This is a genomic window from Streptomyces sp. SID5643, assembly GCF_009872555.1.
GTDB lineage: Bacteria > Actinomycetota > Actinomycetes > Streptomycetales > Streptomycetaceae > Streptomyces > Streptomyces iakyrus.
Genome location: NZ_WWIC01000283.1, coordinates 1 through 56,036, shown reverse-complemented (window position 1 = coordinate 56,036; position 56,036 = coordinate 1). Strand labels below are relative to the sequence as shown.

Here is a 56,036-nt window from a genome sequence, read left to right as displayed (position 1 = left end):
GTGGACAGCAGGCCCGAGAACTGCTTGGGCTCGGTGAACTGGCCCTTGTTGCCGCAGTTGGGGCAGTTGACGTCGAGGAGGCCGTTCTCCGGGGCGCGGCCCTTCTTCTCCTCGTAGGCCTCCTCCAGGTGGTCCGCGCGGAACCGCTTGTGGCAGGAGGTGCACTCGGTCAGCGGGTCCGTGAAGGTGGCGACGTGACCGGACGCGACCCAGACCTCGGGGGCCAGGATCACGGAGGAGTCGATGCCCACGACGTCCTCGCGCGACGTCACCATGTAGCGCCACCACTGGCGCTTGAGGTTCTCCTTGAGCTCGACACCCAGGGGGCCGTAGTCCCAAGCGGCGCGCTGACCGCCGTAGATCTCACTACAGGGGAATACGAAGCCACGGCGCTTGCTCAGGCTGACGATGGTGTCGATCTTGTCGGCGGCCACGGTGCTCTCTTCATTACGACGACGAATACTGATGGGGGCGGCGCGGAAGCGCCTCGACGAGGGGTGGTGGTCGGGAGACGGGCGGGCGCAGCGAGTTGCTTCCAGCGAATGCTTCAGGTTACCGGCGGGGGCGCCCCCTCAATCAAATCGCTCCCCCTTCGGCAGCCGCCGACCCCCTCCGGATCCCGCCGCGCGGACCGTTTATTGACAACGGTTTCCATATTTGCTGAAAATGAGTGTCATGAACGTACGACGACGCCTCATACCCGCCGCCCTGGCCTCCGCTCTCGGCCTCGGCGCCCTGACCGCCTGCTCCAGCGACAGCGCGGCCTCGGGCAACACGGACAAGTTCGACGTCGTCGCGTCGTTCTACCCGATGGCGTTCCTCGCCGAGCAGATCGGCGGCGACCACGCGAACGTCACCAGCCTGACCGAGCCCGGCCAGGAGCCGCACGACCTGGAGATCAGCACCAAGCAGCGCGCGCAGCTGGAGGAGGCCGACGCGGCGCTCTTCCTCAAGGGCCTCCAGCCCGCCGTCGACGAGGCCGTCGGCCAGACGGGTATCAAGACAAAGATCGACGCGGCCACGCTGACCCACCTGGAGGACCACGGCACCGGCGGCCACGCCCACGAGGGTGAGGAGGGCCACGCCGAGGAGGAAGGCCACGCCGAGGAGGAGGAGCACGCCCGCGACCCGCACGTCTGGCTCGACCCGGTGAAGTACGCCGAGATCGCGCAGGGCGTCGGCAAGGCCTTCGAGAAGGCCGACCCCGACCACGCGGCCGACTACAAGAAGAACACCGAGGCCCTGGTCAAGAAGCTGAACGGGCTGAACGGCGACTTCGAGAACGGCCTGAAGAACACCAAGACCAAGGTCTTCTTCACCAACCACGCCGCCTTCGGCTACCTCGCCGAGCGCTACGGCCTCACCCAGGAGGCCATCTCCGGCATCGACCCCGAGAGCGAGCCCAGCGGCGCCCGCGTCCGGGAACTCCAGCAGGAGGCCAAGGCCGACGGCGTGACGACCGTCTTCTACGAGACACTGGTCTCCGACAAGACCGCGAAGACCCTCGCCCGCGACGCGAACCTGAAGACGGACGTCCTCGATCCCCTGGAGGGCATCACGGACAAGTCCCGCGGCGACGACTACTTCCAGGTCATGGAATCCAACCTCAAGGCCCTCCAGTCGGCCCTGGGAGCCAAGTGATCGACCCATCGGAGGACGGCATGACCGAGCCCGTCGTATCCCTGCGCGGGGTCCGCGCGGACCTCGGCTCGCGCCCCGTGCTGCGCGGCATCGACCTCACCGTGGGCCGCGGCGAGGTCGTCGCCCTGCTCGGCGCGAACGGCTCGGGCAAGTCGACGGCCGTGCGCAGCATCATCGGCCAGGTGCAGACCGGCGCCGGCGAGATCCGGCTGTTCGGCACGGACCGCAGGCGGTTCCGCGACTGGCACCGCGTGGGCTACGTCCCGCAGCGCACGACGGCCGCGGGCGGCGTGCCCGCCACGGTGACCGAGGTGGTCTCCTCCGGCCGCCTGTCCCGGGCCCGCTTCGGCGTCCTGCGCAAGGCCGACCACGCGGCCGTACGGCGTGCCCTGGACCTCGTGGGCATGGCCGACCGGGCCAAGGACTCGGTCGACGCCCTCTCCGGCGGCCAGCACCAGCGCGTCCTCATCGCCCGCGCGCTCGCCTCCGAACCCGAGCTGCTGATCATGGACGAGCCGATGGCCGGCGTCGACCTGGCCAGCCAGGAGGTCCTCGCGGACACCCTGCGGGAGCAGGTCGGCCAGGGCACGACCGTGCTGCTCGTCCTGCACGAACTGGGCCCCCTCGAGCCCCTCATCGACCGGGCGGTCGTCCTGCGCGACGGCTGCGTCGTCCACGACGGACCGCCCCCGAAGGCCGTCGGACAGCACGCCCTGCCCGGCCACGACCACGTACACCCGCACGCGCCGGCGGGCGCCGAACCGATCCGCACGGGACTGCTGAGCTGATGGACTTCCTCGACTACGCCTTCATGCAGCGGGCCCTGCTCGCCGCCGTCCTGGTCGGCATCACCGCCCCCGCGGTGGGGATCTACCTGGTCCAGCGCCGCCAGGCCCTGATGGGCGACGGCATCGGCCATGTGGCGATGACCGGTGTCGGTCTCGGCTTCCTGCTGACCTGGTCCCCGGTGTGGACGGCGGCCCTCGTATCGATCCTCGGCGCGGTCCTCATGGAGCTGATCCGCTGGTACGGCAGGACCCGCGGCGACATCGCCCTCGCGATGCTCTTCTACGGCGGCATGGCCGGCGGTGTGATGTTCATCAACCTCGCGCCCACCGGCTCCAACGCCAATCTGACGTCGTACCTGTTCGGCTCGCTGTCGACGGTGTCCGAGTCGGACGTCACCGCGATCTGCGTGCTGGCCGCCTTCGTCGTGCTGGTCACCCTCGGTCTGCGCCGGCAGCTGTTCGCGGTCAGCCAGGACGAGGAGTTCGCCCGGGTGACGGGCCTGCCGGTGCGCATGCTGAACCTGCTGACGGCGGTCACCGCGGCCGTCACGGTGACGGTGGCGATGCGCGTGGTCGGGCTGCTGCTGGTCAGCGCGCTGATGGTGGTGCCCGTAGCGGCCGCCCAGCAGATCGGCCGGAGCTTCGCCGCGACGTTCGCCGTCGCCGTGGCCATCGGGGTGGCCGTGACGATCGGCGGCACGGTCACCTCCTATTACCAGGACGTGCCGCCCGGCGCGACGATCGTGCTGCTGACCATCGGCGCGTTCATCGTGCTGACGGCGCTCGCCGCCCCGCTGGCCCGCCGCCGCGCCCGCGCCGCTGCGGGCGGGGACACGACGGGCGACCCCGCCGAGTGCGCGATTCCGGGCAGCCGGGCGGCGACCGACGAGGTCGGCGTCTGACCGCCCCCGCCACGGGCTGGCACAATGGCCCGGGCAAGGCAGACGTGAGGAGGCAACGGTGACGACCGCTGGACCGTCCGTTAAGGGCCGCGCCACCAAGCAGCGGGCCGCTGTGTCGGCGGCCCTGCAGGAGGTCGACGAGTTCCGCAGCGCGCAGGAACTGCACGACATGCTCAAGCACAAGGGCGACTCGGTCGGGCTCACCACGGTCTACCGCACCCTTCAGTCCCTCGCCGACGCCGGTGAGGTCGACGTCCTGCGCACGGCCGACGGTGAGTCGGTGTACCGGCGTTGTTCCACCGACGACCATCACCACCACCTCGTGTGCCGGAGCTGCGGCAAGGCCGTCGAGGTGGAGGGGCCGGCCGTGGAGAAGTGGGCGGATTCCATCGCCGCGGAGCACGGGTATGTGAACGTGGCTCACACAGTGGAGATTTTCGGGACGTGCGCGGATTGTGCGGGGGCCTCCGGCGGTTGATCGCCGTGGGGCTTGAGTCCGGTCGCCGACTGCGGGAGCACCGTGGCTTGTCGCGCAGTTGCCCGCGCCCCTTGGGGCACGTTCCCGTCAGCTCGGTCTCGGGCAGAGGGCACCAAGCACCGGGTGGCGAGTGTGCGGCGAGGTGATGGCCGCCGTCGCGGCCCGGCTGCCACCTGAGGGGTGCCGGGCCGCCGCGCGCTACGGCTGCTCGCCCTCCATGGCCAGCAGCTCCTCGTTCGGGACGGCACCGCCGAAGCGCCGGTCCCGGGAGGCGAACTCCAGGCAGGCCCGCCACAGGTCGCGCCGGTCGAAGTCGGGCCACAGCACGTCCTGGAAGACCATCTCGGCGTAGGCGCTCTGCCAGATCAGGTAGTTGGAGGTGCGCTGCTCACCGCTGGGCCGCAGGAACAGGTCCACATCCGGCATGTCCGGGTAGTACAGGTACTTCGCGAAGGTCTTCTCGGTGACCTTGGACGGGTCGAGCCTGCCGCTCTTCACGTCCTCCGCCATGGCCTGGGCGGCGTCGGCGATCTCGGCCCGGCCCCCGTAGTTCATGCAGAAGTACAAGGTCAGCCGGTCGTTGCCCTTGGTCTGCTCCTGGGCGACCTGGAGCTCCTTGGCCACCGAGCGCCACAGCTTGGGCATCCGGCCCACCCAGCGCACCCGGATGCCCAGCTCGTCGAGCTGGTCACGGGTCTTGCGGATGAAGTCCCGGTTGAAGTTCATCAGGAAGCGCACCTCGTCGGGCGAGCGCTTCCAGTTCTCGGTGGAGAAGGCGTACAGGGAGATGGCGCCCACGCCCATCTCGATGCCCCCCTGGAGCACGTCCAGCACGCGCTCGGCGCCGACCTTGTGCCCTTCGGTGCGCGGCAGGCCCCGGTCCTTGGCCCAGCGACCGTTGCCGTCCATGACGATCGCCACATGCTGCGGTACGAACTCCCCGGGGATCTTCGGGGGCCGCGCGCCGGACGGGTGCGGCTCCGGCGTCCTGTACTCCCGGCGCTGACGCCCCAGGATCCCGCGTACGGCCATGTGTCTCTCGTCTCCTCGTGCTCGCTTGCTCTGTTTTCCGCTGCTCGCGATGTCTCGCTGCTCGCGTCCTGCGCTGCTCGCGCTACTTCTCGACGTAGCGCAGGGAGCGCAGACCGCGCTCCATGTGCCAGTGCAGATACGCGGACACCAGCCCGCTGCCCTCGCGGACGTAGCGCGCCTCGCACGCGTCCGCGGTCTCCCAGTCTCCCGTAAGCAGGGCGCCGAGGAGTTCCAGGGCCTGGGGCGAGGGTACGACGCTGCCGGGCACCCGGCAGTCCACGCAGACGGAACCGCCCGACGCGACGGAGAAGAACCGGTTGGGCCCGGGCATCCCGCACTTCGCGCAGTCGGTGAAGCTCGGGGCGTACCCGTTGACGGCGAGGGAGCGGAGCAGGAACGCGTCGAGCACGAGGTGCGGCGCGTGCTCCCCCCGGGCGAGGGTCCGCAGGCCTCCGACCAGCAGCAGGTACTGCTGCACGGCCGGCTCTCCCTCATGGTCGGTGAACCGCTCGGCGGTCTCCAGCATGACGGTGCCGGCCGTGTACCGGGCGTAGTCGCTGACGATCCCGCCGCCGTACGGCGCGATGGTCTCGCTCTGGGTGCACAGCGGCAGTCCGCGCCCGACGAGCTCGCTCCCCTTGGCGAAGAACTGCACGTCGACGTGGGAGAACGGCTCCAGGCGCGCACCGAACTTCGACTTCGTCCGGCGCACGCCACGGGCCACCGCGCGCACCCGTCCGTGACCGCGCGTGAGCAGCGTGATGATCCGGTCCGCCTCACCCAGCTTCTGGGTGCGCAGCACGATGCCGTCGTCGCGGAACAGACTCATGGAGCCATTCTGGCAGGGTCGTCACGTCAAGGGACCTCGCCCCTGCTGCGGGCATTGGCGTACGCGGTCGCCGCGCGCAGCCGCTCGGCCGGGGTGGCGTGCCGGACGGCTCCGGGGTCGGCGTCCCATTCCCTGCCGCCCCCGTACGGCCGCAACTGCACGTAGGGCCCCTCATGCCCCATCACGATGCCGATGCGGCCGCTGCGGGTGTCCACGACGTACGCGCCGACAGGAGGCTTCATCGCGGCACCGCCGCGAGCCGCCGGACGGTATCCGATGCACATCGGCCCCCTTCGATGAGCGGGCAGGGCGCTTCCCTCACAAAACTCACCGGGTCAAGTCCCGGTGAGGGCAGGATAATTCCGGCCTTGACGAGTTCTGCCCGCAATTCTTTCACCGCGTCCTCCGCTTCTTCGGCGCAGAGCGCCGAGTGTCGTGCCTCCACCGTGCTCCCCCTCCTTTCGCGATTTCACTCTTCGCATCTCCCTGGTCACGCTCCGCGTCTACACTCAGGAAGGGTCTGTGCCGTACAACTGCGGCGCGACACAAAGGGGTTCGGTACGGGACGCTGCAATAAGCCCTACGAGAAACGCTTTTCGGAAGCCGACGCCCACGAGCGGCATGCTGCGGTCCGTTGAGACAATCCAGCGGTGCGAACACCACGGGCACATCCACAGCCGGAATGGGTCATGCGCCCCGCGCGGCCGGCGGATGTCGAGGCGATAGCGGAACTGCGGGCCGTGGTGATGCGTCCGGACCTGGAGCGGTTGGGCCGTTACGACGAGCACCGGGTCCGGCAGCGGCTGCGGGACGGCTTCTGCGCACAGCACACGGCGGTCATCACGACCGCCGGCGATGTCGCCGGCAGCATCGCACTGCGCCCGTCCGAAACCGGCCACTGGCTGGAGCACTTCTACCTCGTCCCGGCACTCCAGGGCCGGGGCCTGGGCTCGGCGGTCCTGGAAACCGTTCTGAGCAGGGCGGACACCTCCGGCCACCTCGTCCGCCTGAACGTCCTCCGGGGCAGCCCGGCCCGCCGCCTCTACGAACGGCACGGTTTCACGGTGGAGAGGCAGGACGCGATCGACGTCTTCATGCTGCGGCGGCCGGGCGCCGGCCCCAGAACCTCGGTCATCCGCGCCACCCTGGGGTAATCCCCCCTGGAACACCGGGAGTCACCCGGATGTGGCCGTCCGTCGAAGTCCGCCAGGCTGCTCGGCATGAAGCAGATCACGAAACATCTGGCGCTGGTCGCCGTCGCCGGCGCGATGCTCGGGTTCGCCGGTCCCGGCGGGGCGTCCGAGCCCACATCCGCTCCCCTCGACTGGACCCGGTGCACCGGCCCCGGCCTCGACCCCAGACAGCAGTGCGCCACGCTCGGCGTCCCGATGGACTACTCCGACCCCGACAGCCCGGAGATCCGGATCGCCGTCAGCCGGATCCCCAGTGAGAAACCGTCCGCGCGGCGGGGCGCGCTGTTACTCATCCCGGGCGGACCCGGCGGGGACAGTCTCGGTGATCCCTCCGGCAAGGGGCAGAAGCTGCCGCAGAAGGTGCGGGACGCCTACGATCTCGTGGGGTTCGCGCCGCGCGGGATGGCGCCCTCCACCTCCGTCGACTGCAAGGCCGACCCCGCCGACATCAGCATGACGAAGCGTGTGCCCTGGCCGGCCCCGGACGGTTCCCTCGACGGGAACATGGCCGCCGCCCGGCGTACCGCCGAGGCCTGTGTCCGCAACGGCGGTGAGCTGATCCGGCACATCAGCACCGCCAACGAGGCCCGCGACCTGGACCGCCTGCGGGCCGCCCTCGGCGAGAAGAAGATCTCCGCCTGGGGTGTGTCGTACGGCACCTACGTCGGTGCCGTCTACGGCCAGTTGTTCCCGCACCGCACCGACCGCATCGTGCTGGACAGCAACAACGACCCCGACCACACCCGGGTGACCCGCAACTGGCTCGCCGCCTTCGAGACCGGTGTCGAGGACAACTTCCCCGAGTTCGCCAGGTGGGCGTCCGAGCCCGGCAATCCGCACCGGGTCGCCCGTACGCCCGCCGAGGTCCGCTCCGGCTTCCTGCGGCTCGCCGCCCGGCTGGACCGCGCCCCCCTCCCCTGGCCCGGCGCCAACCCCCCGCTGCTGGACGGCAACGCGCTCCGCCAGACCATGCTGTCCAGCCTCTACGACCCCGACGACTACCCGATCCTGGCCGAGGCCATCCGCGCAGCCCGCAAGGGCACCGTGCCGCCCGCGCCCGAGGCCCCGCCGGAGCCGGTCCTGCAGAACCTCGCCGCGGTCGGGGCCGGCACCATCTGCAACGACGTCGAGTGGCCCGGCTCGGCCGCCGCGTACCAGAAGGACGTCGACGAGAGCCGGGCCGCGTACCCGCTGACCGCGGGCATGCCGCGCGGGCCGATGGTGTGTGCCGCGTGGCCGTACGAGCCGAAGGAGCCGGCCGTGCGGATCACCGACCGCGGCCCCTCCAACGTCCTGCTCGTGCAGAACGAGCGGGACGTCGCCACCCCCCTGGCGGGAGCCCGGAAGCTGCGGCAGGCCCTCGGCGACCGGGCGGTGATGGTCACCGTGAACTCCACCGGCCACGACGCCTATCTGGCCAACGGCAACGCCTGCGGTGACGCCACGGTCTCCCGCTTCCTGGCGACGGGCGAACGCCCCCGCCGGGACCTGTACTGCGACTAGGGCATCTCAGCGCCCGGCGAGGGGGGCCGGGGCCTCCTGGACCGTCCAGCCGTTGCCGTCGGGGTCCTGGAAGAAGAGGAAGGAGTTCCAGTCGTCCTCGCCCCGGCCCTCCGCCCAGCCGGACGCGCCCACGTGCAGGACCGGGGTCACCTCGACCCCGCGTCCCACCAGCTCCGCCCTGGCCGCCTCGATGTCCGTCACACAGAGCTGGAGGCCCCGCAGCGAACCGGGGGCCATCCGCGGCTGCGCGGGCGGCTCGGGCATCCCCGACTCCAGCACGATCGAGCAGCGCGACCCGGGCGGGGTCAGCTGGACGAAGCGGCCGACGCCCTCGAAGAACGCGGCGTCGATCTCGGCGCGGAATCCGCACCGGTCCTGGTAGAAGGCCTTGGCCCGGTCCAGGTCGGAGACCGGCACGACGAGCACTTCGAGGGTCCAGTCCATACGCACACCTCCCCGGCCATGGTCCCCCCGCCGCACGGACCGCGCGCGTCAGCCGGGCCGGCCGTACCGGCGGGCCACCGCGCGGAAGGCCTCTTTCGGCTCCCAGTGCCAGTCGGAGGCCGGGTCGTCCGGGCGGTCCTTGATCACCTTGGTGAGGGCGTACGACGCCATGTCGAGGTCGAGGCGGGGGGTGTCCGGGCGGTGCGGGGCGTCCGCGCTGACGAACTCGAAGGCCATCGCCGCGTACAGGCCCATCGACGCGAAGACGTCCAGCAGCCCGCCCACGTAGTCGGCCTGGACGCGCTCGCTGCGGACCGGGTTCCCCTTGATCTCCGGCGGCTCCTTGTCGTGGTCGACGATGTCCCAGCCCATGCCGCCGGTCGCGGGCGCACCGGCGTACGCGCACGTGCCGAACTCGGTGATGGCGAGCGGCTTGCCCCACCGCAGGTACTGCTTCAGCTCCCTGACGTGGCCGGACGGCTCCTCGAAGTGCGCGTAGTAGTCGATGCCGACGATGTCGAAGAGGCTCCAGTCGGGGTCGTCGATGCTCTGGGCGGCGGCGTAGCCGAGGTTGCCCTTGAAGACGGAGCGGCCGGTCTTCGCGGCCTTCGCCGTGAACGCGGCGAGCCGGCGCAGCGTCCGCGGCCAGTCGACCGTGCCGTTCTGGAGGTGCCTGATCCGGTCCAGGACCGTCTCCCCCGGCAGGATGCCGGGGACGAACAGCCAGAACTCGCAGCCGACACTGAAGTCGACGCTCGCGCCCTGCCGGCGCAGCCGCTCCGCGAACCGCCCGGTCTCGGCGAGGTGCTCCAGGATGTCGCGCTGCGGGGCGTCCCCGAGGGTCGGTTGCAGCCACACGTGCAGTCCGCGCTCGGCGGCCTCGGCCGCGGTGCTGGTGAGGCGTTCGACGCCGTCGCCCGTGACGTCGACGGTGTCGGCGTGCAGGTCGTCCCGGATGGCCCGGATGTCGTGGCGCATCCGCCGGGCGCTCCACGCGGTGCCCGGTGTCTCCCCCGCCCCGACCGTGTAGACGACGCCCCGCCGGCGCAGTCCCCGGCCGTGCCGGGCTTCCGTGGCCCGGGCCCGCCCCGCCGGCCCCACCGCCCCGGCGACCCCCAGCGCCGCCGCTCCGGCCAGGAACTGCGTCCGGCTGATCCCCTTCGCCTGCCTGATCCCCTTGGTCTCTTCCATGCCGCCCACTGTGCCGAGCGGGCGCCGGGGCCGGCTGTCGTCCGACGGTCTACGGCAGCGCGACCAAGGTATGGGGTGCCGCGCCGAAGGAGACGCCCATCGGGCTCAGCGCTCGCCGAATCCCCGTACGTACCGCCGCTGCCAGGGCGTCTCCACGGCGTGCCGGTCGTAGTGCCGGCGGACGTATGCCACCGCTTCCTCCCCCGGCACCCCGTCCAGCACCGCCAGGCAGGCCAGGGCCGTGCCCGTGCGGCCACGCCCGCCGCCGCAGGCGATCTCCACCCGCTCCCCGGCGGCCCGCTCCCACACGCCGGCCAGCACCGCGCGGGCGGCCGCCCGGTCCGCGGGGAGGCGGAAATCGGGCCAGCGGATCCAGGCGGACTCCCAGGGGACCTCCGGCGGCCGCCGGCCGAGCAGGTAGACGCCGTAGGAGGGCAGGGGCGCGTCGGGGTGCAGAGGATGCCGCAGGCCCCGGCCCCGGACCAGCCGACCCGAGGGCAGTCGCAGGACACCGGCGTCACTCTCGCTCCACAGCTCGCTCACGCCCTCATCATGCTCCGCGTGCGCCCTCCCCGGGGCGGACTTGCCCTGACAGGTGGTCAACTCACCTCAGAGGCGGTGCCACTGGGGCGGCCTCCGGTGGATGCGCCATTCGTGTGCGATCCCTTGACCACCCCCACGGCCCCTCCTATGGTCGCGCTGACCGCAGGACGTAGGACGTCGTATCTCCCCTGCCAGTCCCCGCCAGTCCCTGCCACCGGATCTCGCTGGAGGACCCGTGCGCCACGTGACCCCCGACGTGCCGGCGCCGCACCGCCGGTCGTTCCTGAAGTACACCGGCGCCCTGGGCGCGGCCGCCGCCGTCTCCGCGTCGCTGTCGGCCTGTTCGTCCGGTCCGGAGTCCACCAACGACACCGGCACCGGCGGTGGCCGGGACCGCACCCTCACCGCCGTGATCGGCTACGGCAACGACGGCAGCTGGGACCCCACCCAGACGGCGTCCGCGTTCTGCATGGCCGCCAACCACCACATCTACGAGGGGCTGCTGGACACGGACCCGATCTCCCGTGAGCCGTACGCGGCGCTGGCGACCGAGGTGCCGGGGAATCCGGACGGCACCTCCTGGAGGTTCACCCTGCGGGCGGGCGCGACGTTCCACGACGGGAAGCCCGTCACCGCCGACGACGTGGTCTTCGTCTTCGAGCGGATCCTCGACCCGGACACCCAGACCCTCGCCAAGGGCTTCTTCGCGAGCTGGCTGAAGGAGGTCCGCAAGATCGACGCGCGCAGCGTCGAGCTGGTGCTGAAATTCCCCTTCCCGGACGGTCTTTCACGGCTGACGCTCGCCAAGATCATGCCGAAGCACGTGTTCTCCCGGCCGGGGGGCTGGGAGGAGGCGATCAAGGGCAAGGCGATCGGCTCGGGGCCGTACCGGCAGACCGCGCACCACCCGAAGTCGAACACGACCTTCGAGGCGTTCGGCGGCTACAACGGCCCCCGCAGGCCCGCCTTCCGGAGGATGAACTGGCTGACGATCGTGGACGCGGCCCCCCGCGTCGCGAAGATCTCGGGGTCGAGCGCGGGCGCGCAGATCGCCGACAACATCCCGTACGCCAACATCGGGCAGCTGGAGAGCGGCGGTATGACGGTCGCGGGCGGGGCCGGGATGAACAACCTGTTCCTGATGTTCAACACCAGGCACAAGCCGTTCGACGACGTGCGGGTGCGCCAGGCCCTGCACTACGCCATCGACACCGAGAAGATGGTCGAGGTCGCCCTCAAGGGCCACGGCAAGCCCGCCACCTCCTTCCTCGACGAGGCCAACCCGTCCTACCGCAGGGCCAGGACGGTCTACGACCACGACCCCGGCAAGGCGAAGGCGCTGCTGAAGGCGGCCGGGGTCAAGGGGCTGAGCATCGAGATCCTGGCCGTGAACGTCAGCTGGATCGTCGACTGCCTGCCGACGGTCAAGGCGTCCTGGGACGCGATCGGGGTGAGGACGACCCTGTCCCCGCAGGAGACCACCGCCGTCTTCACCAAGATGGACCAGAAGCAGGACTACCAGGTCGTGGCCGCCGCCTCGAACCCCAACCAGTTCGGCATCGACGCCGACCTGATCATGCACTACAACTACGGGCCCGGGAACCTGTGGATGCAGTACACCCGCTGGGCCTCCGACCCCGTCGCCAGGCAGCTCTTCAAGGACATGGAGCGCGCCACCCGGGAGCCCGACCCGGCGAGGAAGAAGACGATGGTCCAGGACTACATCGACGTCGTCGCCGAACAGGCCGTGCTCTACCCGGTCGTCCACAACGAGCTCATGACCGCCTGGGACCCCGCGCGGCTCAGCGGCATACGGGCCCAGCCGTACCCGGGCATCAACCTGCTCCAGGCCAAGTGGGCCTGAGCGGATGACGGCCGTCCTGCGGATCCTGCTCCGCCGTGTCGCCCTGCTCGTGCCGCTGATGCTCGGCATCGTGCTGTTCGTGTTCATGGTGATGCGGTTCTCGGACGTCGACCCGGCGTCCGCGTTCTTCCAGGGCGCCAACCCCACCCCGCAGCAGCTGCACGACTTCCGCGAGGAACACGGCCTGCTGGACCCGCTGCCGGTGCGCTACGCGGACTTCGTCGCCGACCTGCTCCACGGCGACCTGGGCACCAGCGCGCTGACCCGGGCGCCGGTGATCGACCAGGTCACCACCGCGCTGCCGCTCACCCTCCAACTCACCTTTCTGGGGCTGGGCATCGCCGTCGTGCTGTCCCTCGTGGGCGGGGTGACCGCGGCGATCCACCGGGACCGGCTGCCCGACCAGATCATCCGGGTCGTGTCCCTGACCGGTGTCGCCGCGCCCGGCTTCTGGCTGGCGCTGCTGATGATCCAGTACCTGGCGGTCGACCTGGGCTGGTTCCCGACCGGCGGCTACATCAACCCGGCGGACTCCTTCACGGGCTGGCTGAAGACCATGACCCTTCCCGCCTTCGCGCTGTCGCTGCCGGTGGCGGCGCAGCTGACCCGGATCGTGCGGACGGCCGTGGTGGAGGAGCTGGACAAGGACTATGTGCGGACGGCGATCGGGAACGGCCTGCCGCCGCGGGTGGTCGTGGGCCGCAACGTGCTGCGCAACGCACTCATCAACCCGCTCACCGTGCTCGGCCTGCGCGTGGGCTATCTGCTGGGCGGCGCGGTCGTCATCGAGACGATCTTCTCGCTGCCCGGCATGGGCAAGCTGATGATCGACGCCGTGAAGAACGGCGACCCGGCCGTCGTCCAGGGCGTCGTGCTGACGACGGCGGCCGGGTTCGTCGTCGTGAACCTCGTCATCGACGTCCTGTACCTGCTGGTCAACCCGCGACTGAGGGACGCAACCCCATGATGACCCGCACCCGTCTCACCGCGGCGCTGTCCCGGCCCGGCGTCCGGCTGCGCGGCCTGCGCAGGCTGCCGCTGCTGTCGAAGATCGCCCTCTGCTTCCTGGCGGTCGTCGTGCTGACGGCGCTGCTCGCCCCGCTGCTCGCCCCGCACGACCCGCTCGACCAGCAGCCGCCGGCCGACGGCACCGGGCATCCGTCCGCCGGGCACTGGATGGGCCAGGACAGCCTCGGCCGGGACATCCTCAGCCGGCTGATGTACGGGGCGCGCTGGTCGCTCGCGATCGGGCTCGGCGCGACCGGACTGGCCCTGGCGGCCGGAGCGCTGCTCGGGGCGGTCGCGGCGACCTCCCGCAAGGCGGTCGACGAGACGCTGATGCGCTGCCTGGACGTCGTCATGGCGTTCCCCGGCATCGCGCTGGCCGCCGTGCTGGTCGCGGTGTTCGGCGGTGGCATCACGGTGCTGATCTGCGCCATCGCCTTCCTGTTCACCCCGCCCGTGGCGCGGGTGGTCCGGGCTAACGTCCTCGACCAGTACGGCGAGGACTATGTGACGGCGGAACGGGTGATCGGCGCCCGGACCCCGCACATCGTGCTGCGGCACGTGGCGGTCAACTGCGCCGCCCCGGTGCTGGTGTTCTGCACGGTCCAGGTCGCCGAGGCGATCGTCTTCGAGGCGTCGCTGTCCTTCATCGGGGCGGGCGTGCGGCCGCCCGACCCGTCCTGGGGCAGTGTCATCGCGGACGGCAAGAACATGGTGCTGACCGGCGGCTGGTGGGCGACGGTGTTCCCCGGGCTGCTGATGCTGGTCACGGTGCTGTCGCTGAACGTCCTGTCCGAGGGTGTGTCCGACGCGTGGGCGGCCCCGTCGGCCCGGGAGGTGGACGTACCGGAGGACGACGACCGGCTGGAGGCGCCGGAGCCCGGCAGCGGGGAGGTCGTGCGGCTGCCCGGTCTGCCGGAGGCCGCGCGGCGGTTGCGGGCCCGGGCGCGCCGGCTGCCCCGGGACGGTCAGCCGGTGCTCGCGGTGGAGAACCTCGCCGTCGGCTTCGACGGGCGGCACGGCGGCGTCGACGTCGTGGACGGCGTCAGCTTCGAGGTGCACCCCGGCGAGGTGCTCGGGCTGGTCGGCGAGTCGGGCTGCGGCAAGTCGCTCACCGCACTGGCGGTCATGGGCCTTCAGCCGAAGGGGGCGCGCGTGCGGGGCCGGGTCCGTTTCCGGCAGCGGGACCTGCTCGCCGAGCCGATGCGGGCGCGCCGCCCTCTGCTCGGCCACGAGATGGCGATGATCTACCAGGACGCGCTGTCGTCCCTGAACCCGGCGATGACGATCCGCGCGCAGCTCAGACAGGTCGTGCGGCGCGGCGGCCGCCGCGCTCCGGCCGAGCTGCTGACGATGGTCGGCCTCGACCCCGAGCGCACCCTGCGCAGCTACCCGCACGAACTGTCCGGCGGGCAGCGCCAGCGCGTGCTGATCGCGATGGCCCTGTCCCGCGACCCGAAGCTCGTCGTCGCGGACGAGCCGACGACGGCCCTCGACGTGACCGTGCAGGCGCAGGTCATGGAGCTGCTGCTGCGGCTGCGCGAGGAGCTGGGCTTCGCGCTGGTCCTGGTCTCGCACGACCTGGCGCTGGTCGCGGACGTCACCGACCGGGTGGTGGTGATGTACGGCGGGCAGATCGTGGAGACGGGCGTGACCGCCGACCTGGTCGAGGCCCCGGCGCATCACTACACGCGCGGGCTGCTCGGCAGCGTGCTGTCGCTGGAGTCGGCGCAGGAGCGGATGACGCAGATCAGGGGCGTCGTACCGGCCCCGGCCGACTTCCCCGCGGGCTGCCGCTTCGCCGGCCGGTGCCCGCTCGCCACCGGGACCTGCCGTACGACGCCCCCCGGCCTGCTGGGCACGCCGACGCACACGGCCGCCTGCCACCACCCCGCGATCGACCTGGTCACCCCGGAGGCCGTGACGTGAACGCCCTGGTGGAGCTCTCCGGCACGCACGTCGTCCACAAGGCCCGCAGCGGCGGCCTGTTCACCCGCGACCGCGTGTACGCCCTGACCGGTGCGGACCTGGCCGTCGCCCCCGGCGAGACCGTCGGCGTGGTCGGCGAGTCCGGCTGCGGGAAGTCGACGCTGGCCAGGGTGCTGGTGGGGGTGGAGCGGCCGACGCGGGGGACGGTGTCCTTCCGGGGCAGGGACCTGTGGGCGATGCCGGCCGGCGAGCGCCGCCGGGCCGTCGGCGGCAGCACCGGCATGGTCTTCCAGGACCCGTCGACGGCTCTGAACCGCCGTCTGACCGTCCGGCAGATCCTGCGGGACCCGCTGGACGTGCACGACCGGGGCACTCGCCCGCAACGCGACGAGCGCGTCCGGGAGTTGATGTCCCTGGTCGGCCTCCCCCGGGCCCTCGCCGACGCCCTGCCGGGGCAGCTGTCGGGCGGGCAGCGCCAGCGGGTGGCGATCGCCCGGGCCCTGGCCCTGGACCCGGACCTGGTCGTGGCGGACGAGCCGACGAGCGCCCTGGACGTGTCGGTCCGGGCGCAGATCCTCAACCTGCTCCTCGACCTGAAGGAACGCCTGGGCCTAGCCCTGGTGTTCGTCTCGCACGACATCCAGACGGTCCGGCGGATGAGCGACCGCGTGATCACCATGTACCTGGGCCGGATCGTGGAGGAGACCCCGGCCGCCCTGGTCACCGACCGGGCCCGGCACCCGTACACCCGGGCCCTGTTCTCCGCCACGCCCGGCCTGCTCGATCCGGTCGAGCCGATCCCGCTGGCCGGCCCGGTCCCGTCGGCGACCCGTCCGCCGAGCGGCTGCCCGTTCCGCACCCGCTGCTGGAAGGCGGACGGGACGTGCGCGGAGCGAATGCCGGGTTTCTCCGCCGCGTCGGCACCCTCGCACCGCTTCCGCTGCCACCATCCTGTCCGGGAGGACGAGTCGACCCGTGACCTCGTCCACCGGCGCGATCCGATGGAGGCCCCATGACGTTCACCCCGCTGACCGGTGTCATCCCGCCCGTGTGCACGCCCCTGACACCGGACGGCGAGGTGGACGTCCCCTCGCTGATCGGGCTCGTCGACCATCTGGTGGCCGGCGGGGTGCACGGACTGTTCGTGCTCGGTTCGACCTCGGAGGCCGCGTTCCTGCCGGACCGGCAGCGCCGGCTCGTCGTCGAGTCGGTGGCGGGGCACGTGGGCGGGCAGCTGCCGGTGCTGGCCGGGGCGATCGACATGACGACGCCCCGGGTCCTGGACCACGTGGCGTCGGTGACCGCGGCGGGCGCGGACGCGGTCGTCGTCACCGCCCCGTTCTACACCCGCACCCACCCGGCGGAGATCGCCCGCCACTACCGCGCGGTCGCCGCGGCGAGCCCGGTCCCGGTGATCGCCTACGACCTTCCCGTCGCCGTCCACACGAAGCTGCCGGCCGAGGTGGTGCTGGAACTGGCCGCCGACGGTGTCGTGGCCGGGCTCAAGGACTCCAGCGGTGATCTGGCCGCCTTCCGCCAGGTCGTGACCGGCGTACGGGAACGCCGGGGCATCACCGGCTTCAGCGTGCTGACCGGCTCCGAGCTGATCGTCGACGCGGCCCTCGCGATCGGCGCGGACGGCACGGTGCCGGGCCTCGGCAACGTCGACCCGCACGGCTACGTCCGCCTGGACGGCCTGTGCCGTGCCGGGGACTGGGACGGGGCCCGTGCCGAACAGGAGCGCCTGTGCGCGCTGTTCGGCATGGTGGGCGTCGGCGACCCGGCCCGGATGGGCCCGAACTCCTCGGCGATCGGCGCCTTCAAGGCGGCGCTGCACCTGCGCGGCGTGATCGACTGCCCGGCGACGGCCCAGCCGCAGGTCCCGCTGTCGCCGGAGGAGGTGGAGCAGGTCGGGAAGTTCCTCGCGGCGGCCGGGCTGCTCTGAGGGCCGCCGTCAGACGCTCCCCGGGGTCACCAGCCCCGACTCGTAGGCGACGATGACCAGTTGGGCCCGGTCCCGCGCCGCCAGCTTGCCCATGATGCGGCTGACGTGGGTCTTCGCGGTGAGCGGGCTCAGGCCCAGCGCGTCGGCGATCTCCGTGTTGTTGAGGCCGCGCGCGACCAGCGCGAGCACCTCCCGCTCCCGGCCGGACAGGCACTCGGGCCCGCCGGTCGCCGGTGCGGAGGGGCTGCGCAGGAACCGTTCGATGAGCCGTGCCGTGGGTCCGGGAGACAGCAGGGAGTCCCCGGCGGCGACCGTGCGGATGGCGTCGAGGAGTTCGGCCGGCCTGGTGTCCTTGACCAGGAACCCGGAGGCGCCGGCACGCAGCGCGTCGACGATGTTCTCGTCGGTGTCGTACGTGGTGAGGACGAGCACCCGGACGCCGGCGAGATCCTCGTCGGCGGCGATGTGCCGGGTCGCCTCGATGCCGTCCAGGTCGGGCATGCGGATGTCCATCACGACGAGGTCGGCCCGTGCGCCGCGGGCCAGTTCCACGGCTTGCCGGCCGGTGGCGGCCCGGCCGACGACCTCCATGTCCGGGGCCGACTCCACGAGCATCGCGAACGCCTCCCGCACCAGGGTCTGATCGTCCGCGAGCAGCACCCGTATGGTCATCCGTCCCTCTCCCCCGTCGTGGTCAGCGGCAGGACCGCGGTGACCTCGAACCCGCCCCCGGTACGCGGTCCGGCGTCGAGTGTGCCACCGACGCTGCGGGCCCGCTCCCGCATTCCGACGAGCCCGAAGCCCGGTGTGCCGCCCTCGGCCGGGCCGGTGCCGTCGTCGCGGACCGACAGGTGCAGGACGCCCTGCCGCTCGGTGAGTTGGACGCGGACGGCCGGTGCGGGCCCCGCGTGCCGTACGGCGTTCGTCAGGGCCTCCTGCACGATGCGGTAAGCGGCGGCCCCGACCGCGGGCGGTGCCTGCCGTATCCGTACGGTCTGCTCGACCCGGGCACCGGACAGCCGCGCGGCCTCCGCCAGGTCGGGCAGTCCGTCGAGGCCGGGCAGCGGGCCGCGGGCGTCCGGGGAGCCGTGCTCGCGCAGCACCTCCAGCGTGGTGCGCAGTTCACCGCGGGCGCTGCGGCAGGTCTCGGCGATGTCGTCGAGGGCCTTGGCGACCGTCTCGCGGTCGAGCCGCTCGGGGTCGGCCGACAGGACGTGGGCGGCGACGGAGGTCTGCACGCCGATGAGGGTGATGCTGTGGGCCAGCAGGTCGTGCAGGTCCCGGGCGATCCGCAGCCGCTCCTCGGCGACGCGCCGCCGGGCCTCCTCCTCGCGGGTGCGTTCGGCGCGTTCGGCGCGTTCCACGATGGAGGCGACGTACTGGCGGTAGAAGCGCACGTCGACCCCGCAGAACAGCACGGCGACGACCCAGCCGGACGCCTTCAGCAGTCCCAGGGCCTCGTGGGCGCTGATGGTGAGCATCACGCTCACCGCCAAGGCGATGACACCGATGCCGACCAGGACGGTGCGCAGCGGCCGGCCGGTGACGGCGACGGTGTAGAGGGCGACGTAGGCGGCCTGGGTGGCCGCCGTGTGCGGGTAGTCGAGGAAGTGGTAGGGGAAAACACAGGCGATCACGCCGAGCAGGACGAGCACCGGACGGCGGCGGCGCCACACGAGCGGCACGTGGGAGGCGAGCAGCAGGGCCCAGCCGAGCGCGTCGGGCCGGCGGCCGTCGTCGACCGTGAGCGCGAGGACGGCGGAGAAGCCGGCGACGAGGACGGCGAGGACCGCGTCGTTGCGGAGGGCGTGCGGGGCGGTCAGTGGATCGCGGTTGATCGCGGCCATGATCCGCTCCGCGGGACGCGACCAGGCCGCCGTCGTGATGGTGGGTGCCTGCACAGGGGTCATCCTCGGCGAGGAAGGCGTCCCTCCGGGAGGGGAGGGACACCTTCGGTCGGTCAGGGGGCGTCGGCGGCCACGGGTTCGCGCTCCTGGGGCGGGGCCGTTCGCTCCGGCGCGCGGGAGAGCCTGCCCGGCCACCACATCCGCCGCTTGAGCAGCACACTCGCCGTGGTCACCAGGTACGTCCGCACCAGGAAGGTGTCCAGCAGGACCCCCACCGCGATGACGAACCCGAGTTCCACCAGTCCGACCATCGGCAGCGTCGTCAGCACGGCGAACGTCGCCGCGAGCACCACACCCGCCGAGGCGATGACCCCGCCGGTCGTCCGCAGGGCGGTGAGCGCCGCGGCCTCCGGCTCGGCCCCTCGTACGGACTCCTCCCGCATCCGGTGCATCAGGAAGATCCCGTAGTCCACCCCGAGGGCGACCAGGAACACGAAGGACAGCAGTCCGAGCCCGGGATCCGTTCCGCCGAACCCGAAGACCGGATCGAACACCAGCCCTCCGATGCCGAGCGCCGCCCCCCAGACCGCGACCACCGCCGTCAGCAGCAGCAACGGCGCCACGAGGCTGCGCAGCAGCCCGACCAGGATGACGAACACGGCAGCCAGGACCAGCGGCACGATCACCTTCCGGTCCCGCGCCTCGCTGTCGGCCAAGTCGATCTGCTGTGCGCTGGGCCCGCCGACGTACGCGCCCTCGGGGTCGATCGCGGCCCGCAGCGCCTCGATGGTGCGGGTCTCGGCCGGGGTCTCCGGAGCCGCCGTGGTGAAGACGGCGAGCTCGGTCCACCCCGCCCCGCTCCGCCCGGGAACCACCTCGGCGACCCCCTCGGTCGCCCGGGCACGTTCGCCCACCGCCTCGGCGCGCTCCCCGGGCGCGATGACGGTCACGGGCCGGCTGCTGCGCTCGGGATACTCCCGCGCGAGCGTCTGCATGGCGGTGATGGACTCGGGCCGTTCGGTGAAGGAGTCCTCCTGCTTGATGCTCCCGGACAGGTTCAGCGTGCCCAGGGCGAGCGCTCCGAGCAGGACGCCCCCTGTGACGAGCACGGTGACGGGCCGCCGTGTCGCCGAGGTGCCCATCGCGGCGAACAGCGACCGCCGGGCCTTCGGCTCGCTCCCGAACGCCGGGATCAGCGGCCAGAACACCCGCCGCCCCAGCAGGACGAGGACCGCCGGCAGCAGGGTCGTCATGGCGACCAGCGCGGCGAGCACCCCGACCACGCCGACCGGTCCCATGCCGCTGCTGCTGTTGAGGTCCGCGGCGAGCAGGCACAGCAGCCCGGCCGCGACGGTCCCCGAGGAGGCGAGGATCGCCGGCCCGCAGCCGCGCAGGGCGGTGCGCATGGCGTCGTACGGCCGCTCGTGGCGCCGCAGTTCCTCGCGGTAGCGGGAGATGAGGAGCAGCGCGTAGTCGGTGCCGGCGCCGAGGACGAGCACGGTCATCACGCCGCCGCTCTGGCCGGTGACGGTGACGTCGAACAGTTCGTGCAGCCCGTACCCGGCGGCCATCGCCGCGGCGGCGGCGACCCCGGCCACGGCGAGCGGCACCAGCCACAGGAAGGGGCTGCGGTAGATGAGGACGAGCAGCACGGTGACGACGCCGAGGGTGGCGAGCAGCAATGTGGCGTCGAGCGTCTCGAACACCTTGTTCATGTCGGTGTTCAGCGCGCCGGGCCCGCCGACCTCGACGCTCAGCCCGCCGCCGCCCGAGGCGATGTCCCGCACGCCGTCGACGAAGGCGTCCCGGGCCTCCTCGTCCTGGCCCGGCTGGGTGCTGGTGACCGGGTACATCAGGGTCGAGCCGTCCTTCGACGGGATGCCGCGCGGCTCTCCCGTCAGGTCGTAGGCACCGCTCACCTCGGTGATCTGCTCGTCGGCGGTGCGCCGGTCGGCGTCGGTCAGGCCGCCGGACCGGTGGTAGACGAGCACCAGGTCGGTCGCCTCACCGCCCGGCAACTCGTCCTGGATCCGCGCCACCTGGGTGGAGTCGGCGCTGTCGGGCAGGTAGTCGACGGCGCGGTTCTGCTGGATGTCGGCGAACTTGCCCGCGAGCGGCCCGACCAGCACGAGCGCGGCGAGCCACAGCCCGACCACCACCCAGGGCACGGCGCGCCTGCGCCCGGTACGCGTCCTTACGGCCCCCATGAGTCCGGCTCCCTCCGGTCGGGTGTCTGGATCGGTCTCCAGACTCCCGTCGGGCGGGTGCCGGTTCGTCGGGCGTGAGGCCGAGTCGGGGCCTACTGCGGGGGGCGGTCCGGGGCCTGTGTTACTCCCCGGGGAGTACCGCCGGGGGCCCTACGACGGCGTGCGTGCGGCCGCTGCCAGCAGCCGGGTCACGTCGTCCGAGCAGATGGTGAGCGCCGCGCCGACCGTGGCGAGGGCGTCCCGCTCGGCCGGGGTGTACGGCCCGTCCGCCAGGGCGATGCGGGCGCCCTGGAGCAGGATCGATTCGCGGCCGACGCCGGCGAGGTGCGGGGCGAGCGGGTCCAGCGCCTCGTGCAGCTCTATGGCCAGCCCGGCACCGCAGGGTTCGCCGGTGATCCGGCCGGTGTCCGCCTCCAGCGCCTCGACGAGCGCGGCCAGCTGCTCCTCCGTGCAGTCGTCGAAGCCGGCCGCGCGCACGGCGAGCACGGCGGCCTCCAGTGCCGAGCGGGAACCGGCGCCGCCCGCGGCCAGCACGGCGAGGGCGACGGTGTGCACGGCGTCGCGGAGCATCGCGGAGAAGCGGATGGTGGTCGGATGGTCGAGGACGTCGGTGCCGAAGTGGCGGCGGCAGGCCGCGCACTCCACGACCGGGCCGGTCTCGCCGCGCGGCAGCACCGGCAGGCCGAGCAGGGTGAAGCGGCGCTGTCCGGTCAGCCGCTGGTAATTGCGGTCGCCGCCGCAGCCGGGGCAGAAGAACTCGCCGTCACCGGCGGCCGTCCACGCGGTGCGGGTGCCCAGGATGCGAGAAAGCCTGGCGGCCTGACCGTTTCGTCCCCGTCCTGGCAGCACGTCGCACCTCCGTCACGCCGCACGGCAACGCCGCCGTGCTTGCGTGATGTTAGCCACATCCGGGACGAGGAGTCAGCACCCCGGAGGAGACCTTTCCGTGACCTCCACAGACAATGGCCGGTATGCGACGGGGCTCCCCCCGCCGGACATCGGCGGACGGAGCCCCTGCGGCAGTCGTGTACGGGTGCGCGGCGCGGACCCGTACGGCTGATCAGCGAGCCGCGCGGTTGACGGCCGAGACGACCGCCTTCAGCGAGGCCCGCGTCGTGTTCGCGTCGATCCCGATGCCCCACAGGACCTTGTCGCCGATGGCGCATTCGATGTAGGAGGCGGCCTGCGCGGAGGCGCCCTCGCTCATCGTGTGCTCCTGGTAGTCCAGCAGGCGTACGTCGATGCCGACGGACTGCAGGGCGTCGAAGAAGGCCGAGATCGGACCGTTGCCGGAACCGGTCAGGACGGTGTCCTGGCCGTCGACCGTGGCCTCCACCTTCAGCGTGTCCACGCCGTCGGTGTCGGTCGTCGACTGGTTGTTCTTGACCTGGATCCGGCCCCACGGGTCCTCGGGGTTGGGCAGGTACTCGTCCCGGAAGACCGACCAGATGTCCTTCGGCGTGACCTCGCCGCCCTCGGCGTCCGTCTTGGCCTGGATGAGCTTGGAGAACTCGATCTGCATCCGGCGCGGCAGTTCCAGCTTGTGGTCGTTCTTCAGGACGTAGGCGATGCCGCCCTTGCCGGACTGCGAGTTGACCCGGATGACCGCCTCGTAGGAACGGCCGACGTCCTTGGGGTCGATGGGCAGGTAGGGGACGGCCCACTCGATGTCGTCGACGGTGACGCCCTTCGCGGCCGCGTCGGCCTCCATGGCGTCGAAGCCCTTCTTGATGGCGTCCTGGTGGGAGCCGGAGAAGGACGTGTAGACCAGGTCGCCCACGTACGGGTGGCGCGGGTGGACGTCCATCTGGTTGCAGTACTCCCACGTGCGACGGATCTCGTCGATGTCGGAGAAGTCGATCTGCGGGTCGACGCCCTGCGAGAACAGGTTCATGCCCAGGGTGACCAGGTCGACGTTGCCGGTGCGCTCGCCCTGCCCGAACAGGCAGCCCTCGACGCGGTCGGCGCCGGCCATCAGGGCCAGCTCGGCGGCGGCGACGGCGGTGCCGCGGTCGTTGTGCGGGTGGATCGACAGGCAGACGTGCTCGCGGCGGGAGAGGTTGCGGCCCATCCACTCGAAGCGGTCGGCGTGCGTGGAGGGCGTGGACCGCTCGACCGTCGCCGGCAGGTTCAGGATGATCTCGCGGCCCGGGCCGGGCTGCCAGACGTCCATGACCGCCTCGCAGACCTCCAGCGCGAAGTCCAGCTCGGTGTCGGTGAAGATCTCGGGGCTGTACTGGTAGCCGAACTCGGTCTCCGGGCCCAGCAGCTTCTCCGCGTACTCCATGACCAGGCGGGTGCCGTCGACGGCGATCTGCTTGATGTCGTCCCTGGAGCCACGGAAGACCACGCGGCGGAAGACGGGGGCCGTGGCGTTGTACAGGTGGACGGTGGCCCGCTTGGCGCCCTTCAGGGACTCCACCGTGCGCTCGATCAGGTCCTCGCGGGCCTGGGTCAGTACGGAGATGGTGACGTCGTCGGGGATGGCCCCGGGCTCCTCGATGATGGAGCGCACGAAGTCGAAGTCGGTCTGGCCGGAGGCCGGGAAGCCGACCTCGATCTCCTTGTAGCCCATCTTGACCAGCAGGTCGAACATGGCGCGCTTGCGGGCCGGCGACATGGGGTCGATCAGGGCCTGGTTGCCGTCGCGCAGGTCGGTGGAGAGCCAGCGGGGGGCGGTGGTGATGCGCTGCTCCGGCCAGGTGCGGTCCGGGATGTCGACCTGCTCGTAGCGGCCGTACTTGTGGATCGGCATGGAACTGGGCTGCTGGCGGTTCGCCATGATGCGGGGGCTCCTCAGGGGGTGTCCGGAAGGACGGCCGACGACGCAGCACCAAGCTCCGCGGGGAGGGAGTCGGCCTCGACTACAGGCCCTCGCCGCGGCAGCTAAGGAGAAGCAGCCCGAAACGCATGATGCGCAGCATGCTAGCCGAGCCTCTCCCCGGCGCGTGGGGTCGTATCAGTATGCGGGACCGGGCGCGCATACGGGACAAAAAGTGCGCTATGCCACTTCGCCATACCATCCGACACGGAGCGTGAGGGTCGTTGTCCCGGTATTTCACCAATCATGGTGGCGACTAGTGACAGTTTCGTCACGCAGTGCAAGGGTGCCGGGCATGACGACCCACGGGGGCTTCGAGCCCGTCTTCTGCACCATCGTTCCGCCTCATGTCCTCGACAAGCTCGCCCAGGCCGAGGACCCCGCGCTGGCCGGTCCGGCCCGCCGCACCCTCCAGCGCGACGCCTTCGAGCGCACCCAGCGCCGCCTCACCACGGTCATCGGTGCGAGCGCCGTCGCCGCGGTCGCCGACGGCAAACCCCAGCGCACCATCCACGACGCCCGGCACGGCACCGACCTGCCCGGCCACACGGTCCGCGGCGAGGGCGACAAGCCCGGCAAGGACGCCACCGTCAACCGCGCCTACGCGGGTCTCGGCGCCACCTTCGAGCTGTTCCTCCAGGCCTACCGGCGCGACTCGATCGACGGCAACGGCCTCCCGCTGAACGCGACGGTGCACTACGACCGCGACTACAACAACGCGTTCTGGAACGGCGAGCAGATGGTCTTCGGCGACGGGGACGGCGAGATCTTCCTCGACTTCACCATCCCGATCGACGTCATCGGCCACGAACTCGCGCACGGCGTCACGCAGTACACGGCCAACCTCACCTACTTCGGCCAGCCCGGCGCGCTCAACGAGTCCCTGTCGGATGTCTTCGGCGCCCTGATCAAGCAGTACACGCTCGGCCAGACCGCCGCCGAGGCCGACTGGCTGATCGGCGCGGGTCTGCTCGCCCCGCGGGTGACGGGCACGGCGCTGCGCTCCATGAAGGCGCCCGGCACGGCGTACGACGACGACGTCCTCGGCAAGGACCCCCAGCCCGCGACGATGGACGACTTCGTGCGCACCGGCCGCGACAACGGCGGTGTCCACATCAACTCGGGCATCCCGAACCACGCCTTCTACCTCGCGGCGACGGCCCTCGGCGGGCACGCCTGGGAGCGGGCCGGGCAGGTCTGGTACGACGTGCTCACCGGCGGAGAGCTGCGGCAGGACGCGATGTTCGTCGACTTCGCCACGCTCACCGTCAAGGCCGCCCGGGAGCGCTTCGGCGACGGGGAGGAGCTGGACGCCGTGTCGAAGGGCTGGGAGCAGGTCGGGGTGCGGACCCTGTAGTTCCGTACTAGACAGGTGCCATGCGTATTCAGGTGCGGCGCACGGGCGGGTTCGCGGGCATCGAGCGGCATGCCGAGGTGGACACCTCGGGCCGGTCCGATGCCTCCGAGTGGCACGCGCTGGCCGAGGAGGCCCTGGCCGCCGGCCGGAGCACGCCGCCGGTCGGGGTCCCGGACGGGTTCAGCTACCAGCTCACGGTGGACGGGAAGACGGTGTACTGCGCGGATCCCCGGCTGACGGACGGGCAGCGGAAGCTGATCTCGCGCGTGCTGAAGGAAGGGGCGTGACGGGGGAAGGGATCTGACGGGTCGGCGTCAGTGGCCGGGCAACAGCTCCTTCCGGCCCGGCCGTTGACTTCTGTTACCACCGGTACGGATGATCCAGCGCATGGCGACTGACGCAGGCAACCCGATCCCCCGCTTCCCGGCCGGCTTCCTCTGGGGCGTGTCCACCTCGGCGCACCAGATCGAGGGCGGCGCGGACGAGCGCGAGCCGTCCGTGTGGGACGCCTTCACGGCCGAGCCCGGGCGGGTGAAGGACGGTTCCACGGCGGCGGTGGCCTGCGACCACGTCCACCGCCACCGCGAGGACGTGGCGCTCCTGGCCGGCCTGGGTGTGAACGCCTACCGCTTCTCCGTCTCCTGGCCGCGGGTACGGTCCGGGAAGGGCCTGGACTTCTACGACCGGCTGGTGGACGATCTGTGCGCGGCGGGCGTCCGCCCGGTGCCCACCCTGTTCCACTGGGACCTGCCCGCGGACCTGGACTGGCTGGAGCGGGACACGGCCGAGCGCTTCGCCGAGTACGTGTCCCAGGTGGCCGGCCGCCTCGGCGACCGGGTGACGAAGTGGATCACCCTGAACGAGCCCGCCGAGCACACCCTGCTGGGCCATGCCCTGGGCGTGCACGCGCCGGGCAGGAAGCTGCTGTTCGACGCGCTGCCGGCCGCCCACCACCAGTTGCTCGCCCATGGCCTGGCCGTCCGGGCCCTGCGCGCCGCGGGCGCCGCGGACATCGGTGTCGCCAATTCGCACGGCCCGACCTGGGTGGCGTCGACAGAGGCCCCGGACGTGGACGCGGCGGACTTCTACGACCTGCTGCTGAACCGCCTGTTCGCGGACCCGCTGCTGCTGGGCCGGTACCCGGACGGCATCGGCGAGCTGATGCCGGGTGACGTCGAGGCGGACCTGAAGGTGATCGCCGAGCCGCTCGACTGGTACGGGATCAACTACTACGCGCCGACCCGGGTCGGTGCCCCGCAGGGCGCTGAGATCGAGTTCGGCGGTGTCACCATGCCCGCCGAACTTCCCTTCTCCGTGCGGGAGATCGAGGGCCACCCGGTCACGGACTTCGGCTGGCCGGTCGTCCCCGAGGGCCTCACCGAGCTGCTCACGACCTTCCGCGACCGCTACGGCGACCGGCTCCCGCCCGTCGTCATCACCGAGAACGGCTGCTCGTACCCGGGCGTCGACGACCAGGACCGCATCGCCTACCTGGACGGCCACGTCCGGGCCCTGCACCGGGCCGTGGCGGCGGGCGTCGACGTGCGCGGCTACTTCGTGTGGTCCCTGCTCGACAACTTCGAGTGGGCGGAGGGCTACGCACGCCGCTTCGGCCTGGTCCACGTCGACTTCGGCACCCTGGAGCGGACCCCGAAGGCGTCGTACCACTGGTACCGGGAGCTGCTGCGCGCGCAGGCGCCCACGGCTTGACGCCCACCCCGGTGCCAAGGCCGGTCAGCCAACCGGGTGTTCGGCTCCACTCGCCCTCACCGGACGCGCTTCCTCCCGGGGCCGAAGCCCCGGGGGTTCTTCGCGAGATTCGCCTGAAATCGTCAGGCAGATAGTTGCAGCGTGAACTGCTCTGCGAGCATAGTTACGTGGGTGGCCAGGGTCACGGAAGCGGCAACTCCCGCACTCGGCCGGTCCGTTGTCCGCTCGCCCCTTCTCGACTTCGCCCGCCCCCCACGGAAGGCGATCGCCGTGTCCCCCCACACGACATCCACTCCCCGGTTCCTGGGCGCGGTGCGCCCGGACCGCACCGACTGGCTGGAGCTGCCGCCGCAGCGCACCAGTGCCGGAGTCGCCCGCCACGCCATGCGCGCCCGGCTGGCCGCGTGGCAGGTGCCCGAGGAGGCGTGCGGGAACGCCGTGCTGCTCGTGTCCGAGCTGGTGACCAACGCCGTGCTGCACACGCTCAGCGAACGGATCCTGTGCGGCGTCCAGCTGATGACGGACGCGCGCTTCCGGCTGGAGGTGCACGACGGCGACCGCACGGGCCGCGGCATCCCCGACCGCTGCCCCGGCCCCGACGAAGAGAACGGCCGCGGCCTGCTGCTGGTCCGGGAGATGGCCGAGGCCTGGGGCATCACCCGCTCGACCCTCACGGGCGGCAACGCGGTGTGGGCGAGCCTGGGCACGGCTCTCTAGCGCGGTGCGGAGCCTCACGAGGCCGCGGCTTGCGCCGTCCGCCGCGCGCGGCCTCAGAACCCCAGCTTGCGCAGCTGCCGGGGGTCGCGCTGCCAGTCCTTCGCGACCTTCACATGGAGATCGAGGAAGACCGGGGTTCCCAGCAGGGCCTCGATCTGCTTGCGGGACTTGATGCCGACCTCCTTCAGGCGCTTGCCCTTGGGGCCGATGATGATGCCCTTCTGGCTGGGGCGCTCGATGTAGACGAAGGCGTGGATGTCGAGGAGGGGCTTGTCGGCGGGGCGGTCCTCGCGGGGGAGCATCTCCTCGACGACGACCGCGATGGAGTGCGGCAGTTCGTCGCGGACGCCCTCCAGCGCGGCCTCGCGGATCAGCTCCGCGATCATGACCTGCTCGGGCTCGTCGGTGAGCTCGCCGTCGGGGTAGAGCGCCGGGCCCTGGGGCAGGAGCGGGACGATCAGGTCGGCCAGCAGGCCCACCTGCTTGTCGCCGACCGCCGACACCGGGACGATCTCCGCCCACTCGAAGCCGAGTTCCTTGCCGAGCTGGTCGATCGCGATGAGCTGCTCGGCGAGCGTCTTGCCGTCGACCAGGTCGGTCTTGGTGACGATCGCGATCTTGGGCGTCTTCTTGATGGACGCCAGTTCCTTGGCGATGAAACGGTCACCGGGACCGAGCTTCTCGTTCGCCGGGAGACAGAAGCCGATCACGTCGACCTCGGCCCACGTCGTGCGCACGACGTCGTTGAGCCGCTCGCCCAGCAGCGTGCGCGGCTTGTGCAGGCCCGGGGTGTCGACCAGGATCAGCTGGGCGTCGGGGCGGTGCACGATGCCCCGCACGGTGTGCCGCGTGGTCTGCGGCTGGTTCGCCGTGATCGCCACCTTCTGGCCGACCAGAGCATTCGTGAGGGTGGACTTGCCCGCGTTGGGGCGGCCCACGAAGCAGGCGAAGCCGGCCCGGTGGACGGCTCCGGCCGGCTCTTCGGATGACTGGTTACGAACGCTCATGGCGCCCATTGTCCCTGATCCCCGGAGCCGCCCCGCACCGGACGTGCCCCGTGAGCTTCCGGAAACCCTCACGCAACGAAACGTCACGGAAACACACCCGTACGCAACCGGAAACGCAGGCCGGTGAACCTCTGACGAGCCCCCGGAGCCCCCACCCGTTGGAGACACCGTGCCTCTGGCCGCCGCAAGCGCCGACACCGGCGACACCGCCTGGCTGCTCGCCGCCACCGCCCTCGTCCTGCTGATGACCCCGGGCCTGGCCCTGTTCTACGGCGGCATGGTCCGCACGAAGAGCGTGCTCAACATGCTGATGATGAGCTTCGTGTCGATCGCCCTGGTCACGGTGGTGTGGCTGGCAGCCGGCTACTCGCTCGCCTTCGGCGAGGACGCCGCCGGGGGGCTCATCGGCGGGCTCGACCACGTCGGCATGAGCGGCCTCGGCCCGGACAGCGTCCAGGGCACGGTGCCCACGCTGCTCTTCGCCACGTTCCAGCTCACCTTCGCGATCGTCACGGCCGCCCTGGTCAGCGGCGCGGTCGCCGACCGGGCGAAGTTCGGAGCCTGGCTGGTCTTCGTGCCGGTGTGGGCGCTGCTCGTATACGTTCCGGTCGCGCACTGGGTGTGGGGCCCGGGCGGCTGGATCCTGGAGAGGCTGGGCGCGCTGGACTTCGCCGGCGGACTGCCCGTGGAGATCGTCTCCGGCGCCTCGGGACTGGCGTTGTGCCTGGTCCTGGGCCCGCGGATGGGCTTCAAGAAGGACGCCATGCGCCCCCACAACCTGCCGATGGTGATGCTCGGTGCCGGTCTGCTCTGGTTCGGCTGGTTCGGCTTCAACGCCGGCTCGGCGCTCGGTGCCAACGGTCTCGCGGCCGCCGCGTTCCTCAACACCCTCGCCGCGGGCTGCACCGGCCTGCTCGGCTGGCTCTTCGTGGAGCAGAAGCGCGACGGCCACCCGACGACCCTGGGCGCCGCGTCCGGCGCGGTCGCCGGTCTGGTCGCCATCACCCCGTCCTGCGGGTCCGTCTCGCTGCTCGGCGCGCTGGTCGTCGGCCTCACCGCCGGTGTCGTCTGCTCGTACGCGGTGAGCTGGAAGTTCAAGCTGGACTACGACGACTCCCTGGACGTCGTCGGCGTCCACCTGGTCGGCGGCGTCATCGGCACGCTCCTCATCGGCGTCTTCGCCGTCGAGTCGATGACGGGCGGCGCCGAGGGCCTCCTCCACGGCGGCGGCCTCGGCCAGCTCGGCAAGCAACTGGTGGCCGTGGTCGTGGTGGCGGTGTACGCGTTCGGTGTGACGTACGGGATCGCCAGGCTGATCGACGTCACGATGGGCCTGCGCGCGAGCGAGGAGCAGGAGCAGACCGGCCTGGACCTTACGGTGCACGCCGAGACGGCCTACGATCACGGGGTCCTGGGCCACGGCGCCCCGGTCTCCTCCTCCGTCGTCCCCCACGCCCAGAAGGTCACCCCCCAGGCATGAAGCTCATCACCGCGATCGTCAAGCCGTTCCGCCTCGACGAGGTCAAGAACGCCCTTCAGGAACTCGGCGTGCACGGCCTGACCGTCAGCGAGGCCAGCGGCTACGGCCGGCAGCGCGGCCACACCGAGGTGTACCGCGGTGCCGAGTACCAGGTCGACCTGGTGCCCAAGGTCCGGATCGAGGTGGTCGTCGGGGACGCGGACGCCGACGCCGTCATCGACGCGGTCGTGAAGGCCGCGCACACCGGCAAGATCGGGGACGGCAAGGTATGGGCGCTGCCCGTCGACACGGTCGTGCGGGTGCGGACCGGCGAGCGCGGGCCGGACGCCCTGTAGGCACCCGGCCCGCACCTGTGCGCGGAGGGTCAGTCGAACACGAACGGGCCCGGTGACTGCGGCCCGGTCGCCGTGCAGGTGATGGTGATGCCGAAGACGGTCATCTTCAGCGAGCCGCCGAAGGCCTCCAGGCTGTCGCCGGAGGCCACGGTGCCGCTGAGCGGGCCGACTTCGACGGGAGCCCCGGCGGCCATCGCCGGGTTCTCCGTGCCGGTGAAGTCGACGGTGCCGCCGCCGCTGTCCACCAGGGTGAGGGTCGACGAGATCGAGTCCTCACCGAGCCCGATCGGCGCGGTGATGGCGGAGGACTTGACGGTGAGGGTGGCGGCGGTGCCGTCCTGCGTGGCCGTGAGGGTGGCCTCGCCACTGCCGAAGGCGCCGCAGTCGGCGTTGATCGTCGCCGTCTGCGGGGTGACGGCGAGGGCTGCGGGGGCGACGGCGAGCCCGGTGACCGCGAGGGCCCCGGCCGCCAGTGCCGCACCTGCTCCGATTCGCTTGCATCTCATGGGATCCGGCTCCGTTTCCGTGGGGGGGGACCGCTCGGCGCATGGATGCGGGCACATCACCGAGAGTCGAACCTGACGGTCCGTCGGAACTGACGGTTCCATTGATGCGTGTGGGGCAGGCGGCGGCAAGGTTGAAAACTGGCCTAATTACCGCCGGTTACAGCGAAGTTCAGCCAGCGGTGACCCTGGTCCGGACCGTTCCGTCGGGCCCGGCCACGAGCAGCGGCGTCTCACCGCTCCCCAGGTCCCGTACCGCCGCCCGGTCCTCCTCGGACACGGTCTCCGCCTCCGTGACGACCGCCGCCGCCTCCAGGGACGTCGCGCCCGAGGCGACCGCCATCGCCACCGCCGTCCGCAGGGCACTGAGCTTCAGGGAGTCGAGGGCCACGGTGCCCGCGACATAGGTGCGTCCGGTCTCGTCCCGTACGGCCGCGCCCTCGGGCACGCCGTTGCGGGCCCGCGCGGAGCGGGCCAGGGTGACGATCTTGCGGTCCTCGGGGTCGAGCGCGCTGCTGTCGGTCATGATCCGAGCATACGGAAGCGTCAGGGGCGGTCCAGGCGCAGGCGGTCCGCCCGGGGCAGGCCCGCCACGACCAGGTCGTAGGAGTCCTCGATGAGTTCCCGGACCAGCTGGTCCGGGAGGTCGCCGTCGACCGTGACCGTGTTCCAGTGGCGCTTGTTCATGTGCCAGCCGGGGACGATGAGGCCCTCGTGCTCGCGGCGCAGCCGGATCGCCTCCTCCGGGTCGCACTTGAGGTTGGCCTTCAGGGGGCGCGCGTCGAGGTGCGACAGGGCGAAGAGCTTGCCGCGCACCTTGAAGACCGAGATCTCCGGGCTGAAGGGGAAGTCCTCCACCGCCGCGTTGAAGGACAGGCAGACCGCGCGCAGTTCCTGCGGGGTCACTCGGGCTTCTCCTCCTCGGGCGGGTCCGCGGGACCGACCGGCTCCGCCAGCACCGTCACGATCTTGTTCCGGCGGCCGGCCGCGGCCTCCGCGGTCAGGCGCAGTGCCCGGCCGTCGGGCAGGTCCACGACGGAGGAGGCCCCGGCGATGGGGACGCGGCCCAGCGCCTTGGCCAGCAGGCCGCCGACCGTCTCGACGTCCTCGTCGTCGTACTCCTCCAGGCCGTACAGCTCGCCCAGGTCGCCGATGTCGAGGCGGGCCGTGACGCGGAAGCGGTCCTCGCCGAGCTCCTCGATGGGCGGCAGTTCGCGGTCGTACTCGTCGGTGATCTCGCCGACGATCTCCTCGAGGATGTCCTCGATGGTGACGATGCCGGCCGTGCCGCCGTACTCGTCGATGACGACGGCGACGTGGTTGCGTTCCTTCTGCATCTCGCGCAGCAGGTCGCCGGCGTTCTTGGTGTCGGGGACGAAGAACGCCGGGCGCATGGCCGTGGACACCTGCTCGGACTCGGCCTCGCGGCTGATGTGCGTCTTGCGGACCAGGTCCTTCAGATACACGATCCCGACGATGTCGTCCTCGCTCTCGCCGGTGACCGGGATGCGCGAGAAGCCGGAGCGCAGGGCGAGAGTGAGGGCCTGGCGGATGGTCTTGAAGCGCTCGATGACCACGAGGTCCGTGCGCGGCACCATGACCTCGCGGACGAGGGTGTCGCCCAGCTCGAAGACGGAGTGCACCATGCGGCGCTCCTCGTCCTCGATGAGGGACTCCTTCTCGGCGAGGTCGACCAGCGCGCGCAGCTCCGCCTCGGAGGCGAACGGGCCGCGCCGGAAGCCCTTGCCGGGGGTGAGCGCGTTGCCGATGAGGATCAGCAGCGACGGGATCGGGCCCATGATCCGGGCCAGCGGCACCAGGACGTACGCCGAGACCGTCGCCGTGTTCAGCGGGTGCTGGCGGCCGATGGTGCGCGGGGAGACCCCGACGGCCACGTACGACACGAGGACCATGACGGCGATGGCGACCAGGAGGGCCTCGGTGGTGCCGTCGAACTCCTTCAGGCAGCCGTACGTGATCAGCGCGGCGGCGGCCATCTCGCAGGCGACGCGGACCAGCAGCGCCACGTTCAGGTAGCGGGTGGGATCGGCGGCGACCTGGGAGAGCTTGGCGCTGCCGCGGCGGCCGGAGCGCACGGCCTCCTCGGCGCGGAAGCTGGAGACGCGCGCGAGGCCCGCCTCCGCGCAGGCGGCGAGCCAGGCCACGACGACCAGGGCGATGGCGCCCAGGGCGAGTTGCACACTCATCGGCGGCGTTACGAGACCGTCGGCGCCGGGGACGGGCCGGTCAGGCCCCGCTCCGCGCGCCAGCCGTCCACGATGGCCGCCTGGAGGCCGAACATCTCGGCCTTCTCGTCGGGTTCCTCGTGGTCGTAGCCCAGCAGGTGCAGCACTCCGTGGACGGTGAGGAGCTGGAGCTCCTCGTCCATGGAGTGCTGCGTCTCCGCTTCCTTGCCCTGCTTCAGCGCGACCTCGGGGCACAGCACGATGTCGCCGAGCAGCCCCTGCGGCGGCTCGTCGTCGTCCTTGGAGGGCGGGCGCAGCTCATCCATCGGGAAGGACATGACGTCCGTCGGCCCCGGGAGGTCCATCCACTGGATGTGGAGCTGCTCCATGGCGTCGGCGTCCACGACGATCACCGAGAGCTCGGAGAGCGGGTGGATGCGCATCCGAGCGAGCGCGTAGCGGGCGATGTCGAGGATCGCCTGCTCGTCGACCTCGGTGCCGGACTCGTTGTTGACGTCGATCGACATGGTGCTGTGTGTGTCTACTTCCCCTTGGGCCCGGACTTGCCGCGGCTCTTGTGCGCGCCGTTCCGGGTGCCGTGCGTGGTGTCGTACTTCTCGTACGCGTCGACGATACGGCCCACGAGCTTGTGGCGGACGACGTCCTGGGAGGAGAGCCGGGAGAAGTGGACGTCGTCCACGCCGTCGAGGATGTCCTGCACCTGCCGCAGACCGCTCTTCGTGCCGTCCGGCAGGTCGACCTGCGTGACGTCACCCGTGATCACGATCTTCGAGTCGAAGCCGAGGCGGGTGAGGAACATCTTCATCTGCTCGGGGCTGGTGTTCTGGGCCTCGTCCAGGATGATGAAGGCGTCGTTGAGCGTGCGGCCGCGCATGTAGGCGAGCGGCGCGACCTCGATGGTGCCCGCCGCCATCAGCCGCGGGATGGAGTCCGGGTCGAGCATGTCGTGCAGCGCGTCGTAGAGCGGGCGCAGGTAGGGGTCGATCTTCTCGTAGAGGGTGCCGGGCAGGAAGCCGAGGCGCTCGCCGGCCTCGACCGCCGGGCGGGTCAGGATGATGCGGTTGACCTGCTTGGACTGCAGGGCCTGCACGGCCTTGGCCATCGCCAGGTACGTCTTGCCGGTGCCCGCCGGGCCGATGCCGAAGACGATCGTGTGCTTGTCGATGGCGTCGACGTAGCGCTTCTGGTTGAGCGTCTTGGGACGGATCGTGCGGCCGCGCGAGGACAGGATGTTCTGCGTGAGCACCTCGGCCGGGGTCTCCTGGCCGTCGCTCTCGCCGTTGTCGCTCGCCTTCAGCATGGCGATCGAGCGTTCCACTGCGTCCTCCGTCATCGGCTGCCCGGTGCGGAGCACCAGCATCATCTCGTCGAACACGCGCGAAATGAGGGCGACGTCCTTCTGGTCGCCGACCGCGCTGATCTCATTGCCCCGGACATGGATGTCGGCCGCCGGGAAGGCCTTCTCGATCACGCGCAGGAGGGAGTCTCCGGACCCCAGGACGGTGACCATGGGGTGCTGGGCGGGGACGGTGAGCTGTGCTCTCGCCTGCTCCTGCGCGGGGGTGTGAGCTGTCGATGATTGAGTCATGGGCCGGCGCTGAAGGCCTGCGGTTCCTCCTCGTCACGGCCGCGCAGCTGAGGGCGGCCTCGCGATTCCCAGGGTACGACGGGGGAGTGACAAGGCCGTAGGGGTTTTGGAGTCGGGGTTCCGGCCTTCCGCCTCACGCCGAGCGGCGGAAGCCGATCGTGGGGACGGCACGCCGCAGCGGCCAGGGCCTCACCAGTTCCTCCGACACCAGGTCGGCCAGGAAGCCGTACCTCTCCAGGGCCACCGCGGACTGGCCCTCGACCGACTGCACCTTCCGCCACCACGCGGCGATCTCCGACCACCCCGGCGCCGACAGCGAGCCGCCGAACTCCTGCACCGACAGCGCCGCCGTCAGCCCGGCGAAGGCCAGCCGGTCCGCCAGCGGCCAGTCCGCCAGGGTCCCGGTCACGAACCCGGCGACGAACACGTCACCGGCCCCGGTCGGATCGAGCGCCTCGACCGCGATGGCCGGCACCTCCGCCGTCTCCCCCGTGCGCCGGTCCACGGCGTACGCTCCGTCCGCCCCGAGGGTGACCACCGCGAGCGGCACGTACTCGGTCAGGGCGTGAGCGGCGGCCCGGGGGCAGTCCGCGCCGGTGTACCGCATGGCCTCCTCGGCGTTCGGCAGGAACGCCTCGCAGTGCCGCAGGTCGGGCAGCCCGGCCAGGTCCCACGCTCCGGTGTCGTCCCAGCCGACGTCACCGAACACGCGGGTGCCCTTGCCGGCGGCCTGGGCGATCCAGGGCGCGCTCACGCCGGGCGCGAGGGAGGCGACGGCGGCCCGGGCGCGGGGCGGGCACTCGGGGGCCGGTTCCCCGGGGGGCGGCTCGTGGCCGTGCGAGACCATCGTGCGCTCCCCCTCGTAGGCCATGGAGACGGTCACCGGGGAGTGCCAGCCGGGCACCGTGCGCGACGGGGAGAGGTCGATGCCCTCGCCGTGCTCCAGGGCGTCCCAGCAGTAGTCGCCGTAGTGGTCGTCGCCGAAGGCCGCCGCGAGGGACGTACGCAGGCCGAGACGGGCCAGCGCGGTCGCCATGTTGGCTACGCCGCCGGGGCTCGATCCCATCCCGCGCGCCCAGGACTCCGTTCCGCGCACCGGGGCGGAGTCGAGGCCCGTGAAGATGATGTCCAGGAAGACGGTGCCGGTGAGGTAGACGTCCCAGGGCGGGTCGTCCGGTGTGCGCAGCGGGGCGAGGGGATCGACCTGGCTCTGGCGGGCCGGTCCCTTTCCGGTGGGGCCCTTTCCGGCCGGGGCGGTGGACGCGGTCACGATGCGCTCCCTGACGTGGTGCGGATCAGGCCAGTCTGCACCACATCACCGACGGCGTGACGCCGATCACGCCGGACCCACCCGTCCCGTCGGCCCGCGCCGGCCCTCACGCGCCCGCGCCCCGGCCGGGAGCGGGGCCTACCAGCGGGGCATCGAGGGCGTCACCCACGCGGGGTCGGCGATCCGCATCGCCGCCGCGTCGTCGCGGTCGCGCAGGGTGCCGTCGTCGTCCAGCCACCGCCGGTGCAGCACCGCCAGCCGCTCGCGGTCGAGTTCCACGCCGAGGCCGGGGGCGTCGGACACGGCGACCCGGCCGCCCTCGAAGACGAGCCGCTCGGTGAGGACGTCCTCGGACTGCCAGGGGTAGTGGGAGTCGCAGGCGTGATGGAGGTCCGGGACGGTGGCGGCCACGTGGGTCATCGCGGCGAGCGAGATGCCCAGGTGGGTGTTGGAGTGCATGGACACGCCGACGCCGAAGGAGCGGCAGACGGCGGCCAGCTGCTGGGTGTTGCGCAGCCCGCCCCAGTAGTGGTGGTCGCAGAGCACGACCTGGACGGCGCCCTCGGTGAAGGCCTCCTGGATCTCGGCGAAGGTCGTCACGCACATGTTGGTCGCGAGCGGCACCCCGGTCCGTGCGGCGACCTCGGCCATGGCGGGCGTGCCGAGCGCCGGGTCCTCCAGGTACTCCAGGACGTCCCCGAGCTCCCGGGCCACCTCCACGGACGTCTCCACGGACCAGGCGCCGTTCGGGTCGAGCCGCAGCGGGTGCCCCGGGAAGGCCTCCGCGAGGGCCCGCACGGCCGCGATCTCCTCGGCGGGCGGGAAGACGCCGCCCTTGAGCTTGAAGGAGGTGAAGCCGTACCGCTCCGTGAAGCGGCGGGCCTGCTCCACCACGCCCGCCGGGTCGACGGCGGCGCCCCAGTCGTCCTGCTCGGCCGACACGCCCTCGGGGTGGTGGGCCCACTTGTAGAACAGGTAGGCGCTGTACTCGACGGCGTCGCGGACCTTGCCGCCGAGCAGCGTGTGCACGGGCAGTCCGAGCGCCTTGCCGAGGGCGTCGAGGCAGGCGACCTCGAAGCCCGAGACGACGGACAGCCGCAGCTTGTCGGCGGTCTGCACGCCGCGCAGCCCGCCGACGTCGACGGCGTTCTCGACGCGGGACGCGTCCACCGCGACCTGGTCGGCGACCGTGAACAGGCCGTTCAGATCGCTGACCTGGCGTCCTTTCAGCCGCTCGGCGAAGGGCCGGGCCAGCTCCAGGTACTTGGCGTCGCCGTAGGTCTCCCCCACGCCGGTGACCCCGTCCGCGGTCTCGACCTCGACGATCAGCCGGGGCGTGTACGGCTGGTGCACGCCCTGGGTGTTCAGCAGCGGCGGGTCCGCGACCAGGACCGGTGTGAGCGTCACGTCGGTGATGGTGAGGTTCACAGGGAGGCTCCCACGAGGTCGAGTCCGGTGGTGAGGAGGGTGGTGAGGGCGGCCAGGTCGGCCGGTGAGGGGTCGGTGAGCGGGGCCCGCACGGGGCCCACGCGGTGGCCGCGGAGCCGGGCCGCCGCCTTCACCAGCGACACCGCGTACCCGGGGACGCGGTCGCGCAGTTCGACGAGCGGGACGTAGAAGGCGCGCAGCAGCTTGTCGACGGTGCCGTGGTCGCCGTCGCGCAGGGCGGTGAAGAAGGCTCCGGCGATCTCGGGGGCGAAGGCGTGGACGGCGGAGGAGTAGGCGGGGACACCGACGGTGGCGTAGGCACGGGCCTGGATCTCGGCGGTGGAGGCCCCGTTGAAGAACAGGAAGTCCTCGGGGGCGGCCGGCGTCAGGCGCTGGAGCCGGTCGAGGTCGCTGTGGCCGTCCTTGAGGCCGATGACGTTCGGCAGGGCGGCGATGCGGCGGAGCGAGCCGGCGGTGAAGGCGACCTGGCCGCGCTGGTGGGCGATCAGGGGCAGCGGGGTGCGGGCGGTGATCTGCTCCAGCTGGGCGACGAGGCTGTCCTGCGGGGCGGCGACGAGGTAGTGCGGCAGCACGAGGAGCGCGTCGGCTCCGGCGTCCTCGGCGATGCGCGCGAACCGGACGGCCTGGGCCCAGCCGTAGCCGGTGCCCGCGACGACGGGGACGCGGCCGGCCGCCTCCTCGACGGTGATGGTGACGACCTGCCGGTACTCGTCCTCGTCGAGTGAGAAGAACTCGCCGGTGCCACAGGCCGGGAACACCGCGCCGGGCGCGGCGGCGAGCCGCTCGGCGACGTAGGCGCGGAAGCCGCCCGGGTCGAGGGTGCCGTCGTCGCGGAAGGCGGTCAGCGGGAAGGACAGCACGCCGCCGGCCATGCCCTCCCGCAGCCGCCGTGCGACCGCCACCGGTCCGGCGCTGACGGTCGTCATCCCCCGGCATCTCCTTGTGTAGATGTCATCTATGTATGAGAATGAGGGTTGTGTATGCGAACGTCAACCGCCCGGGTGGCCCGCTTACCATCGGTGCATGTCAGACACAGGGGGCGTCCGTGAGGTGAAGTCCGCGGCACGCACGGTCGAGCTGCTGGAACTCCTCGCCGCGCGCGGCGACCGCCCGGCCCGGCTCCAGGAGCTGGCCGGCGAACTCGGCGTGCCGCGCAGCTCGATGTACGCCCTGCTACAGACCCTGATCTCGCGCGGCTGGGTCCGCACCGACGTCACCGGGTCCCTGTACGGCATCGGCATCCACGCCCTGCTCACCGGGACGAGCTACCTCGACTCCGACCCGCGCGTGCGGGCGGTACGGCCGTGTCTCGACGAGGCCTCCGAGGCGCTCGGCGAGACCATTCACATGGGCCGGCTGGACGGCCGGGACGTGGCGTATCTGGCCACGCGGGAGTCGCACGAGTACCTGCGCACGATCAGCCGGGTGGGACGGCGGCTGCCCGCGCACGCCGGCGCCCTGGGCAAGGCCCTGCTGGCGGAACGCCCGGACGGGGATCTGCCCGAGGGGCCGTACGAGGCACTGACCCGGAACTCGCACACGAGCAGGGAGTCGCTGGCGGCCGACCTCGCCGAAGTCCGGACCCGGGGCTACTCGGTGGACCGGGAGGAGGGCGTGACCGGCATCGTCGGCTTCGGATTCGCGCTGCGCTACGACACTCCGGCGCAGGACGCGATCAGCTGCTCGGTGCCGGTCGCCCGGCTGACAGCCGGGCACGAGGAACGGATCGTGGCCGTGATGCGGGAGATCAGGGCGAAGGCCGAGGCGACCGTTCCGGCGGGGTCCGGATCGGTGCACTGGCGCTAGCGAAGGCGCCCGCGAGCACCGGCGACAGCCCACTCGGCGCCTGACGAAACACGCTCGTGTACCCGGGCTTCACCACCCCAAACGCAACGTGCTCCAGATCACACACCCCGGGCTCCCGTGGGCGACTACGTGCTTGATACAAATTGCCAGCGCGTTCCTGTCCGTCGACGGTCGTCGCCCACCCCCCTTTCCCCCGCTCCTTTCGCATGCCCTGGGAACGCCCGTGTTCGCCCCCCGCACCACCCCCTGGCCCCTCGTCGCCCTTTTCACGGCCGGGTACCTCGCTCCGTATCTGCTGCCGACCACCGTCGGCAGGCTCGACTCGGACCTTCCGCTCTCCGCCACCCACGCCGGTGCCGTCGGCAGTGCCCTGCTGCTGAGTTCGGCCGCCGCCGGCTTCGTCCTGGCCTCCCGGGTCGAACGGATCGGGGCCCGCACCCTCGCCCGGCTCGGTCTCGCCCTGGCCCTGCTCGGCTACGGCGGCGCGGCCCTGAGCACCGCCGTCCCCGTGGTCGTCGCCGGCGCGGTCGTCGGCGGGTTCGGCTCCGGCACGGCCACCACCGTCGCCGCCACGCTCATCGCCGCCCAGCGGGATCCGCACCGGGCCTCCACGGCCGGGCTGCTCAGCGTCTCCGCCCTCGCGGGCGCCGTGTATCTGACCGTGCCGCACCTCGGCCCGGGCCACGGGCTGCCCCTGGCCGCGATCGCCCTCACGGCCCTGGCCGTCTGGCCGCTGACGGGCCGTCTCCCCGCAGGCGCGCCCGCCGCCCCCGCCCGGCAGGACAAGGCCCGGCTGCCGCACGCCCGTTCCGGGCTGGTGCTCGCCGGCGCCATGCTGTGCTGGTCGCTCGCCCAGAACTCCCTGTGGGGCGTGAGCGGCCGGATCGGCCTGGAGCAGGTGCACCTGGGTGAGGCCACCGTCGGTGTGGTCTTCGCCCTCGGCCTCGGCGCCGGGCTGGCCGGGGTCCTCGCGGCGGGCGCCCTCGGGGCCCGTCTCGGCCGCGCGCTGCCCATCGGCGGCGGCACGGTCCTCATCGCCGCCTGCATCGTGCTCAGCGCCTCCGCGACCGACCTGGGAAGCTTCGCGGCCGGCGAGATCGCCTGGAACACGCTCTACCCGGTGGTGCTGTCGTACCTCATCGGGCTCGCGGCCTCGCTCGACCCGCGCGGCCGCTGGGCGGTGCTGGTCGGCTCGGCTTCCTCGCTGGGCACCGCCGCCGGGCCGCTGACCGGCAGCGTGCTGTCGGCGCAGGCCGGGTTCCCGGTCATGGGCGCGGTCCTCGGCGCGGGACTGCTGGTGATCGCCCTGCCGATGACCGCCGTCGCCCTGCACACCGGCGGACGCCCGCTGCTGCCCGGCGCGATCCGCCGCCGCGGCGGCCACCCGGCCGCGCTGGTCGCCGCCGCCACGGGCACGCCCACCGGCGCGATCCCCGAGATCGGCGCCCCGGAGCAGCCGGTGGTCGAGATCCCGGTGGAGACCCCGGCCGTCCCCGCCCAGCGTGCCTACGACAAGGCGGGGTCGGAGGTCTTCTGAGGCCCTACCGGAAGGTGTACGCCTCCACCTCGGCGAGATACCGCGCCCGCAGCTCCTCGTCGTCCTCCAGGAACGAGGCGAGGAAGGAGTTGCGGGCGAGCTCGCGCAGCCGCTCGTCGGGCAGGCCGAGAGTGGCGCGCACGGCGTCGAAGTTGTCGCCGGCGTAGCCGCCGAAGTAGGCCGGGTCGTCGGAGTTGACCGTGCACATCAGGCCGGCGTCCAGCATGGCGGGCAGCGGGTGGTCGGCGAGGGTGTCGACGGTGCGCAGCCGGACGTTGGACAGCGGGCACAGCGTCAGCGGCACCCGGTCGCGCACCAGCCGCTCCACCAGCGCCGGGTCCTCCACGCAGCGCAGCCCGTGGTCGACGCGTTCGACGCCGAGGACGTCCAGCGCCTCGGTGACGTACTCCGGCGGACCCTCCTCACCGGCGTGGGCGACCCGCCGCAGTCCGAGGGCGGCGGCGGCCTCGTAGACCTCGCGGAACTTCACCGGCGGATGCCCGACCTCGGCGGAGTCGAGGCCGACGCCGGTGATCCGGTCCAGGTAGGGCTTGGCCGCGTCCAGCGTGGCCAGGGCCGACTCGGCGGACTCGTCGCGCAGGAAGCACAGGATCAGCCGGGTCGAGACACCGTGGTTCGCCTCGCTGTTCCCCAGCGCCCGCCACAGCCCCTCGACGACCGTGCCGATGTCCAGCCCGCGGCCGGTGTGGGCCTGCGGGTCGAAGAAGATCTCCGCGTGCCGCACGCCCTGCGCGGCGGCCCGGGCGAGATAGGCGTTCGCCAGGTCCTCGAAGTCCCGCTCGGTGCGCAGGACGGCCATGAGCTCGTAGTACAGGTTCAGGAAGGACTGAAGGTCCTCGAACCGGTAGGCCTCGCGCAGCGCGTCCGTGTCGGCGTACGGCAGCGTGACACCGTTGCGCGCGGCGAGCTCGAAGGCGAGTTCCGGTTCCAGGGTGCCTTCGATGTGAAGGTGCAGTTCGGCTTTGGGGAGGAACATCAATTCATCGTACGGCCGTTTCACCGACGCTTCGGAACCGGCACCCTCAGGAGATCGTGGGCCACGGTCAGCTCGCCGTCGTACCCCGCGGCCCGGGCCTGGCGCTCGAACTCCTCCGGATCGGTGTAGCGCTGGCTGAAGTGGGTCAGCACGAGGTGCCGCACGCCGGCGTCCCGGGCCACCCGGGCCGCCTGACCTGCCGTCAGGTGACCGTGCTCGACGGCGAGTTCCTCGTCCTCGTCGAGGAACGTCGACTCGATGACGAGCAGGTCGCAGCCCTCCGCGAGCGCGTACACGCCGTCGCACAGCCGGGTGTCCATGACGAACGCGAACCGCTGCCCGCGCCGCGTCTCGCTGACGTCTGCCAGGCTGACTCCGGCGAGTTCCCCCTCGCGCTGGATCCGGCCGACGTCCGGGCCCTTGATGCCGTGCGCGGCGAGCCGCTCGGGCAGCATCCGGCGGCCGTCGGGCTCGACGATCCGGTAGCCGTACGACTCCACCGGGTGCGACAGCTTGCGGGCCTGAAGCGTGTAGGCGCCCGTGCGGGCCAGCGGCCCGTCGGCGGCGACCGGGGCCTCGGTGATGCCGACGGTCTCGCGGTAGGCGGTGGCGTACCGGAGCCGGTCGAAGAAGCGCTGCCCGGAGCGGGGGTAGTGGGCGGTGATCTCGTGCGGCACCTTGTCCAGGTTGATGCGCTGGATCACGCCGGCGAGACCGAGGGAGTGGTCGCCGTGGAAGTGCGTCACGCAGATCCGGTTCAGGTCGTGCGCGGCGACCCCGGCACGCAGCATCTGGCGCTGCGTGCCCTCGCCGGGGTCGAAGAGGATGCCCTCGCCGTCCCAGCGCAGCAGGTAGCCGTTGTGGTTGCGGTGCCGGGTCGGGACCTGGCTGGCGGTGCCGAGGACCACGAGTTCACGTACGGACAAGGCGGATTACCCCGGGGGCCATTCGAGGCCGCGGCCGCCGAGCACGTGGCCGTGCACGTGCCACACCGTCTGGCCGGCGCCGCTGCCGGTGTTGAAGACGAGGCGGTAGCTGTCGAGCTTCTCCTCGTCGGCGACGGCCTGGGCCTCGCGGACGACGTCGGCGGTGAGGGCCGGATCGGCTGCGGCGAGGGCGGCGGCGTTCTCGTAGTGCGCCTTGGGGATGATCAGGACGTGGGTGGGGGCCTGGGGGTTGATGTCGCGGAACGCGATGGTGGTGTCTGTCTGGCGGACGATCGTCGCCGGGACGGTGCCCGCGACGATCTTGCAGAACAGGCAGTCTTCCTGGGGCTCCCCTGCCATGTCTCCTCCGAGGGTTGGGCCGGTGCGGTCCGGCTTGGGCATCGTATCGTCGTCGGGTGCGGGTGCGTTGTGGCTGGTCGCGCCGTTCCCCGCGCCCCTTACGTGGGCAAGCCTGGAGGCGTTTTCGCCGGACTGGTCTCCAGTGCCTCCAGTGCCAGTCGGATGGCCTCGTCCAGTTGGGTGTCCCTGTGCGCCGCGTAGTCCTGAGGGCGCTGGACCACCTCCACGTCCGGGTCGACCCCGTGGTTCTCCACGCCCCACTCGTAGCCCTCCAGCCAGAAGGCGTACTTGGGCTGGGTGACGAGGGTGCCGTCGACCAGGCGGTAGCGGCTGTCGATGCCGATGACGCCACCCCAGGTGCGGGTGCCGACGACCGGGCCGAGGCCGAGGGCCTTGATCGCCGCGTTGACGATGTCGCCGTCGGAGCCGGAGAACTCGTTGGCGACGGCCACGACGGGGCCGCGCGGGGCGTCCTCCGGGTAGCTGTAGGGGCGCATGCCGCGCGGGACGGCCCAGCCGACGATGCGGCGGGCCAGCTTCTCGACGACCAGCTGCGAGGTGTGGCCGCCCCGGTTCTCGCGGACGTCGACGACCAGGCCCTCCCGGGCGACCTCGACACGCAGATCGCGGTGGATCTGGGCCCAGCCGGGGGCCTGCATGTCGGGGACGTGGAGGTAGCCGAGGCGGCCTCCGGACTTCTCGTGGACGTAGGCGCGGCGGTCGGCGACCCAGGCGTGGTAGCGCAGGGGTTCCTCGTCGGCGACGGGGACGACGACGGCGTGCCGGGGGTCGCCGCCGCCGGACGGGGAGATGGTCAGCTCCACCGGCTTGTTCGCCGTGCCGATCAGCAGCGGGCCGGGGCCGAGAACGGGGTCGACCGGCTGTCCCGCGATGGCGACGATGGCGTCACCGGGGCGTACCGCGACGCCCGGGGCGGCCAGCGGGCTGCGGGCGTCCGGGTCGGAGGTCTCGGAGGGCAGGATCCGGTCGACCCGCCAACTGCCGTCCCCATGGCGGGAGATGTCGGCGCCGAGCAGGCCCTGGCGGGGGCCGTGGCCGTGGCCGCCGCGCGGGGTGACATAGGCGTGCGAGGTGCCGAGCTCGCCCTGGACCTCCCACAGCAGGTCGACCAGGTCGTCGTGGGTGGCGAGCCGCTCCACGACCGGGCGGTAGCGGTCGAGGACACCGTCCCAGTCGACGCCGCTCATGTCGGGCCGCCAGAAGTGGTCCCGCATGATGCGGCCGTTCTCGTCGAACATCTGGCGCCACTCGGCCGCCGGGTCCACGAACTGGCGTACCCGGCCCAGGTCGACGGTGATGTTGGAGTCGCTGTCGTCGTCACCCGAGGCGCGCCGGTCGCTGGGCACGACCTTCAGCCGCCCGTCGGTCCACAGCAGCACCCGCTTGCCGTCGCCGCTCACCGCGAAGTGGTCGGCGTCGACGGCGAGATGCTCGACGCGCTGCTGGGCGAGGTCGTAGCGCTCCAGCTCGGACTTGGGGTCGGGGTCGTCGGGGGTGGCCCGCGACGCGCCGAGCACGCCGGTGACCGGGTGGCGCAGCCACAGGACGCCGTCCTTGGCGGCGCGCAGGTTGGTGTAGCGGGCGGCCTCGACCGGGAAGGGCACGATGCGGTCGGCAAGGCCTTCGAGGTCGATGCGGGTGGTGGGGGTGCCCTCGCTGTCGGGGGTCTCCTCCCGGTCGGGCGTATCGAAGGACCGGCCGTGCCGCTGCGGTCCGAACGGGGAGGGCGTGGTGGCCGCGAGGGTGATCAGATGCGGCCGGGCGCCCACGACGAAGGCCAGGTCGAAGACGTGCTCGTCGTAGACCGGGTCGAAGGAGCGGGTCGACAGGAACGCGAGGTGCTTGCCGTCCATCGTGAACGCGGGCGCGTAGTCCTGGAAGCGCAGCGGGGTGGCTTCGGTGACCGACAGGTCGGTGGTGTTGGCCAGCTTCAGCTGGCACAGGGGCCGGGGGCCGGGGTGGGACCAGGCCAGCCAGGAGGAGTCGGGCGAGAAGACGGGCCCGGACACGTCGCCGTCCTCGCTGCGGTCCACCTCGCGCACCTCGCCGGTCTCCCGCTCCACGAGCAGCAGCCGGCCGTCGTGGCAGGCGACCGCCGCCCGGCTGCCGTCGGGCGCCATGGCGAGGTCCAGCACCCGGCCGAGCTGCCCGGCGGCGATCCGGCGGGGAGTCGCCCCGGGGGCGAGTCCGGTGGCGGGTGCGAACTCCAGGGCGTCGTCGCCCTCGGCGTCCGTCACCCACACCACCCATTCCTCGCCGTCCGCGCGGAACGTCCGCGGCAGCCGGGCCCGCACGCCGGGCGTGGCGGCCAGGGCGCGGGCCGGTCCTGCACGATGGGTGACCCAGTGCACGGAGCCGCGCACGGCGACCGCGCTGCCGCGCGCGGTGTGGTCCGGGGACGCCGAGCCGAACCAGCGGGAGGCGTTCACCGGGAACGGTTGGAGATCGGTGCGCTGTCCGCCCAGCCGCACCTCCAGCCGCCGCGGCTCGGCCCCCTCCAGGTCGTCGAGCACCCACAGTTCACCGGCGCTGGAGTAGACGACCCGGGTGCCGTCGGTCGCGGCGTGCCGGGCGTAGAAACCGTCGAGAGGGGTGTGGCGCCGCAGGTCGGAGCCGTCGGCGAGGGAGGAGTAGAGCGCTCCGGTGCCCTCGTGGTCGGAGAGGAAGGCGATCCGGTCGCCCGCCCACAGCGGGTACTCGATGTTCCCGTCGACGTCCTCGTGCAGCCGTACGAACTCGCCGTCGCCCTCCCGGTCGATCCACAGCTTGCCCGCCGTGCCGCCCCGGTACCGCTTCCACCAGGCCGCCTCCCGGCCCATCGGCGCGGACAGCAGCACCGTGTGCGGGCCGTGGGCGACGTCGCCGACGGGCCCGTACGGCAGGGTGGTGGCCGGGCCGCCGTCCAGCGGGACGGCACGGGCCCAGGTGCGGCGCAGGCTCGCCTGCCCCTCGGTGCTGATCGCCAGGACCTCGCCGTCGGGAGTCCAGCCGCGCACCTGCGTCTTGAGACTCCCCCAGTACGTCAGCCGCTTGGCCGGACCGCCGTCGACCGGGGCGACGAGCACCTCGGGGGCGCCGTCTCTGGTGGAGGTCCAGGCGACCGTGGTGCCGTCGGGCGAGATGCGGGGGTGGGTCACCGGCATGTTGTCGGCGCTGACCCGCCAGGCCCGGCCGCCGTCGAGCGGGGCGAGCCACACGTCGTCCTCGGCGGTGAAGGCGACCAGGTCGCCGTGCACATGGGGGAACCGGAGGTAAGCAGACGATGTCACCTGATCACCCTATGCAGGGACGACGCCGCGCGGACAGGGTTCGGATCACTTGCCCTCGACAGGGCGGCAGTCCGGATACTGCTCGCACCAGATGGTCTGGGTGACGGTCACCGTGACGGTCGGACCGGGCTGCCCGGCCGGCGGCCCGCCGACGGGGGGCGGACTGGTGGAGTTGCAGTCGCCGAGCCCGTCGACCTCGAACCACACCTTGCCGTCCACCTTGGCGGTGATCTTCCCGCGCACACACGCCCCGTCCACCGCGTGCGTGACCTTGCCGTCGACGGTGATCTCCTTGCCGTCGTCGGTCTCGCCCTCGCAGTCGACGGTCGCGACGGTCCGCTCACGCGCCGAGGGTGACGACTTCCCGCCGCTCTCCCCGTAGGAGGCGGTGCAGGTGAGCCAACGCACGCCCGCCTTCTGCCGGTTGAGCTCTTTGGTCACGGTCTCGTCGGTGGTGTACGCGACGGACGCGGAGCTGATGCTGCCCGGCTCGCAGGCGACGGCGCCGCCCACCGCCACCGCGGCGAACGTCGCCGCGACCGCCACGCGCCGGCCGCGCGGTCCCATCCGATTCCTCCTGGAAGCCCCCATGGAGGGGAGCCTGCCACTGACGGAGGCCGCGCGGTAGGGCGCAAAGGCGTCAGCCGCGCAGCAGCAGCCACTCCCGGAGCTCCACCAAGTCGCCCCCGGGGTCCTTGGGATGAGCCACCCGCATCCGGTCCGTCAGGGGCGCCGGGCCGTGCGGCACCGTGGCGCCGCGCATCGTGATCTCCTCGCAGTACGCGTCCAGCCCGTCCACCCGCAGCACGACCGCTCCGCTCACGCATCTGGCCAACGCCCCGCACGGCCGGTACGTGCTGGCCTGTCGGATTGTCTTCGCGCACCGGGGCCGCGAGTGGGCCGACCGTGTGGCGGCCAACCGGGCAGTCGCCTACCGCATCCACCCGGATCTGGAGCGCGACCGCTGGTACGTGGGCGCCGCCTGGCAGATCCCGCCCACCCCCACCTTCCCGACCGAGACCGCCCTCGCCCACGGGGTGATCGGCGTCGACATGAACGCAGACCACTTGGCCACCTGGCGCCTGGATGTCTATGGCAACCCGACCGGCAGCCCACGGACTTCACCGCGGAGAAGACCCGCGAGAAACACGGCCGTAAGAAGCGCTTCCGGCAGCTGATCTCCGGCATGCCGACGGGCCGCCTGCGCGCCCGGCTGGCTTCGATGGCGGATCAGACGGGTATCGCGGTCATCGCCGTCACCCCGCCTGCACCAGCCGCTGGGGTGCCCAGCACTGGCAAAAACCCCTCACCAGCATGACTCGTACACCCACTCGCCACGATGCTGCCGCCGTGGCGATCGCAAGGCGCGCCCAGCAACGCCCGATCCGGCGACGGACGGCACCGCCCCCACCGCACCGGAGTGATGCGGTGGGGCATCGGACCGTCCAGGCCGATCGGCGTGTTCCTGGACGTGAGGGAACCCGCCCCCTCGTCCCCGGACCACGGACACGATCCGTCGGCGCCGGACGCGGAGCGAACGCGGGCAACCAGAACGTCCAACACCGTCCGGGGCGTTCGGCTGAGCATGAGTTCCGGCAGCAGGACGCACTCCCGCTAGGAACGGTCAGGACCAGCGTCCGGTGCGTGCCAGGAGTACGGCCGCGGCGGCCGTCCCGGCCGTCGATGTGCGCAGCACACTGCGCCCCAGGCGGTACGCCTGCGCCCCCGCCTCCTCGAACAGCGCCAGCTCCTCCGGCGCCACGCCCCCCTCGGGCCCCACGACCAGCACGATCTCGCCGGTGGCCGGCAGTTCGGCCGTGGCCAGCGGCGCGTCCCCGCTCTCGTGCAGCACGGCCGCGAAGTCCGCCCCGGCCAGCAGAGCGGCGACCTGCTTGGTCGTCGCCGCCGGAGCGACTTCCGGGAAGCGCACCCGGCGGGACTGCTTGCCGGCCTCCCGGGCCGTCGCCCGCCACTTGCCCAGTGCCTTGACCCCGCGGTCGCCCTTCCACTGCGTGATGCAGCGCACCGCCGCCCAGGGCACGATCGCGTCGACGCCGACCTCGGTCATCGTCTCCACGGCGAGCTCGCCCCGGTCGCCCTTGGGCAGCGCCTGGACGACCGTGACCCGGGGCTCCTCCACGGGCTCCTCGGACACCGAGTCCAGCTGGAGGATCAGCCGGTCCTTGCCCTCCGTGTCGAGCACGACGCAGTCCGCCCAGCGGCCCGCCCCGTCCGTGAGCACGACGTTCTCGCCGGCGCGCAGGCGCTTCACGGAGACGGCGTGCCGCCCCTCCGGCCCGTCGAGGACGTACCGGCCGCCACCGCCCGCGTCGAAGTGCTCGACGACGAACACCGGCGCGGTCACAGCACGCCACCGCCCGTCAACGCGGCCCGGGCGGCTGCCAGTTCACCGGCCAGCACCTCGACGAGCTGCCCGGCGGGCAGCTCCCGCGCCATGCGGTGCCCCTGCCCGGCCCACAGCGCCATGCCCTGCGCGTCACCGGCCTTGGCGGCGGCCTTGCGCAGCGGCGAGGTGAGGTGATGGATCTCGGGGTAGGCGGCGGGCGCGTACGGGCCGTGCTCGCGCAGGAACCGGTTGACGAGACCGCGCGCGGGCCGCCCGGAGAACGCCCGGGTCAGCTCCGTGCGGACGAACAGGGGGTTGGTTAGGGCCCGCTTGTGCAGGGCGTTCGCGCCCGACTCGTGCGTGGCGAGGAAGGCGGTGCCCAGCTGGGCGGCGCTCGCGCCCGCCGCGAGCACGCCGGCGATCTGGCTGCCACGCATGATGCCGCCGGCGGCGACGATCGGGATGCCGACGGCCTCGCGGACCTGGGCGATCAGCGACAGCAGCCCGAGGCCGGAACCGTCCGTCTCGGGGATGTCCCGGTGGGTGCCCTGGTGGCCGCCGGCCTCGATGCCCTGGGCGATGACCGCGTCCGCGCCCGCCCGCTCCACGGCCCGGGCCTCGTCGGGGGTGGTCGCGGCGGCCAGGACGAAGGTGCCGACGCGGTGCAGGGCGTCGACGACCTCACGGCTCGGGACGCCGAAGTGGAACGACACCACCGGTACGGGGTTGTCGCGCAGCACCACGAGCTTGGCCTCGAAGCCGTCGTCGCGTCCGCTGTCCGGATCGCCGAGCTCGGCCTCGTACCAGGTGGCCTCGCCGGCCAGCTGATGGGCGTAGACGTCAACGGCGGCCGGGTCGGCGTACTCCGGCTGCGGCATGAAGACGTTGACGCCGAAGGGCCTGCCGGTGAGGCTCCGGATCTGCTTGATCTCCTGGTACATCCCGTCGGCGGTCTTGTACCCGGCGGCGAGGAATCCGAGCCCGCCCGCCTCGCACACGGCCGCGGCGAGCTGCGGTACGGAGACGCCGCCCGCCATGGGGGCCTGCACGATCGGGAGGGGGAAGAGATCGGTCAGTGCGGAGGACATGACCGCATGTTGTCACGTCCTCCGAACAACTCCGAAACCGGCCTGCCGACTGGCATAGACCAGAAGCACGCCCGGCGTCAGCGCCCGTGAAGGCGTCCTTCAGCCGCGAGAACAGCCCCTGCCGCCCCGGCTGACCGTGCCCGCCCGGGGGACCACCCCCGAACCCCCGGCAGCAGCCGGACCGCTCGCGTCAACGCCCGTTGAACGCATCCTTCAGCCGCGAGAACAGCCCCTGCTGCCCCGGCTGGAACTGCCCCGTGGGGCGTTCCTCGCCGCGGAGTTTGGAGAGCTCGCGCAGCAGGCGTTCCTGCTCGGGGTCGAGCTTGGTCGGGGTCTGGACCTCGACGTGGACGATGAGGTCGCCGCGTCCGCCGCCGCGCAGGTGCGTGACGCCCCGGCCGTGCAGCGGGATCGACTGGCCGGACTGGGTGCCCGGGCGGATGTCGACCTCCTCCATGCCGTCGAGCGTCTCCAGCGGCACCTTCGTGCCGAGGGCCGCCGCCGTCATGGGGATGGTCACCGTGCAGTGCAGGTCGTCGCCGCGCCGCTGGAACGTGCTGTGCGGCAGCTCGTGGATCTCGACGTAGAGGTCTCCGGCCGGACCGCCGCCGGGGCCGACCTCGCCCTCGCCGGCGAGCTGGATGCGCGTGCCGTTGTCGACACCGGCCGGGATCTTCACCGTGAGCGTGCGGCGGGACCGGACGCGGCCGTCGCCCGCGCACTCCGGGCACGGAGTCGGCACGACCGTGCCGAAGCCCTGGCACTGCGGGCACGGGCGGGACGTCATGACCTGGCCCAGGAAGGACCGGGTGACCTGCGAGACCTCACCGCGGCCGCGGCACATGTCACACGTCTGGGCGGAGGTGCCCGGGGCCGCGCCCTCACCGCTGCACGTGTTGCAGACGACGGCCGTGTCGACCTGGATGTCCTTCGTCGTACCGAAGGCCGCCTCGTCGAGCTCGACCTCGATGCGGATCATCGCGTCCTGGCCGCGGCGGGTGCGCGAGCGCGGTCCGCGCTGCGACGCCGTGCCGAAGAACGCGTCCATGATGTCCGAGAAGTTCCCGAACCCGCCGGCTCCGAAGCCGCCCGCGCCGCCGCCACCGGCCTGCGAGAGCGGGTCGCCGCCGAGGTCGTAGACCTGCTTCTTCTGCGGGTCCGACAGCACCTCGTAGGCGGCGTTGATCTCCTTGAACCGCTCCTGGGTCTTCGGATCGGGGTTGACGTCCGGGTGCAGCTCGCGGGCGAGCCGCCGGAAGGCCTTCTTGATCTCTTCCTGCGAAGCGTCGCGGCGCACGCCGAGTACGGCGTAGTAGTCCGTGGCCACTACGACTCCGCCAGGATCTGTCCGACGTACCGTGCCACTGCGCGTACCGCTCCCATCGTTCCCGGGTAGTCCATGCGGGTCGGTCCGACCACGCCGAGCTTGGCGACTGCCTCGCCGCCCGAACCGTAGCCGACCGACACGACGGACGTGGAGTTGAGTCCTTCGTGGGCGTTCTCATGACCGATCCGTACGGTCACGCCCGGATCCTTCGCCTCGCCGAGCAGCTTGAGGAGCACGACCTGCTCCTCAAGCGCCTCCAGCACCGGCCGGATCGTGAGGGGGAAGTCATGCCCGAAGCGGGTCAGATTGGCGGTGCCGCCGATCATCAGCCGCTCCTCGTTCTCCTCGACGAGCGTCTCCAGGAGTGTGGAGAGCACCGTGGAGACCGTACCCCGGTCCTCGTGCTCGAACGCCTCCGGGAGATCTTCCACCAGACTCGGCACATCCGCGAAACGGCGGTTCGCCACACGGCTGTTGAGCCGCGCGCGCAGATCCGCGAGCGAGGCGTCGCCGAAGGGCGCCGGGCAGTCGACCACGCGCTGCTCGACCCGGCCGGTGTCCGTGATCAGCACGAGCATCACCCGCGCGGGCGCCAGGGAGAGCAACTCCACGTGCCGCACGGTCGAGCGCGTCAGCGACGGGTACTGCACGACGGCGACCTGGCGCGTGAGCTGCGCGAGCAGCCGCACCGTGCGCGCCACGACGTCGTCGAGGTCGACGGCGCCCTCGAGGAAGTTCTGGATCGCGCGCCGCTCGGGCGCGGTCATCGGCTTGACACCGGCGAGCTTGTCGACGAACAGCCGGTAACCCTTGTCGGTGGGGATGCGCCCGGCGCTGGTGTGCGGCTGGGCGATGTACCCCTCGTCCTCCAGGGCCGCCATGTCGTTGCGGACGGTGGCCGGGGAGACGCCGAGGCTGTGCCGCTCGGTGAGGGCCTTGGAGCCCACCGGCTCCTCGGTGCCGACGTAGTCCTGGACGATGGCGCGCAGCACCTGAAGCCTGCGTTCACTGAGCATCGCGCACACCTCCAGATGTCCTTGCCTGCTGCCCTGCCGGTCCGGCCTGGCACTCTGCGTGTGCGAGTGCCAGCATTCCCCGGCCCAGTGTACGGCGGTGGGGTACACCCCCGGCAAGGCTGGTCGTGCGGCGTCGTGCCCCGAGCGGGCCGCACCGCTAGCGTCGCCGTATGACGGTGACTTGGGAAGACCTCGGGTGGGAGCGCGTGGCCGCCGGGGTGGGGCGGTGCCGGCTTCCGGTGTGGGACTGCACGGCGGGGCTGGTCGCCGGTGAGGGCGCGGTCCTTCTGATCGACGCGGGGTCGAGTCTCGCGGAGGGCGTGAAGCTGCGCGCGCAGGCCCGGTCGCTCACCGGCCACCGTGTGACACATCTCGCGCTGACCCATCCGCACTTCGACCACGTCTTCGGGATGGCGGCGTTCCCGGACGCGGAGGTGTTCGGCGCGGTGGGCGTGGACGCGGTGCTGACACGGGCGCGGGACCGGGAGGAGCTGCGCGCGGACGCGGTACGCCACGGCCTGGCGGCGCCCACGGCCGAGGAGGCGGCGCAGCGGCTGGCACCGCCCGGCCACCTGGTCTCCGGCGAGTGGACCCTCGACCTGGGCGGTGGCCGTCAGGTGCTGCTGGCGAACGTCGGCCCGGGCCACACCGCGCACGACCTGGCGGTACTGGTGCCGGGTGATCCGGAGGTGGTGTTCTGCGGCGACCTGGTCGAGGAGTCCGGGGAGCCGCAGGCGGGCCCCGACGCGGTGCCGTCGCACTGGCCGGCCGCCCTGGACCGGCTGCTCGACCTGGGCGGCGAGGACGCGCTGTACGTGCCCGGTCACGGAGCGGTGGTCGACGCGGCGTTCGTGCGGGCGCAACGGGACGCGCTGGCGGCGCGTTTCGGCGTGTCGCGGTGATCGCCCTCGGTCTTCTCCTATCGTCATGCGAATGCGCCAGTACTCCGCCGATCTGACCCCGCCGTGGAAGAAGCCGAAGCCGGTGCCCGAGGTCGCGGCGGAGCCGGGTCTGGTGGTGGAGGAGCCGGGGACCGGCTTCTGCGGCGCGGTGATCCGGTGCGAGGCGGGCACGGTGACGCTGGAGGACCGCTTCGGCAAGCACCGGGTGTTTCCGATGGAGCCACGCGGCTTCCTGCTGGAGGGCAGGGTGGTGACGCTCGTCCGTCCCGCGCCGGGCGGCCCCGCGCGCCCCACCCGCACGGCCTCCGGTTCGGTCGCCGTCCCCGGCGCACGCGCGCGGGTCGCCCGCGCCGGCCGCATCTACGTCGAGGGCCGCCACGACGCCGAGCTGGTGGAGAAGGTCTGGGGCGACGACCTGCGCATCGAGGGCGTGGTCGTGGAGTACCTGGAGGGCGTCGACGACCTGCCGTCGATCGTCTCCGACTTCGCCCCCGGGCCGGACGCACGGCTGGGCGTCCTGGTGGACCACCTCGTACCCGGCTCGAAGGAGTGGCGCATCGCGGAGTCGGTGACGAGCGAACACGCCCTGGTCGTCGGCCACCCGTACATCGACATCTGGGAGGCGGTGAAGCCGTCGTCCCTGGGCATCGACGCCTGGCCCCGGATCCCGCGCGGCCAGGACTGGAAGACGGGCGTGTGCAGGGCCCTGGGCTGGCCCGAGAACACCGGCGCGGCCTGGCAGCGGATCCTGTCGGGGGTCCACTCGTACAAGGACCTGGAGCCGGAGCTGCTGGGCCGCGTGGAGGAACTGATCGACTTCGTCACGGCGCCGGCGTAGCTGTTTTAACTGCGGGCCGTCGTGGCGCTGGGGCGGCACGGGTAGGGGCAGCAGCACCCCGCTCCGCCGGGCTGCGCACCCACCCGGCCTCAGCCCCCACCCCGAGCACCTCAGTCCACGAGGTCTCGTACAACCCCGTCAGCCAGCAACCGCCCCCGCAGCGTGAGCACGGCCCGCCCTTCGTCGTACGGGCCCTTCTCCAGGAGCCCGTCCGCCAGCGCCGCCCGCGAGGCGGCCAGACCCTCCGGCCTGAGCAGCGACAACGGCACGCCCTCCCTGAGCCGCAGCTCCAGCAGGATCCGCTCGACCCGCCGGTCCTCATCGCTGAGCACCTCACGCCCGGCCCCCGGCGACCTCCCCGAAGCCAGCGCACCCGCGTACGCCCCAGGATGCTTGACGTTCCACCACCGCACCCCGCCCACATGGCTGTGCGCACCGGGCCCGGCCCCCCACCAGTCGGCCCCCCGCCAGTACAGCTCGTTGTGCAGACACCGCCCCGCCTGCGAGGTCGCCCAGTTCGACACCTCGTACCACTCGAAGCCGGCGCCCGAGAGCACCTCGTCCGCGATCAGGTACCGGTCGGCATGCACGTCGTCGTCGGTCATCGGCACCTCACCGCGCCGGATCCGCCGTGCGAGCTGCGTCCCCTCCTCGACGATCAGGGCGTAGGCGCTGACATGGTCCGGCCCGGCGCCCAGCACGGCGTCCAGCGAGGCCCGCCAGTCGTCGTCGGACTCCCCCGGCGTGCCGTAGATCAGGTCGAGGTTCACGTGCTCGAACCCGGCGCCCCGGGCCTCCGCGACGCACGCCTCGGGCCGCCCCGGCGTATGCGTGCGGTCCAGCACCTTCAGCACATGCTGCCGGGCGCTCTGCATCCCGAAGGAGATCCGGTTGAAGCCCCCCTCGCGCAGGGCGGCCAGGTACCCGGGATCAACCGACTCCGGGTTCGCCTCGGTCGTGACCTCGGCGTCCTCCGCCAGCCCGAACTCGTCCCGCACCGCCTTCAGCATCCGTACCAGGTCACCGGCGTCCAGCAGCGTGGGCGTGCCCCCGCCCACGAACACCGTCCGGACCGGCCGCGGGTCGTCGCCCAGCACCTTGCGCGCCAGCCGGACCTCGTCGGCCAGCGTCTCGGCGTAGTTGTCGCGAGAGGCGAGGATGCCGCCGGTACCGCGCAGCTCGGTCGCGGTGTACGTGTTGAAGTCGCAGTAGCCGCAGCGGGTCGCGCAGTACGGGACGTGCAGGTAGAACCCGAGCGGGCGGTCGGCGGCCCCGGCGAGCGCGGACGCGGGCAGCGTGCCGTCGTCGGGGACGGGCTCGCCGTCGGGAAGTGCGGAAGGCATGCCCTCCATTGTCCAGCACCCGGGGGGTCAGTCCGCCTGGAGCACCAGCAGCGCGAGATCGTCCGCCGGGGGCCGCGCCCCGAACTCGTGCACGAGCCGCTTGATCCGCTCGGCTATGAGCTCCGCGTCCAGGCCCGCGCACCCGGCGAGGGCCGCCGCGAGGCCGTCCCCGTCGTCGAACTGGCGGGAGCCGGAACGGCGCTCGGTCACTCCGTCGGTGACGCACAGCAGCGTGTCTCCGGAGCGCAGCTCGAAGGACTCGCTGGTGTAGGTGGCGTCCTCGACGACGCCCAGCAGGGTCTGCGGCTGCGCGCACGGGTGGACCTCGCCGCCCGCCCCGAGCCGCAGGGGCAGCGGGTGCCCGGCGGAGGCGACGGTGCAGCGGACCCCGCCGTCGAAGGGGACCAGCTCGCCGTAGAGCAGGGACAGGAAGCGCGTCTGCGGGCCGTCGCCGGGCGGGGTCGGCCGCGCGCC

Annotated in this window: 54 protein-coding genes and 2 pseudogenes (1 of these 56 running past the window's edge); 22 read left to right on the top strand and 34 right to left on the bottom strand. The window is 72.1% G+C overall.

Annotated features, from left to right (window positions below):
- A protein-coding gene (locus tag GTY56_RS31145) for a glycine--tRNA ligase (protein WP_161368629.1) crosses the window boundary here: on the bottom strand, positions 1-434 show its 5' portion. 949 nt of this gene lie to the left of the window's left edge; 434 of the gene's 1,383 nt are visible here — the first part of the coding sequence; it begins with the start codon at positions 432-434; its stop codon lies beyond the left edge, outside the window.
- Positions 435-675: 241 nt separating this feature from the next.
- Here GTY56_RS31145 and GTY56_RS31140 point away from each other — a divergent pair, with 241 nt between their 5' ends.
- From GTY56_RS31140 to GTY56_RS31125, 4 genes are read left to right on the top strand one after another with little or no spacing between them, the layout of a single operon-like run.
- Positions 676-1,641, top strand: coding sequence for a metal ABC transporter solute-binding protein, Zn/Mn family (locus tag GTY56_RS31140; RefSeq protein ID WP_161368628.1), 966 nt, complete (start codon positions 676-678; stop codon positions 1,639-1,641).
- 20 nt (positions 1,642-1,661) lie between these two features.
- Entirely contained in the window at positions 1,662-2,429 is a 768-nt protein-coding gene (locus GTY56_RS31135) for a metal ABC transporter ATP-binding protein (protein WP_161368627.1), read from the top strand.
- On the top strand, positions 2,429-3,331 hold the full coding sequence (locus GTY56_RS31130; RefSeq protein WP_161368626.1) for a metal ABC transporter permease: 903 nt from the start codon (positions 2,429-2,431) through the stop codon (positions 3,329-3,331). Before GTY56_RS31135 ends, GTY56_RS31130 begins: the two co-directional genes overlap by 1 nt.
- Positions 3,332-3,389: 58 nt before the next feature.
- Positions 3,390-3,809, top strand: a complete 420-nt coding sequence (locus GTY56_RS31125; RefSeq protein WP_161368625.1) for a transcriptional repressor — start codon at positions 3,390-3,392, stop codon at positions 3,807-3,809.
- A 198-nt stretch (positions 3,810-4,007) separates the two neighbouring features.
- Here the strand turns inward: GTY56_RS31125 and GTY56_RS31120 are convergent, their stop codons facing one another.
- The 3 genes from GTY56_RS31120 to GTY56_RS31110 form a co-directional block, all read right to left on the bottom strand.
- The gene (locus GTY56_RS31120; RefSeq protein WP_161368624.1) at positions 4,008-4,841 is read right to left on the bottom strand and encodes an isoprenyl transferase; all 834 of its coding nucleotides are present in this window, start codon (positions 4,839-4,841) and stop codon (positions 4,008-4,010) included.
- A gap of 82 nt (positions 4,842-4,923) precedes the next feature.
- Entirely contained in the window at positions 4,924-5,670 is a 747-nt protein-coding gene (gene recO / locus GTY56_RS31115) for a DNA repair protein RecO (RefSeq protein ID WP_003990109.1), read from the bottom strand.
- A gap of 26 nt (positions 5,671-5,696) precedes the next feature.
- Positions 5,697-5,912, bottom strand: coding sequence for a hypothetical protein (locus GTY56_RS31110; RefSeq protein WP_030836519.1), 216 nt, complete (start codon positions 5,910-5,912; stop codon positions 5,697-5,699).
- 447 nt (positions 5,913-6,359) lie between these two features.
- Between GTY56_RS31110 and GTY56_RS31105 the strand changes: the two genes are divergently transcribed.
- Positions 6,360-6,824, top strand: coding sequence for a GNAT family N-acetyltransferase (locus GTY56_RS31105; protein WP_161368623.1), 465 nt, complete (start codon positions 6,360-6,362; stop codon positions 6,822-6,824).
- Positions 6,825-6,890: 66 nt separating this feature from the next.
- The gene (locus tag GTY56_RS31100; RefSeq protein WP_161368622.1) at positions 6,891-8,366 is read left to right on the top strand and encodes an alpha/beta hydrolase; all 1,476 of its coding nucleotides are present in this window, start codon (positions 6,891-6,893) and stop codon (positions 8,364-8,366) included.
- 6 nt (positions 8,367-8,372) lie between these two features.
- Here the strand turns inward: GTY56_RS31100 and GTY56_RS31095 are convergent, their stop codons facing one another.
- From GTY56_RS31095 to GTY56_RS31085, 3 genes are all read right to left on the bottom strand, one after another.
- Entirely contained in the window at positions 8,373-8,810 is a 438-nt protein-coding gene (locus GTY56_RS31095; RefSeq protein ID WP_161368621.1) for a VOC family protein, read from the bottom strand.
- 48 nt (positions 8,811-8,858) lie between these two features.
- A complete protein-coding gene (locus GTY56_RS31090; RefSeq protein ID WP_161368620.1) occupies positions 8,859-10,001 on the bottom strand; it encodes a glycoside hydrolase family 113 protein in 1,143 nt (380 codons plus the stop codon).
- Between the two features lie 105 nt (positions 10,002-10,106).
- A complete protein-coding gene (locus tag GTY56_RS31085) occupies positions 10,107-10,544 on the bottom strand; it encodes a phosphatase domain-containing protein (RefSeq protein ID WP_161368619.1) in 438 nt (145 codons plus the stop codon).
- 235 nt (positions 10,545-10,779) lie between these two features.
- Here GTY56_RS31085 and GTY56_RS31080 point away from each other — a divergent pair, with 235 nt between their 5' ends.
- The 5 genes from GTY56_RS31080 to GTY56_RS31060 are packed head-to-tail and all read left to right on the top strand — an operon-like array spanning position 10,780 to position 17,287.
- Positions 10,780-12,408 carry an ABC transporter substrate-binding protein gene (locus GTY56_RS31080; RefSeq protein ID WP_161368618.1) on the top strand — a complete coding sequence of 543 codons (1,629 nt, stop codon included), beginning with the start codon at positions 10,780-10,782 and terminating at the stop codon, positions 12,406-12,408.
- A 4-nt stretch (positions 12,409-12,412) separates the two neighbouring features.
- Positions 12,413-13,375, top strand: coding sequence for an ABC transporter permease (locus GTY56_RS31075; protein WP_161368617.1), 963 nt, complete (start codon positions 12,413-12,415; stop codon positions 13,373-13,375).
- Positions 13,372-15,342 carry a dipeptide/oligopeptide/nickel ABC transporter permease/ATP-binding protein gene (locus tag GTY56_RS31070; RefSeq protein WP_161368616.1) on the top strand — a complete coding sequence of 657 codons (1,971 nt, stop codon included), beginning with the start codon at positions 13,372-13,374 and terminating at the stop codon, positions 15,340-15,342. Before GTY56_RS31075 ends, GTY56_RS31070 begins: the two co-directional genes overlap by 4 nt.
- Positions 15,339-16,358: an oligopeptide/dipeptide ABC transporter ATP-binding protein gene (locus tag GTY56_RS31065; RefSeq protein WP_161368615.1), complete on the top strand. Its 1,020-nt coding sequence runs from the start codon at positions 15,339-15,341 to the stop codon at positions 16,356-16,358. The genes GTY56_RS31070 and GTY56_RS31065 overlap by 4 nt, the downstream gene beginning before the upstream one ends.
- Positions 16,355-17,287 carry a dihydrodipicolinate synthase family protein gene (locus tag GTY56_RS31060; protein WP_161368614.1) on the top strand — a complete coding sequence of 311 codons (933 nt, stop codon included), beginning with the start codon at positions 16,355-16,357 and terminating at the stop codon, positions 17,285-17,287. The genes GTY56_RS31065 and GTY56_RS31060 overlap by 4 nt, the downstream gene beginning before the upstream one ends.
- 9 nt (positions 17,288-17,296) lie before the next feature.
- Here GTY56_RS31060 and GTY56_RS31055 read toward each other — a convergent pair whose 3' ends face one another.
- The 5 genes from GTY56_RS31055 to leuA all read right to left on the bottom strand — a co-directional run bounded on the left by GTY56_RS31055 (position 17,297) and on the right by leuA (position 24,123).
- Positions 17,297-17,959 carry a response regulator gene (locus GTY56_RS31055; RefSeq protein WP_161368613.1) on the bottom strand — a complete coding sequence of 221 codons (663 nt, stop codon included), beginning with the start codon at positions 17,957-17,959 and terminating at the stop codon, positions 17,297-17,299.
- A complete protein-coding gene (locus GTY56_RS31050; RefSeq protein WP_161368612.1) occupies positions 17,956-19,197 on the bottom strand; it encodes a sensor histidine kinase in 1,242 nt (413 codons plus the stop codon). Before GTY56_RS31050 ends, GTY56_RS31055 begins: the two co-directional genes overlap by 4 nt.
- Before the next feature lie 50 nt (positions 19,198-19,247).
- Complete coding sequence (locus GTY56_RS31045; protein ID WP_161368611.1) at positions 19,248-21,341, bottom strand: MMPL family transporter; 2,094 nt, start codon at positions 21,339-21,341, stop codon at positions 19,248-19,250.
- Between the two features lie 150 nt (positions 21,342-21,491).
- Positions 21,492-22,190 (bottom strand): TerB family tellurite resistance protein, encoded by a 699-nt coding sequence (locus tag GTY56_RS31040; protein WP_161368610.1) that lies wholly within the window; start codon positions 22,188-22,190, stop codon positions 21,492-21,494.
- Positions 22,191-22,401: 211 nt separating this feature from the next.
- A complete protein-coding gene (gene leuA, locus GTY56_RS31035; RefSeq protein WP_161368609.1) occupies positions 22,402-24,123 on the bottom strand; it encodes a 2-isopropylmalate synthase in 1,722 nt (573 codons plus the stop codon).
- Positions 24,124-24,457: 334 nt separating this feature from the next.
- Here leuA and GTY56_RS31030 point away from each other — a divergent pair, with 334 nt between their 5' ends.
- The 4 genes from GTY56_RS31030 (at position 24,458) to GTY56_RS31015 (ending at position 27,946) form a co-directional block, all read left to right on the top strand.
- Entirely contained in the window at positions 24,458-25,519 is a 1,062-nt protein-coding gene (locus tag GTY56_RS31030) for a M4 family metallopeptidase (protein ID WP_161368608.1), read from the top strand.
- 20 nt (positions 25,520-25,539) lie between these two features.
- Entirely contained in the window at positions 25,540-25,806 is a 267-nt protein-coding gene (locus GTY56_RS31025) for a protealysin inhibitor emfourin (protein ID WP_161368607.1), read from the top strand.
- A 100-nt stretch (positions 25,807-25,906) separates the two neighbouring features.
- Positions 25,907-27,229, top strand: coding sequence for a GH1 family beta-glucosidase (locus GTY56_RS31020; RefSeq protein WP_161368606.1), 1,323 nt, complete (start codon positions 25,907-25,909; stop codon positions 27,227-27,229).
- Between the two features lie 270 nt (positions 27,230-27,499).
- A complete protein-coding gene (locus GTY56_RS31015) occupies positions 27,500-27,946 on the top strand; it encodes an ATP-binding protein (protein ID WP_161368605.1) in 447 nt (148 codons plus the stop codon).
- Positions 27,947-27,999: 53 nt separating this feature from the next.
- On the opposite strand, the gene era is transcribed toward GTY56_RS31015, so the two are convergent.
- A complete protein-coding gene (gene era / locus GTY56_RS31010; protein ID WP_524540161.1) occupies positions 28,000-28,962 on the bottom strand; it encodes a GTPase Era in 963 nt (320 codons plus the stop codon).
- 160 nt (positions 28,963-29,122) lie between these two features.
- Here era and GTY56_RS31005 point away from each other — a divergent pair, with 160 nt between their 5' ends.
- Together GTY56_RS31005 and GTY56_RS31000 are read left to right on the top strand one after the other, a co-directional pair.
- Positions 29,123-30,433 carry an ammonium transporter gene (locus tag GTY56_RS31005; RefSeq protein ID WP_161368603.1) on the top strand — a complete coding sequence of 437 codons (1,311 nt, stop codon included), beginning with the start codon at positions 29,123-29,125 and terminating at the stop codon, positions 30,431-30,433.
- The gene (locus tag GTY56_RS31000; RefSeq protein ID WP_161368602.1) at positions 30,430-30,768 is read left to right on the top strand and encodes a P-II family nitrogen regulator; all 339 of its coding nucleotides are present in this window, start codon (positions 30,430-30,432) and stop codon (positions 30,766-30,768) included. Before GTY56_RS31005 ends, GTY56_RS31000 begins: the two co-directional genes overlap by 4 nt.
- A 29-nt stretch (positions 30,769-30,797) precedes the next feature.
- Here the strand turns inward: GTY56_RS31000 and GTY56_RS30995 are convergent, their stop codons facing one another.
- From GTY56_RS30995 to GTY56_RS30955, 9 genes are all read right to left on the bottom strand, one after another.
- The gene (locus GTY56_RS30995; RefSeq protein WP_161368601.1) at positions 30,798-31,274 is read right to left on the bottom strand and encodes a hypothetical protein; all 477 of its coding nucleotides are present in this window, start codon (positions 31,272-31,274) and stop codon (positions 30,798-30,800) included.
- Positions 31,275-31,443: 169 nt separating this feature from the next.
- Positions 31,444-31,797, bottom strand: a complete 354-nt coding sequence (locus tag GTY56_RS30990; protein WP_161368600.1) for a cytidine deaminase-like protein — start codon at positions 31,795-31,797, stop codon at positions 31,444-31,446.
- 20 nt (positions 31,798-31,817) lie between these two features.
- Positions 31,818-32,177, bottom strand: a complete 360-nt coding sequence (locus GTY56_RS30985; protein WP_161368599.1) for an MmcQ/YjbR family DNA-binding protein — start codon at positions 32,175-32,177, stop codon at positions 31,818-31,820.
- Positions 32,174-33,478 carry a hemolysin family protein gene (locus tag GTY56_RS30980; protein WP_161368598.1) on the bottom strand — a complete coding sequence of 435 codons (1,305 nt, stop codon included), beginning with the start codon at positions 33,476-33,478 and terminating at the stop codon, positions 32,174-32,176. Before GTY56_RS30980 ends, GTY56_RS30985 begins: the two co-directional genes overlap by 4 nt.
- Positions 33,479-33,486: 8 nt before the next feature.
- Positions 33,487-33,984 carry an rRNA maturation RNase YbeY gene (gene ybeY, locus GTY56_RS30975; RefSeq protein WP_033306334.1) on the bottom strand — a complete coding sequence of 166 codons (498 nt, stop codon included), beginning with the start codon at positions 33,982-33,984 and terminating at the stop codon, positions 33,487-33,489.
- Positions 33,985-33,998: 14 nt separating this feature from the next.
- Entirely contained in the window at positions 33,999-35,066 is a 1,068-nt protein-coding gene (locus GTY56_RS30970; RefSeq protein ID WP_161368597.1) for a PhoH family protein, read from the bottom strand.
- Between the two features lie 133 nt (positions 35,067-35,199).
- Entirely contained in the window at positions 35,200-36,336 is a 1,137-nt protein-coding gene (locus GTY56_RS30965) for a PfkB family carbohydrate kinase (protein WP_161368596.1), read from the bottom strand.
- A 138-nt stretch (positions 36,337-36,474) separates the two neighbouring features.
- Positions 36,475-37,764 (bottom strand): enolase C-terminal domain-like protein, encoded by a 1,290-nt coding sequence (locus GTY56_RS30960; RefSeq protein WP_161368595.1) that lies wholly within the window; start codon positions 37,762-37,764, stop codon positions 36,475-36,477.
- Positions 37,761-38,711: a 5-dehydro-4-deoxyglucarate dehydratase gene (locus tag GTY56_RS30955; RefSeq protein WP_161368594.1), complete on the bottom strand. Its 951-nt coding sequence runs from the start codon at positions 38,709-38,711 to the stop codon at positions 37,761-37,763. Before GTY56_RS30955 ends, GTY56_RS30960 begins: the two co-directional genes overlap by 4 nt.
- Before the next feature lie 97 nt (positions 38,712-38,808).
- Between GTY56_RS30955 and GTY56_RS30950 the strand changes: the two genes are divergently transcribed.
- Entirely contained in the window at positions 38,809-39,591 is a 783-nt protein-coding gene (locus tag GTY56_RS30950; protein ID WP_161368593.1) for an IclR family transcriptional regulator, read from the top strand.
- Positions 39,592-39,814: 223 nt separating this feature from the next.
- Positions 39,815-41,128 carry an MFS transporter gene (locus tag GTY56_RS30945; RefSeq protein ID WP_161368592.1) on the top strand — a complete coding sequence of 438 codons (1,314 nt, stop codon included), beginning with the start codon at positions 39,815-39,817 and terminating at the stop codon, positions 41,126-41,128.
- A 4-nt stretch (positions 41,129-41,132) separates the two neighbouring features.
- Here the strand turns inward: GTY56_RS30945 and GTY56_RS30940 are convergent, their stop codons facing one another.
- The 6 genes and pseudogenes from GTY56_RS30940 to GTY56_RS30915 all read right to left on the bottom strand — a co-directional run.
- Complete coding sequence (locus GTY56_RS30940; RefSeq protein ID WP_161368591.1) at positions 41,133-42,125, bottom strand: adenosine deaminase; 993 nt, start codon at positions 42,123-42,125, stop codon at positions 41,133-41,135.
- Between the two features lie 20 nt (positions 42,126-42,145).
- Positions 42,146-43,051, bottom strand: a complete 906-nt coding sequence (locus tag GTY56_RS30935; protein WP_161368590.1) for a ribonuclease Z — start codon at positions 43,049-43,051, stop codon at positions 42,146-42,148.
- A 6-nt stretch (positions 43,052-43,057) separates the two neighbouring features.
- Positions 43,058-43,411 carry a histidine triad nucleotide-binding protein gene (locus GTY56_RS30930; RefSeq protein ID WP_161368589.1) on the bottom strand — a complete coding sequence of 118 codons (354 nt, stop codon included), beginning with the start codon at positions 43,409-43,411 and terminating at the stop codon, positions 43,058-43,060.
- Positions 43,412-43,509: 98 nt separating this feature from the next.
- A complete protein-coding gene (locus tag GTY56_RS30925) occupies positions 43,510-46,701 on the bottom strand; it encodes a S41 family peptidase (RefSeq protein WP_161368588.1) in 3,192 nt (1,063 codons plus the stop codon).
- Positions 46,702-46,746: 45 nt separating this feature from the next.
- Entirely contained in the window at positions 46,747-47,268 is a 522-nt protein-coding gene (locus tag GTY56_RS30920; protein ID WP_161368587.1) for a hypothetical protein, read from the bottom strand.
- A gap of 73 nt (positions 47,269-47,341) precedes the next feature.
- Positions 47,342-47,515: pseudogene (locus GTY56_RS30915) on the bottom strand (VOC family protein); the annotation flags it as partial.
- Between GTY56_RS30915 and GTY56_RS30910 the strand changes: the two are divergent.
- Positions 47,514-48,319 (top strand): annotated as a pseudogene (locus GTY56_RS30910) (transposase family protein); the annotation flags it as partial. The pseudogenes GTY56_RS30915 and GTY56_RS30910 sit on opposite strands and share 2 nt — an antisense overlap.
- A 6-nt stretch (positions 48,320-48,325) precedes the next feature.
- Here the strand turns inward: GTY56_RS30910 and GTY56_RS30905 are convergent.
- The 4 genes from GTY56_RS30905 to hrcA form a co-directional block, all read right to left on the bottom strand.
- The gene (locus GTY56_RS30905; RefSeq protein WP_161368586.1) at positions 48,326-49,066 is read right to left on the bottom strand and encodes a 16S rRNA (uracil(1498)-N(3))-methyltransferase; all 741 of its coding nucleotides are present in this window, start codon (positions 49,064-49,066) and stop codon (positions 48,326-48,328) included.
- Entirely contained in the window at positions 49,063-50,136 is a 1,074-nt protein-coding gene (locus GTY56_RS30900) for a nitronate monooxygenase (RefSeq protein WP_161368585.1), read from the bottom strand. The genes GTY56_RS30905 and GTY56_RS30900 overlap by 4 nt, the downstream gene beginning before the upstream one ends.
- 190 nt (positions 50,137-50,326) lie before the next feature.
- Positions 50,327-51,463: a molecular chaperone DnaJ gene (gene dnaJ, locus GTY56_RS30895; protein ID WP_033306348.1), complete on the bottom strand. Its 1,137-nt coding sequence runs from the start codon at positions 51,461-51,463 to the stop codon at positions 50,327-50,329.
- Entirely contained in the window at positions 51,463-52,479 is a 1,017-nt protein-coding gene (gene hrcA / locus GTY56_RS30890; RefSeq protein ID WP_033306349.1) for a heat-inducible transcriptional repressor HrcA, read from the bottom strand. Before hrcA ends, dnaJ begins: the two co-directional genes overlap by 1 nt.
- A gap of 170 nt (positions 52,480-52,649) precedes the next feature.
- On the opposite strand from hrcA, the gene GTY56_RS30885 reads away from it, so the two are divergent.
- Together GTY56_RS30885 and GTY56_RS30880 are read left to right on the top strand one after the other, a co-directional pair.
- Positions 52,650-53,381 carry an MBL fold metallo-hydrolase gene (locus GTY56_RS30885; protein WP_161368584.1) on the top strand — a complete coding sequence of 244 codons (732 nt, stop codon included), beginning with the start codon at positions 52,650-52,652 and terminating at the stop codon, positions 53,379-53,381.
- Positions 53,382-53,412: 31 nt separating this feature from the next.
- Positions 53,413-54,219: a DUF3097 domain-containing protein gene (locus GTY56_RS30880; protein WP_161368583.1), complete on the top strand. Its 807-nt coding sequence runs from the start codon at positions 53,413-53,415 to the stop codon at positions 54,217-54,219.
- 110 nt (positions 54,220-54,329) lie between these two features.
- On the opposite strand, the gene hemW is transcribed toward GTY56_RS30880, so the two are convergent.
- On the bottom strand, positions 54,330-55,562 hold the full coding sequence (gene hemW, locus GTY56_RS30875; RefSeq protein WP_161368582.1) for a radical SAM family heme chaperone HemW: 1,233 nt from the start codon (positions 55,560-55,562) through the stop codon (positions 54,330-54,332).
- A 27-nt stretch (positions 55,563-55,589) separates the two neighbouring features.
- Positions 55,590-56,036: PP2C family protein-serine/threonine phosphatase (locus GTY56_RS30870; protein WP_161368581.1), on the bottom strand; the 447-nt coding region annotated here is incomplete at its 5' end.

Bases quoted from the DNA above. Each gene is read 5' to 3' on its own strand.
- GTY56_RS31140 (WP_161368628.1), top strand. From the start codon at position 676: ATGAACGTACGACGACGCCTCATACCCGCCGCCCTGGCCTCCGCTCTC.
- GTY56_RS31135 (WP_161368627.1), top strand. From the start codon at position 1,662: ATGACCGAGCCCGTCGTATCCCTGCGCGGGGTCCGCGCGGACCTCGGC.
- GTY56_RS31130 (WP_161368626.1), top strand. From the start codon at position 2,429: ATGGACTTCCTCGACTACGCCTTCATGCAGCGGGCCCTGCTCGCCGCC.
- GTY56_RS31120 (WP_161368624.1), bottom strand. From the start codon at position 4,841: ATGGCCGTACGCGGGATCCTGGGGCGTCAGCGCCGGGAGTACAGGACG.
- recO (WP_003990109.1), bottom strand. From the start codon at position 5,670: ATGAGTCTGTTCCGCGACGACGGCATCGTGCTGCGCACCCAGAAGCTG.
- GTY56_RS31110 (WP_030836519.1), bottom strand. From the start codon at position 5,912: ATGAAGCCTCCTGTCGGCGCGTACGTCGTGGACACCCGCAGCGGCCGC.
- GTY56_RS31105 (WP_161368623.1), top strand. From the start codon at position 6,360: ATGCGCCCCGCGCGGCCGGCGGATGTCGAGGCGATAGCGGAACTGCGG.
- GTY56_RS31100 (WP_161368622.1), top strand. From the start codon at position 6,891: ATGAAGCAGATCACGAAACATCTGGCGCTGGTCGCCGTCGCCGGCGCG.
- GTY56_RS31095 (WP_161368621.1), bottom strand. From the start codon at position 8,810: ATGGACTGGACCCTCGAAGTGCTCGTCGTGCCGGTCTCCGACCTGGAC.
- GTY56_RS31090 (WP_161368620.1), bottom strand. From the start codon at position 10,001: ATGGAAGAGACCAAGGGGATCAGGCAGGCGAAGGGGATCAGCCGGACG.
- GTY56_RS31075 (WP_161368617.1), top strand. From the start codon at position 12,413: ATGACGGCCGTCCTGCGGATCCTGCTCCGCCGTGTCGCCCTGCTCGTG.
- GTY56_RS31070 (WP_161368616.1), top strand. From the start codon at position 13,372: ATGATGACCCGCACCCGTCTCACCGCGGCGCTGTCCCGGCCCGGCGTC.
- GTY56_RS31060 (WP_161368614.1), top strand. From the start codon at position 16,355: ATGACGTTCACCCCGCTGACCGGTGTCATCCCGCCCGTGTGCACGCCC.
- GTY56_RS31055 (WP_161368613.1), bottom strand. From the start codon at position 17,959: ATGACCATACGGGTGCTGCTCGCGGACGATCAGACCCTGGTGCGGGAG.
- GTY56_RS31050 (WP_161368612.1), bottom strand. From the start codon at position 19,197: ATGACCCCTGTGCAGGCACCCACCATCACGACGGCGGCCTGGTCGCGT.
- GTY56_RS31045 (WP_161368611.1), bottom strand. From the start codon at position 21,341: ATGGGGGCCGTAAGGACGCGTACCGGGCGCAGGCGCGCCGTGCCCTGG.
- leuA (WP_161368609.1), bottom strand. From the start codon at position 24,123: ATGGCGAACCGCCAGCAGCCCAGTTCCATGCCGATCCACAAGTACGGC.
- GTY56_RS31030 (WP_161368608.1), top strand. From the start codon at position 24,458: ATGACGACCCACGGGGGCTTCGAGCCCGTCTTCTGCACCATCGTTCCG.
- GTY56_RS31025 (WP_161368607.1), top strand. From the start codon at position 25,540: ATGCGTATTCAGGTGCGGCGCACGGGCGGGTTCGCGGGCATCGAGCGG.
- GTY56_RS31020 (WP_161368606.1), top strand. From the start codon at position 25,907: ATGGCGACTGACGCAGGCAACCCGATCCCCCGCTTCCCGGCCGGCTTC.
- era (WP_524540161.1), bottom strand. From the start codon at position 28,962: ATGGGCGCCATGAGCGTTCGTAACCAGTCATCCGAAGAGCCGGCCGGA.
- GTY56_RS31000 (WP_161368602.1), top strand. From the start codon at position 30,430: ATGAAGCTCATCACCGCGATCGTCAAGCCGTTCCGCCTCGACGAGGTC.
- GTY56_RS30995 (WP_161368601.1), bottom strand. From the start codon at position 31,274: ATGAGATGCAAGCGAATCGGAGCAGGTGCGGCACTGGCGGCCGGGGCC.
- GTY56_RS30990 (WP_161368600.1), bottom strand. From the start codon at position 31,797: ATGACCGACAGCAGCGCGCTCGACCCCGAGGACCGCAAGATCGTCACC.
- GTY56_RS30980 (WP_161368598.1), bottom strand. From the start codon at position 33,478: ATGAGTGTGCAACTCGCCCTGGGCGCCATCGCCCTGGTCGTCGTGGCC.
- ybeY (WP_033306334.1), bottom strand. From the start codon at position 33,984: ATGTCGATCGACGTCAACAACGAGTCCGGCACCGAGGTCGACGAGCAG.
- GTY56_RS30970 (WP_161368597.1), bottom strand. From the start codon at position 35,066: ATGACTCAATCATCGACAGCTCACACCCCCGCGCAGGAGCAGGCGAGA.
- GTY56_RS30955 (WP_161368594.1), bottom strand. From the start codon at position 38,711: ATGACGACCGTCAGCGCCGGACCGGTGGCGGTCGCACGGCGGCTGCGG.
- GTY56_RS30950 (WP_161368593.1), top strand. From the start codon at position 38,809: ATGTCAGACACAGGGGGCGTCCGTGAGGTGAAGTCCGCGGCACGCACG.
- GTY56_RS30940 (WP_161368591.1), bottom strand. From the start codon at position 42,125: ATGTTCCTCCCCAAAGCCGAACTGCACCTTCACATCGAAGGCACCCTG.
- GTY56_RS30930 (WP_161368589.1), bottom strand. From the start codon at position 43,411: ATGGCAGGGGAGCCCCAGGAAGACTGCCTGTTCTGCAAGATCGTCGCG.
- GTY56_RS30920 (WP_161368587.1), bottom strand. From the start codon at position 47,268: ATGGGACCGCGCGGCCGGCGCGTGGCGGTCGCGGCGACGTTCGCCGCG.
- GTY56_RS30900 (WP_161368585.1), bottom strand. From the start codon at position 50,136: ATGTCCTCCGCACTGACCGATCTCTTCCCCCTCCCGATCGTGCAGGCC.
- hrcA (WP_033306349.1), bottom strand. From the start codon at position 52,479: ATGCTCAGTGAACGCAGGCTTCAGGTGCTGCGCGCCATCGTCCAGGAC.
- GTY56_RS30885 (WP_161368584.1), top strand. From the start codon at position 52,650: ATGACGGTGACTTGGGAAGACCTCGGGTGGGAGCGCGTGGCCGCCGGG.
- GTY56_RS30880 (WP_161368583.1), top strand. From the start codon at position 53,413: ATGCGCCAGTACTCCGCCGATCTGACCCCGCCGTGGAAGAAGCCGAAG.
- hemW (WP_161368582.1), bottom strand. From the start codon at position 55,562: ATGCCTTCCGCACTTCCCGACGGCGAGCCCGTCCCCGACGACGGCACG.